Source organism: Paenibacillus sp. MSJ-34, from assembly GCF_018918005.1.
Lineage (GTDB): Bacteria > Bacillota > Bacilli > Paenibacillales > Paenibacillaceae > MSJ-34.
The window spans coordinates 1-57,671 of record NZ_JAHLPR010000017.1 but is presented as its reverse complement, the minus strand read 5'-3'; the positions used below and the strand labels follow the sequence as shown (position 1 = coordinate 57,671).

The following is a 57,671-nucleotide window of genomic DNA, read 5'->3' as shown; positions in this document are numbered from 1 at the left end:
AACATAACCATATGCGGAGCCCGCTCCTGTACCGAGCGAATCTGAATCACATACATGCCGAGCAAGGCCATAAGCATCATGAATGACATAATGTAAGAGAACAGCGTGAATTCGGCTTTCACAATCGTCGTAATGATTTTCAGTTCCTCACCAGGCGTACTCACCGTAACACCAGCTGTTTTTGTAAAATGATACTTCAGCGTCTTTATAGGATCTGCCGCCGTCACATCTGTATCAGTAAGCTGCAATAGCGCATAGCCTTTGGGCTCTCCAGGGTGCTTATAAGCGCCGTTTGCACTATATTTATTGTAAAGTTCGTTAGAAACTATAAATACCCTGCCATTTAAGGGGTTAGCGTCACCAATGGCAAATGTTCCCGCTATCGTGACCACTTCCTCTCCAATCAGGTTCTCCTCCTTGCCTCCGCCTTTCAGTAAGCGAAGCGGAATCTGATCGCCTGCCTGGTATGTACCTTCCAATTTATCATCCACGAGAACGACAGACGCTTGATTCTTCATGGCCTGAAATACTTCTGCATCGCTCTGAAATTGCGGCGCGCGGGAGGTGAGCGGTAATTGGTAACCTTCCCCTAGCCACTTTCCCCACACAACTTGCGAATATGCCCATTTGTTATCATTTGTAGGGGTTACTTCGGTAAGTTCAAGTGTATTGTCGGGAGATGAAACTCTTATTCTGTACGTATCCACGTAGGAAACCCCATGGACAATTTCTCGCACTTCATTCATATTGCCGGTCAGCTTATCTTTTTCCCGTTCATCAACATAAGACATATAGGCGTCGGTAGCCATAAAAGAATCTCTCTTGTTTGCAGCGGCAAAATCTTCAACATTGGAAGCGAAGCTTATCATCACAATCAAACAGCAGGATAATACCGTAAACAACAAAACGATGCCGAACGAACGACCAAACCGCAGATGCGGGTACTGCGTACCTAACGTAACAGCCAGACGATCCAGCCATCGATGCGGCAAAATAGAGGCCGCCCGTTTCATCCAAGGTACAAGGAGAAACATCAGATAGGCAGTTGTTAGCACTCCAACAAGCCAGCTTATAATCGAACCGAATACATTTGCATTAAGCCCATCGTTAGCAGTAAGCTCCTCCGTGGCGGAATAATTGAAATAAATGTAAGCCACTATGACAAGGAGACTGCCAAGAATTTTGAGCAGACGCTTCTGTGCCGGTTTCACACGATTATCCTCCTTGCCCATTAGGTGCAGAATGGAGGTGCGCTTAATGAAACGCCCGACAAAACAAGCGAGAAGCAAGAAAATAACAAACATGGTTAATGCAATCCCACATGTTGCCTTCACATCCACGTAGGGTTGGATGGGATAGGTGTAAGCGGCATATTGTTCCAGTAATTGTTCGATATAAAATACATTAGCAGACAGCAAGCCAAAACCGAGTACATTTCCGAGAACAACTCCCGAGATGGTAGTGACCGCACACAATAACGCACACTCACTCAAGTAGATGACAAAGCAGTTGCGGTTACTAAGTCCAAGCGATCGAAGCACGCCAAGATAATATTTGCGCCTTTCTTTCAAAATATTGAACAGTTGCGCCAATAGCAGAATGCCAGCGAACAAAGAAACAGCGACAAAAAACAAAAATGGAGGCGTGAAAATACCCTGCACCAGCGACATATGAGCTAGCGCTTCTTTTTTGATTGCTCTCTCCGTGAGATCCGTAAAGAAGGAAGTGCCCGGTAATGCTGAATACATCTTGTCCGTCGCTAGTAACATACTGTGTGCGCTTGCTTCCGGAACGCCGAATAGCTGATGCGCAAGCCTGTCCGAGAGAATAATAGTCCCTTGCGCCCGCATGGTTCCGCGAAAACCTGTTAATCCGCGCTCCTCTACTATGTCACGAATCGTTACAGGCACTCCTTGCCCGGCAAACGAGATGATCATCGTTTCGCCAACACGAAGTTCCAGCCGCTGTGCTAGCGGAACCGATACAATCGCTTCTTCTGTTGTCAGGGGATCAGTAGACCATAGCGGTTGCTTGGGTTCTAATTGCTGTGCCTGCTGAAAATCAAATCCTAACGCGACAATGCTATCTTCCCTGGCTTCATCATTATTCCCGCTGTGCACGGAAACCAACTTGGACACGTAGGGAAGACTGGCAATATTTCTGGCTTGAAGCTTCGTCTTGACATCTTTAATCTGAGCCTCGGTCAAATCAAGTCCGACACGTGAATAAATCTCCGAACCAATTACACCAAAATGTTTTTCTTCCCATTGTGATTTACTATGTGTAATCGATGAAATGACAAAGTAACAAGAAAAAATCAGAATGACACCGATAGACCCCATGCATACGGTGAGCAGCGTTTGCCGTATTTGGGCTATGAAATTTCTGGCTCCCATTTTCCAAAATATTCCTATAATAGCACCAACTTTCTCTTAGGGGAGCTTATAATCTTCGTCCCCTTAGTCCAGACACAAATCGTAAATCTAAAGATGCTCTTATGTATTCCGTAGGGTTATTTGACATGTTTTCGTGAACCAATCTCTTGAGTTAGGATCGACTGGTTTATCCCACCATGCTCGGTGACGGCACGCGCATTAACACGAACACGTCACCGAACGGCAGGGGGTATTGGGGGTGCAGGAATTTCAATTGCAACCGCTATCGCTATCATTGTACCCCACTGCTCCCTGTCTCAGCCACGGACCGGAGACTATAAACTTCCTGGTCTCTAGTCTGGGTCTCGCGGCGATTGTAGACCAAACAATTTTAGGGTTTTGGAGAAAATCGGCATGCGTAAGTAAATTAAATTTGCATCGTCTATTGTACATGTTGTGTTGATAATGGACAATGCTGCCCGTTCGCTTAAAACCGGTTCAAGCAATCGGCAAATTTAACTTTTTCCCCGCTTTCTGTTAGGACACCAAATGCAGAAACGTTATTTTTGAAGGTATTAATCTCATAATCTTTCAGCAGACTGGATAAGAAAAAATAAAACTTCTGGTGGGCCGGTTGGGTAAAGAATTTGGCATACGCTCTTCTTGAATACCCCAATGGATCCCCAATTTTTCTGACCAATTTGGCACTTGTTAATATTCTGATCACCTTTACTCGTTCATCGACGGACATTCCGTTTGCGGCCAGTCGTTGTATGAAGCGGTTCAAGCCGAATTGTTCCTGATCCCGCTGGATCGGGACCGCGTATGGTACAGATATCACCATATGTTCGGTCGTTTGCTCTATAATCGCTTAACCCGTCAGTATGCCGAAATCGTACCTGAACTGCACCGGCGTGCAAGTGAATGGTTCAGGATCAACGGCTATACTGTGGAAGCGGTCGAACATGCAGTAGCCGCGGTCGATTTCAATACGGCTTGCGAGCTTATTGTACAAGAAGCTTCGGAATTGCTCCGTAATGAAATGCATATGCTGTTGCGCTGGTTCGGACAATTTCCCGAGAACTTGCTTATACATAACCTCGCTGTTCTGTATGCTTGGTCGCTGGCCACGTTCGATCGACTTGAGGAAGCGGAGGACGTCCTCGATCGAGCGGAGCCGTATCTTGATACGGGGGAAACTGAACTCCAATCGCTTAACGACGAAGATATACTCGGCTATTTCGCGGCTATGCGATGCATGATTTGCTTGGGCCGGAACGAGACAGAGAAAGCGGTTGTTTACGACGAAGAGATCATGAGAAGGCTCGGAGGAGTCGGCAATATTCTGGCAGCCAAATGTTAGTTGCAGCTCACTTAACGTCGCTCCCTTTCCAGGGGATTAACTTAAAACTCAAATTCAAAAGTTTTGCGTTTGTATGCAAATTCAAACCCGAGTTTCCCCCCTAAACGAAGAGACTCCTTATTCGTCTCGAGTGCCGACCAATGCGGGGTTATGCCATTTGCCAGGCAATGCTCCAAATACGCGGCGCACGCCAATGTGGCAAAGCCTTTATTCATGTCTTCGTCGTTATAGGTCTCCACGCTAATCTCATGATCTTGGCCATTCACACAGCAGGAAAGGCATGCGCTAATAATCCTGTTGCCCTTTACCACGCAGTAGCCTAAGCCTTTTGCAAGAAAATCGTCCGTCGAGTGCCAAAATTCGCTTAACACTTCGGAGAGGATTTCTTCCGGATCATTCTCGATCGTCGCTTTGTCCATTCTTCGAACCGCATAACCGACAGGCAACGGTCTAAAGCTGTTCTTGAGCGTATGAAAACGGTCCGCAATGAATGTGTGGTACCACTCAAAATCAATCTCGTATTCCCGATGCGAAATCGCTTTCTCTATCGCTAGCTCCCAAGCCTTATCGCTTGCCACTGCCAGGAAATATGTACCGCCGCATGATTCCAGCGTATCCATCTTCAGTTGGTTGTCGATAAAATCCGGCAGCAAACGAAAAAAGTCCTCGTTCGCATGATCCCCAACAAACATCGAGATCGTTCCGGTAACGTCGATCATTGCCGTGCGCGGATGCTCCGGGTTATCCACGTAAACGGTGCCGCGATTGTTGCCGTTTATAATCGCATGTAGTGTCAGGTCATTTTGCTGCTCGTTTTTCAGCAATGGTTTTATTTTCTCATAATCGGTTTTATCAAGTTTGTAAATCACGTTCGAAGTTCGCTCCTTCTACAGCTTTTTCTTTAGAAAATATTGTTTGATTCCGTCCGGATAGTCGTCCAGAATGCCAAAAACCTCGTAACCCATGTTCTGATAAAAATGCGGAGATTGATAGCTGAAAGTCGATGTATGCGCGAAGACGCAGCCCATTTCCTTGCCGGCCCTTTCGGCCTCCGCGATCATCGCTTTGCCGTAGCCTTTGCCGCGGTAAACATCCGCAATCCAGAACATATCGATATACAAGCAATAGTTGTACGTTTCGCAAAAGATTCCGCCAACCACTTGTCCAGACTTCTCCTTCAAAAATAAATAGACGTCATGCTCCGGTTTTTTGAGCAATCCTTGCGACGCTTTCGCATTGTATTCGTACAGTTTGTCCGCTAGATTCTAGGCCGACCGCAAAGCTTCGGTCTGTAGCCTTCTTGACAAGCAGGAAAGCGCCGCATCGATTCGTTCGCACACCACGACGCAGGGCAAAGGAATGGGATTATTTCGGCGACGCTCCTGCATTAGATTCGGGTCATACATCATTCTCCTATCGTCGGGGGATTCAAGGACTTTGGCCAGCAGCTCGCGGGCACGGTGCAGCCGGGATTTTATCGTGCCTTCCGGGACGCCAAGCCGCCTGGCGATTTTTTTAATGGGAACATCCTCGTAGTAATAAAGCTGGATGACGTTTCGCAGATCGTCCTCTAAATATGCTACCGCTTCTCTCAATTCAATTGCCTCATAAGGAACGTTCGCGGTATGGCAATCCCATTCGGATTGTCCGATGATGCGCACCCGTTTTTGTGCCCGCAGCAACTGGATGCATTCGTTAATCAGAATTCGGGATAGCCATGATTTAAAAAATGCGGGTTCTCTCAAAGTGTCTATACCCCTAAATGCTTTGTAAATCGTTTCCTGTATCGCATCGGCGCAATCCTCGTCGCGATTTAGGTATGTACGTGCCAAGCCATAAAGATTATTCTTATGAGCAATAATCAGCCTGATGAAGGCATCGCTGTCTCCACCCATGGCAAGGCCGACATCCCGCTGAAAGTCGTAAGCAACGGTCACATCGTCAAACCTCCTGTTCCTGTGCTTGATTTTTTGTACTATGAGTTAAGATGTAGAAAGGGGCTCATTGGTTCATCAAAAACTAAAAATTTCAAAGAAATTTAAGAAAGACTCCAATCACACCTTTACTCGATATCGTGCAACTCCATTTTCTCCAATTCTTTCTTCCTTTTCTTTTTCAGATACTCTCTTCCGTTAATCCACATGCCTAATAGAAAAACCAACCCGCCTACAGCGGCTAATATAACGGAGAATGTGATTTCCTTCCCAAATCTTTCGGGCAGCCATATGATGATAAAAGGCACGTACAAAACAGGCAAGATAGCCCCCCAGTAAACATTGTTCTTCGAGATAATAAAAATTGAACGACCAGCACTCCAATTGAGATCAACCATCCATATACATGAAACATTAGCCATCCGTCCTCTCATTTTTATATTTGTCGATAATCAATTTCGCGGTTTCTAAACTAAGCCGTTCATCGATAACCAAATTTTTAATCATCGTTACGAACTCCACATCTTCTGTTTTGCTATGCAATTCAATTTTCTGGATTAATTTATCTAACCTAGCCCTTACTGTCGGATAGGAAACATCATAAATTTTTGCGATTTCTTTTAATGACCCGGAATTAATGATAAATTTCCTTATGAATTCAAGGGATTCTTTATCCAGAGCTAATATCCAGGCTGGTACATCTTCACGATTCATCTTTTTCACCCCCTGATAATTAATTATATTAAAACAAATATAAATTTTATTCAATAAAAATTTCATTTAATTTAATTTATGTTCATCATCTTATCGATAAATAGTAAAAGTAAAATTGGTCTACTTCTCGAAACATTTCATCATCGAAATCGTCTTATGTATTGGAAATATTATCTTAACGGTAACAGGAGAGATCGTAATGAAAAAACATTGGCTCAGCATTACAACCGCAATGGTAATCGCATCGGTTGTGGCAGGAACTGTCTTTGCCAACAATCCAATCAAATTAATTGTCGACGGAAATGTCATCAAGACAAGCAGCGCACCTGAAAATATCCGTAACCACGTAATGGTTCCCGTCAAATCGCTTGGCGAGATTATAGGAGCGAAGGTAACCTGGGATGCCAAGCGGCAAGCAGTATTGATTGACACCGGGAAGGAAGAGGAAAAGCTGCGGATCGAGCAGCTGGAGAAAGCCCTTGCTCCCCACTCCGCAAAAGAAGCCGCAGAGTCGTTTATCACTAGCTATAAGACACGCAATGGCGCGCTCTTGCACGCTATTCTCGCTCCGGATATTAGAGACAAAATAGTTGCAGATGAGGGCGGCTGGGTGATCGGCGTTTCCAGTCCATGGGTGTCAAGCGCTGCGATTCAAAGTGAAAAGCAAGTAAATGCCACTACCTCCGAATTCCTTGTGAACTTCCAAATGGCGACTTCAGAAGGCAGTGAAGGGCCATGGTTGTTGAAAGTGATCGTGAAGAAGTTCGATGACCAGTGGCTAATTACCGACTATGGAGACGCTACCGACAGTAAGGAGCAGCCGCTATCGTTTAATAAACCTAACCAAAAGCTGGATAACGAGACCGTCATCCGGTTCGCAGCCGAAGCGCAAAAGCGTTATTGGCATATTTCTGATGGTGGGAGGATGCCGGATGGCCCGGTGAGTACCTTCAAACCGGAAGGCAGCGAGTTGAACTACCGCTTCTTTGGAGAAGATTTAAACACGAAAGAGAAGCTGCTTGCTTACCTGAAAGAAATCTACACAAAAGAAGCAAGCGAGAAATTCGTTCAGGATAAACTGAACGGCAAATCGATAATCGAAATCGCCGGTAAACTGGCACAAGTAGACGCGGATGCCGGCAGTCAGCTGTTCTGGAAGGACGCGACTGTTGTCTCTTCAACGAAGCCGAACGAGCAAACAAATGTTACCTACACACTTAAAGTGCCAGTAGGCGAGGATGGCTTTGAAACCAAAACAATCAGTTTTGTCTACAGCAAAGAGAAAGGCTGGCGTTTGAGCAATTCACCGGAAGCGATTCGTTAAACCCGGTAGATTCGTTGCCCTCGTCGTTATATCTTTTCTCATCTAAAAAAATTCATTGACCAATCCTGCCCCAATATCTAGTTCGAAATTCCGCCGCGTAGGCCCGTTCAGGTATTATAACGCCTATGATTGCAGTCCATAAGAAGTCGGCTTCTTATGGACTTTCGCTTTCCGGAAGGGACTCAGTTCCTCCAAACAGGGGGATTACCAGCGTAGCTGACACCACCCGCAAACACATGGATAAAAATGTAAGAACCCTCCTCGTCTGGAGAGTTCTTTTTATGAGTGATTCGTTCAAATAACGTACTCCGTTAGCTTAACGGTTGTTCAGCAGCTAAAGTTATATATTCAACTGGAATAACGATGCCTTGCCCTTTTCGGATTGCTTGCATTACAGGTGCAGTATAATTGTTTTTATATTGGTTTGCAGAAACATATGAATTAACATATGCTTGAGTAACCTCTCTACCCGTACTACAATCATAACCTAGGTTAAGGGGCGTCGACCCTCTTTCATTTAAGTGTTTTCCTTCCAGTACATGTGCGTAATCAGCGATAAAAAGCCCTTTATAATTATAAGGCACCTCAATTCTTAACAAAACATTCCCGATGTATTTCTTTACCATTTCAATTCCTAAGTCACCAAAATAAGGGTTACTTGTTAACCATAATAGAAGAGGCTCAAGGAATCCCTCCGCCAGAAAACTACCAGTAAACTCTTCTGGTGGATTCGGACATACGTCAACCGGACGTCCGGCAAACAGACCGCCGTTTGCAGATAAAATCTGCTCCACTCTGTCTTCCCTTGTGTAATGATAAAAGGCTATTTTGCCGGAAGCAGTGAGTTCAATACCTCCTGGATCAGGCTTATAACCGTAATCGCTTAAACTACGACCTCTGCTATTTAAGAAAATATCCCCTAGCTTCATTCAATCCCACCCCCTTTTTTTCCTCATCAACATTAGGGTACTTGGCAACGACTGAAACTTCAAGACTGCAAAAAATACCCATATAGCGTTATAATAATCCAGTGGATTGTCTTTGTTATGTATTCCTAATTTCTCCACTAATCTGCCAGTTTGTTGAGCGAAGAGTTCAATAATGAAAGTCCCATCCAAGAGCATGGGATCAGGTTTTTGTTTTCTCTGAAAGAAATCCACGCAAAATCGCAAAATAGAGGAGATCTGCATAAGTTCTCGACATTTGATATGTATAATGAAAGCTAATATAGATTCATTTTGTAAAAACAATAAAGAGGAGGGAATGAGCATATGAAAATGAAACTAGTACACAATGGCATATCTCCTTTATCATTGTCATCGTTATGTCAGTTATCGGCATTTTCCTAATACTCGCAACGCGAGCAGATAATTCCCAAGATGATCTGAACAGGAATCCGGCCAATGGCTTAAGGTGAATTTAGGGATATCCCAGTGTACGTAGGAACGTATCAAAAAGGCTTTCCCGAAGCGCAAGACCCTAATGCACCTGATCGTGAAGAGGATCACGCTGGACGACAGGAAGCACATCGGCAGCGTCGAGCTCTCCTTCAACGAGGAGACCGAAAAGCATTTTTTAAGCTTAGCCCCTTCCGCTGAACCAATAGCGCAAGGGGCTTTTCCTTTATCCTGAGCACTTTGAGCATTCTGTCACCCTGCACATGACAATGTATACTCTGGCTGATTCGCACCGTACTGTACAGATACATCAAAGTCACACCATGCAAACAATATTAATAATTATATGGGTACACAGCAAAAACTTCGCCCTACTTGTGATAAGGTTCACCGCGCTGTCTGTAACGGCAGTTTTTTCACTGCTTTTCAAATAAAGCCCCCTTTCGCAAGGAGGCTTTCAATTTTTCAGGAGAATAAACATGCCAGCCATCATCACCTGGCGGTTAGTTCCTCATACATACGCCACAATCGTTTTCGCACTTCTTCATCAAAATTAGCCTTAACAGGCACCACCTTCATTTTGTCGTTAATAAAGGCTCCATTCATGTTCTGAATTTCTTGTGCTGCTGCGGCGTAAACCCCCGGTTTGCAATCGGAACGTGCCCTTGCATTCATTAACGGGGCCGTTACCCTTAAATACCAAGGAGCATTACTAGTCAGATTGGATTTTACCCATCCCGGATGAAATGCAAATGACGAAACTCCTGTTCCTTCGATTCGTCGTGCCAATTCGAATGCAAAATAAGTTCTGGCGAATAACGTTTGGGATAAAACACACTTACCGCTAAATTCGTTTACAAGCTGTAGATCCTCAAAAGAACCGGATCCCGCTATCCGTGTCTTTTTGGCTTTGACATGCGTTCCATGATCAAGGCTACCCTGCGCCTGCTAAAAAATCGGACCATTTGAGCCATAAGGTAATTGTTACGGCCATCGATGATATAGCTGCGTCCCTGGTCAATCCCTCGAAATCCGGCTCGTACAACCTTCTCCGGGGTCGAGAGCTTTTGGCCCGCCCCCATTTCCTCGCTGCCGACCGCATCGAAAAACCCCGTCTCGGTTGCACCCGGGCACAGTGCGAGCACGCGAACTCCTCGCCCGCGCGTTTCCGCCCATAGCGCCTCAGAGAAGGACAATACAAATGCTTTGGTAGCCCCGTAAACGGTAGAATAAACCGATGCGTAAGATCGACTAACGCAGCCGTGTTCTGCCCGATATGCTGAGGCGAGAGGACGGAGTCATCGTTAACGTGGCTTCGATGGCCGCGTTCATGCCTTGTGCTTTTCGACATCCACGGCAACTGATATGCTCCTCTGAAGTAGCCGGTTTATTTATTAAACCTGCTTACTTAAAGGGGAGCATATTTAAAACTTGCCGTTATTTGCGATACGGTTCTCCGCACGTCACTCACTGGTAAAGCAAAATGACTAAAGGAATCGTCTTCTGTGAACCAGAAGACGATATTCTTAATGCTCTTGCGGTCAGCTTCCACGTGAATTTCCTTAATCAGCGCCCGCAGGAGCGACCGTTTTTCATCATTGGTTGCTTCCTTAAACAAGACCTCGAAATTCTGCAAAGCCTCAATTATTATATCCTTATTGAGGATGACCTTTGACTCTAACTTTTCAATTTCACGCTTAAGATGTGCGATCGATTGCCCGACCTTATTGATTTCATCTTCAATCGCTTCGGATAACCGATTATACAGTGCCGCGCGGATCTCGCCAGCATAATAATCGGAGTCCTGTTTTTTCTGCTTGTCCAGCAACTTCTTAAGACTGGTCTGCTGAATATGCAAATCCTTCTCAAGCTCATCCTTACCTAGAGTCTCTTCACGCTCCAGCCGATTCATGATACCGTCTACGATCTGTTCATCTGCAAGAATCGTCCCAATCCACTTTAACACTTGTTCTTCTACAAGTTCTTTCTTGATTAGGTTCGAACCACATTCCGTCTTGCCCTTAGAGTGGTACGTTTGGCACATATAGTATAAGTGGTAGCCTGAACCGTCCCTCTTCTGCGACTTACTCATCACTGTTCCGGCACCACATACAGGGCAACGCAACAACCCCGTTAATATGAACTCACCTTTAAGATTATTGCTTTGGCTGCTATATTGTTCATTGTTCAGTTTGTTGACAGCTTGAACCTTATTCCACAATTCCATATCTATAATAGCTTCGTGCGCCTCTTGAACAATTGTCGGATCTGACTTGCCCGCCCTTCTTTTGCTACTCCAATCTCTCAATTTCCCTCAACTCATGCTGCCTGTGTACTTCTCATTTACAAGAATCGTCTTTACTGCATTAATACTGAAACTCGATCCCGGCTTGGTCTTTGTTCCCTTTGTTTTCTTGCCCTTTTTGTTTAGCATCGTGGCAATGGTCTTAAACCCTTTACCTTCAGCGCGAAGTTCGAAAATCTCTTTCACAATAGCGGCTTCCTCCGCATTCACGACCAATTTCCCATCAACGGAATCGTAGCCTAAAGTACGACCTCCATTTGTTAAGCCTTCGCTTGCTCGTTTCTCCATTCCTTTTTTTACTCGTCCAACAATCAACCTGCGTTCGTATTCAGCAAATGTTCCCAACAAGGAAATGAACATTTTCCCGGTTTCCGTTGAACTATCAATATCGCATGTACTAATAACCAACTTTTGTCCGCGTGGATGAAGTTCTCGATCAACAAAAGTCAGTACATCCAGATTGCTCCGAGAAATTCGATCCACTGCTATTGCTAATACAATATCAAATTTATGATCTCTTGAATCTCTTAACAACCGCTGCATATCCGGTCGGTTGAAGTCTTTGCCAGAGTAGCCGCCATCATTATAAATCTCGAAAACTTCATAGCCCTTTGAAACGCAATACCCTTTCAAAATTTCTTCCTGAGCACCAAGTGAAAAGCCTTCCTTCTTTTGTTCCTCAGTCGATACACGCAAATACAACGCGGCTTTTGGCTTCCTATTTGCTACCATCATTGTACATTCCTCCATGATTATTAAAATTAGTTTGTGGGCTTCCCAGAATCTGGAAACCCGATAAGTATCAAACAAGGTTACTTCTGTGGCTGCTTCATCGCATAATTTTTAATCAATCCAGCCAGTACACCGATCAACTCTTCTCTCTTCAATTCCTTTTCATCTAAAGTCAGCAGTGTATTACTTTCCAGTCCCTGCGTTCCACAAGAATCAACTTGTGTATAATGATCCATTTCGGTCACCATTCCTTTACAATTTGCTTTACCACCACCCTCTACAGACAAATGCTGTTGTATGTAATAGCATGGTCTGTTAAAGAGAGTCAAGTATAAAAGAACATTTGTTCTCGTTCAATTACACGAAATTTACATATTATTACATTTTTTATTGTTAGATTGTCCTGCAATTATCGCAACTCTTGAGACGAAGCACCCCTAAACAACCAATACAACTCCATTCCTTGAATTACATGAAGTTTTCCGAGCTGTGCTTTAGAAGCCATAAGTTGCATGCGCCTTTCAGCTTCTTCCCGCCGCGCCTCTAATAACCGACTTTCATTGCCCATACGACAATAACTAGCGACTCTCAAACCAGAATTACTAAGAACCCCCATTACGCATTCCTCCAAACAAATGATTAGTTAGGAGCGACTGCCCCTACATAGCTAATAAAACAGCTCACCCATCAAGTGCTGAAAACGGAGGAATCTCCTACTGCTAAAACAAAATGTCTCCCCCTAACGGAGCAACAAGCCCACATAAAAAGACAGGTTAGCGCTAGAGCACCTCAATGAAGTGTCTTCCGCTCACCTGCCATATCACTGACCAGAACCACCAATTATGCAAACCCCACCATACTTTCTAAACGAAAACCATATGACCAACCGCTAGTTTTCAGCCTATACCATCTATAAAACCGATTAATGAATGGTCTAAGAAAATCAAACTGCAATTTTTTACGCTTCCTCCACCAGTTCCTGTTGCTGCAATCGCTTCAACTCTCGATACAGGACTGATTTCGACACCGTAGTCAGTGAAACAATTTCCGAAATCGAATGTGCCTTCGCTTCGTACAGCTTTACTGCTTTTTCCAAAGCCTTCTTATCGGTTTTGGGGCGACCACCGATTCGACCTCTAGCTCTAGCCGAAGCAAGCCCTTCACGCACGCGATCACGCAATGTCTCTCTTTCAAACTCGGAAAGAGCGGCAAGCAATGTCAGCATAAGCTTGCCTGTTGTCGAACTGAAATCAAGCTTCTCCTTATGGCTAATAAATGTGATTCCCCTCTGCTCCCAATCGGACAGCAAAGCCAATAAATCTTTCGAGCTTCTCGATATGCGGCTTAACGATTCCACCACAATGACATCACCCTCGCGAACGATACGCTGTAGTTCCGCCAGAGCCGACCGATCCAAGCGTGCGCCGCTCATCTTATCGATGAAAATATCTGACTCAGGAATGCCGTATTCCTGCATCAGCAGGTCAACCTGCCGATCCTCTACCTGTCCAACTGCCTTGCTGATCCTCACATACCCCCAAACCTTACTCGCCATACCTTATCAGCCTCCTAATGGTTATAAGGAGACTAGAAAAATATCCGATCCTAAAACTTAATCTCAAGGAAAACGGGAAGATTTGTCCCAAACAAATTGCAGGATTTGTGGGAAAAAGCTAACGGGAATATTTTTGCAACACCAACGACCCATCTGGAACCCAAATAACTCGCATTTTTTAGCGGGAGCAGTATCAATAGTTTTTGAACCTCTCAAAGCAAAAGAAAATACCCTTAAAGGGATTCCCGAATCCCCTCAAGGGCAAGCAAATAGGGCGAAACCATAAACACATATTTATGAAGCGCTAGCAACGTTCCATCTTCTCTATATGAAGAATCGGTACTGATACAAACTGACCGCGATGTGAAAGATCAGGGAGTGACATGTACCCCATAGAAGCACTGCTGCTCCAATCCGCCCACTTAGTCATTTCAGCCTTTGTAGGAGTCGTACCAAGCCAGCTAGCAACTACGCCAGTATCGAGCGTAGTCACCAACGGCGGGCGCAAGCCCCCTGTATCACGATAGGTCAACCGTACTTTTTGTCGCTCCAAAGCATTTTTCAACCGCATAGCAAAGCTGTTCACCCCGTAATAAGGGAATATGAAACGCGAACTGCTTACGCCTAAAGTCCTCTTGCTAAGGCGAACCCCATCCACATCCGCGAATAGCCTGACTGTGGCATACGAACCGCTACTTAGCTCTTTGTAACTGGTCGAGAGCTGCTCGGAAAAACGGTCGAACCCTTTTTTACGATCAGTTGGAGCCAATTGATCTTCGTGCGCTCGTAGAATCTCAGGACTCTTGGTCACGAAACTATACTCCCAAAGCCCACCCGATTTTGTCTCTGCTACGCAAAGGGAACTGTCCAGCAAATAGGAGCTAACCAGCGATTCCCGATGGTCATTTACAAAGCCAGCGGGCAACTGGATACCCCCTTGAGCCAAGAATAAGGCTTGGCATTTGGCGATCCAAGTATCAAGCGGCGCCCCATCCAAGCTGATACCCCTCACATCATCCGAACCGATCATCGGCTGTGGATGCGGGCAGTTAAACTTATAGAGACGCTTCCGCTGTTGACCTAACCTGAACAAATAGGCGTGCAACCGATTATTAACGCATGCTCCAGGCAAGAATACATCTATGCCCCTGTACTCAAAGCAAGACGGATGAGAACTTATATCCATGTCCATAACCATACCCCACCTCAATCCTCAAATAGAGTTGGTGCAGAGTAGATGTTAAAATCACGCAACAGAGCTAGCGCCTCATCAGGCGAAAACTCACCTTCCAAACAGCGGAAAAGAATAGAGCGTTCTGTCATATAGCTGCGATCATTATGCGATAGAACGAACAGCAGATGCTCCAGCTTCTGCTGATCTAAGGCATCCAGAACCCGACCGAAGTGGTGATGCGTAAAGCGAAACAAAAGACCAAGTTCTTTGTGACAAGTGCTCAGGTCTACCCCTGAATGCTTTACAGGAACGAACCTATCATGGATCGCACTGATAAACAGATTCGTGTTATAAGCACCTGTTCCCAAGGCAAACTCCCGTTCCGCCGCGACAAGATCACCCGAACGCAACAATTCCAATGCTAGCCCAATACGCTTTTTCAGGCGATTAGCTGCATAGGAGACGGATGCATGAATGGACTTGACCGATACTCCGAATTTTACTGCCGTATCACGGTAGTCGTACCCGTTTTTCAAGAAGTAAGCGAGCTTCTCCCGCGACTTCCCATGTGATAACCAGACATAGCTGTTGGTAAAGGCGACCAGCCGTAAGAGCAAGTCCAGCTTCTTCTCATCTTGGGCGTGATCTTCTCCCTCATCCCATACTGCCAGACGATTCTGTACTTCGCTAACCTCTTCGGCTAGCTCTTTGAAAATCAACATACCTAATTCCTCCCTCTCGCCTCTGGCGAAATTCTGATACAGCAAATGACGAACTCCAAACGAAAAAGCATAATCCGTACCCCTAACTGCCGCGATGGGCGAGAGTAGAGGACTCCGAGAAAAAGTGAAAGCGTACTCCAATAAAACAGCCCTAATATTTGTTTACGGTCATTAGTGCAGGAGGTAATGCAGTGCTACCAAGGCGTTCGGATTTCACGGAAATACAACAAGAACGAAACCTAGATTTTTGTAGGAGTACGCTTTCAGAGTAACGTAGCTGCTACTGCCCTTTCAGATGCCCGGCGGCGAAAAGTTTTCATAAAATGCGATACCCCTGAAAACAAAAATACAATCTGAGTGCAGGCACGCTTGATCTGCATCCAGATTGTATTTTTCAATTGATACCCTATAAGACTGACCGATTAGAATGAGTGATTAGGCGCATACGATCACGATTGGGCGATGACTAGCCTTCTCGCGCCTAGCTGCCAAGCCAAGTCCGGCTTTAAACGGTACCCCTCAGGGGATAAGGAAGGAAAACGATCCGCCAAACTGCCAGAAGAACCATCGAAACTGCGAATTATGTATGCCGACCGCCTCCAAACCATCACTGCCAGCAAAGTTAACTGGCGAAAAAGGTGATGGCTGCATGTATGTGAATGCGCGGCGGGCTAACTACGCCTACCACGTTTAAACTCTACCAGCGACTAATATTGCGCCGCGCAACCGATATTAGCGAAATTATAGGGAAAGTCGCGGGGAGGAAACCAATGTAGGAGGGAAGCGGAGTTGCTCCATTGAGGTGACCTAACCGATTCGTGTTGCACTATTTACAATGTTGCTTCTTTGCTCGATTTTCGGCGTTCCTATGTCCTCTTATATACTTTAACTCAGTTTCACTTTCCCTAAAGTAGAGCCACCTTCACAGGGAAATACAAAATGTGCCTCCCTCATGAGCACAAACAGGAAGCACATTTCGATAGGTTTTAATGGCTTTGATGGTTTTAGAGCCGATATGTAGGTTTTATAAACCAACTGAATGGCTTTAGAACCATTCCTCTACCATGCCGTATAATTAAACTCGGATATCTGGTCTAGAAGGGAAACAGGAACGTCATAGTTAATCCAGAGATATTCATCATTCCTGCGCCGCGCTTCGGAGCTAGACGCTACAAAAACATTCTTGAGGTACAGTTTCCGCCAGCCCGCCGACACAAGTCTGTCATAACAGGGATTGTCATAACCGCTAAGAGCCATCTTTACACCGATTGTTTTTAGCAACAGATCGACTAATCGCTCATGATCATCCAAAGTCCAAGAACGGTCGCCGTAATGATCCTTTAACACCATTTCTTCGGGAGTGTATGGAGGATCAAGATATGCGAACACATCATCCCTGCCATTCAGCAACTTCAATAGTTCGCGGCAGTCTCCACGAGTAACCTCAATATCCTCTAAAGTCGGATAGAACAAGTCCAGTTCCCGAATCCTCTTGAAATACGAACGGAGCCGCTTCTGATCCTTTACGCGCGAGAAATCAAATGTTTCCATATCCGCCGCCCTCGACTGCATGGCGAGAATGAAAGCATAGGCTGCCGAAGTGACGAGATCAAGCCTGAAGTCCGACCCCTGCGACAGCATTCGCGCCTCGTACTCCCGTGCATGCTTGGCACGAAGAAAGATATCTTCGCCTACCCCTAAATCCTCCAGCATCGCCATCAGGTCATACAGGTACTGCTTATCACCAAGACAAGCAAATAGCGAACATAAACCTCTGTCCATATCGTTATAAGAGCGATGCTGGAAAAGAGCGGTCGGGAGATTTAAGAGCATCCTCGCGCCTCCACCGCACAACTCATAGTAGCTACTCAAGCTGTAGGTATTAGCTGCATAGATGATAAGCGGAACGATATTGGAAATTAGCTGAGATTTACCCCCTATATAACTGATAACCGAATGCGGATGCCCGTTATTATACTCTGACCGACTTTCACGCCTAATCACGCCCATCTAACCCCCTCCAGCAAGCTATTCCTGCCCAAGGGCATCGATCCTGAAGATGTAGAAGCGCTTAACTTCTTTGGAGCTAATATTAGGCTTTACAGGCTCCTGTAAGCGGGATTGGCGGCTCAGTTTAAGAAGGAAGCCTTGCTCCCGCCAGCCGCGCGTGATCTCCATAAAACGGACGCTCTTGGTACTACCCTCAAGATTCAAAATATCCAGCAAAGCCTCTGTGGTGATGCCGACCGCATTTCTCCCATACTTTTCGACATACTGTTCCGTGTCAAGTCGTATCCCCGATGAAGCGCCATGCTTATACTCATCGCTACTGATCGTCGGAAAGGCATCAGGATCGCTGAGAACAGCGTCTACAATCATTTCAAATAGCTCCAAACTGTCATCAGTACTGGCAGACCCCTCGATGACCGATAGCAGATTAGGTACACGCCTGAAGATACCGTTTATTTTTAAGTGCTTTACATAATCGATAACTCTGTGAAAATCCGATTTCTCAAGTACACCGAAGACATTCAGATCACGCAGGTATTCATCGAATCTATCCCGAAGATCAATAACCAAGAAACATTTCGAAGCGTTTCCCTCAAGTTTCGTTGTGAAGTTCACCGCATATGTATTCTCCGAATATGACGGATGCTTGCCGTATAAAAGCTCTATTTCCCAGAGATCAGCTACTGGATTCGCCATTTCCTTAGCTTGTACGCTAGCGGCGGCACTGCTGCGCTCCTTGACCAACTGTAACATAAAGATTCTCCCCTCGTTGAATTTATCACACCTCAAGCAACGAGCTCGAAGCTTGTCGATAACCTCTAGGTAAATTCTATCAAAAATATCTGGTAAGGGGAATCCATAATAAAATAGCCGACTCAATGAACCGCTACGTTCAAACTGCTACCAAGCATAAAAATGTCGCGGGAAAGCCAGTTGATCTGCGTCAAAAAGTACCCCTAATAGAGAATACGGATCGGAGGGTTTGGAAGCATGTGCCCATCAGTAACTCCATGAAAAATGCCCGATTTCCTATAAAAGACTGCTATTTTCAAAACCTAACTGACGGCATAGATAAAATATACGCACCGAGCAAATATAACTCGAGATTTTACTAAATGATCACCCGTGAACGAAACGTGCTTCGGCATTTCAGGATACAAATTCTGCCCAAGGAATCAATAACTCAGCGGTACATTCAGTCTGTTCAATAAGAAAGAGGTGATGCTCTGAAGAACACCACCTCTTTATTCCCTGAAATTCCCAAGCTTTACTTAGTGAACTCTGGTCCGAAAGTAGGTTGAGAGAAGATAGTCATAGTAGAAGGAATCTTACTCAGATTAACTTCCCTGAAAGCTCCTGAACTATACTTAAACCAAGTACTTTGGACTTTAACATACACATCAGCGTGGTTACTTCCTCCAAGAACGGCAGAACTGAACCCAAAAGAATCGAAAACTGCAGAGAGTGTTTGAGATGTAGCATCACAGTCTGTAATCCTGCCTACGAGGGCATCATATGCTGAAGTTGGATCTCCTACCCCTACGTCTTTGATTCCTTTTAGAAGATTACCACCTGTCTCGGAAGCTAGAATTGCGTTCGAGATTTCAGTCTTTGTTGCCCCTGCAGTAGCCAACGGACCGATAGCATTTTCAATAATTTTTAGCCCCATATACATATCACTGCCAGTAGAGTAGTTACTGGCTCTATCACCGTTCAGGTACTGTTCAGCGTAATCTGGTAACTTACCGCTAGACTTCATATCTGAAACGGCTATATTCACGATCTTCATTACTTGATCGTATTGAGATTGGTTAGCACTTGCATAGGTATGCTTGCCGTAGGAAACCTTGATCCCATTGACAACTTGAGAACCGCCTCGATCAACTTGACCGCCATCATTACCGCCATCAACATTCCCTGCGGGGCTTGTGATAATCGCTGTCGAAGTAGCATTATCCCACTTAACGTCAGCGCCCAATGCCTCGGAAACGAAGCGTAGAGGAACCATAGTCGAACCGTTAATAACTTCAGCCTTAGCTGCCAAAGTCACCGTCTTGCTATTGACTATTGCCGTAGACTGACCAACGGTGAGCTTGATGGTCGTATCACCCTTATTGGCGGTGACCGTTTGAGAAGATTGATCCCATTTAACATCTGCCTTCAAAGCCTCGAACACGCCCCTAAGCGGTACAAGTGTGCTTCCATTCTTTACGATTGCGGGTTGGTCAAACGTCTGCTTGACCCCGTCAATAAGGACAGTGACCTGTTTTTTATCGGGTTGCGTTTCAGTCTTAGGCGAAGCTGTTTCACTCTTGGAGCCGTCGGAAGAAACGTCCGCAATAGTCGTGAAAGACCAAGTCCTGTTGAGAGTCTTACCCTCGTACTCTTCCTCGTAAAGAGGTTTATAGTTTACAGAAACGGTATAAGTCTCTCCATTTTTTAATGGTTGTTTAGTGTAGAAGAACCAGTAACCCATATACCATTCGGAGAAAAATGGAACATTTGTTCCCTTTCTGTCTTTGATAGTTGCATCAATAGTCTTAGTGTCTAGTACATGTGGCGGATAGAACGAGATAACATATCCCGATCTCTCAATACCAAATTTTCTTAGCGGGTTAGGGTCTTCATCTGCACCAGAGAATGTTGTCGGTACATTCTTTTGCCCATTGTAAGGATACATCGAAATATCCGTCGAAGTAGAACCGCGAGTTTGAGATAACATTACGAATTTCTTGCCTTCAAATCCTACCCCTACTTCCATAGTGTACGGGTCTAGGAAAGGTACTCTGTGATACGCCGTATTGATGAAACCATCAATCGATGCCTTTACAGTAGAATCATTAGCCGAAAGAACTTCAAACAGTCCTTGAGCCAGTTGAGAATCCCCACCTACTGCAAGAACCCTATCTTTAGGAGTTACACCAGTGAAACCTTTCTTACCCTCAATCTCATCATGGTCGTAAGGATTACCCGCATTGAGATATTTCGCATGGTTTTCACCCGCTTTCGTGAGGAACGGATTCAGCCTCACTTCACCGAGTCCTGCATCCTTGCGAATTTTGTTGATATAGTCCAAAGCCTCAATCGCTTCCTTAGAATATTCAATGTCCGAAGAAGCAATCTGCACAGGCTTTTCAGGTTGTGCTGCAAGGGCGCTGTTACCCCCTAAGATGATTGAAAATGCAAGCATTGCCGCTGCTATCTTTTTATTTTTCATAATACCCTCCGATAATTTGTAGTCCAAGCTATAGACTCGAAGGAGCAGAAGGAATGCTACACCCGTCTGCTCCTTCAAAATACTTTATTGACGTTCGAATTCTGGATCAAAGGTAGGTTGGGAGAAGATAACCATGCTTGAAGGAATTTTAGTAAGATTGACCTTTGTAAATGTCCCTGAACTATATTTGAACCAAGAATCATGAATTTTCACAAAAACATCCGCATGATTGCTTCCCCCAAGAACGGCGGAACTGAACCCAAAGGAATCAAAGAATGCAGAATATGTATGAGAAGAAGCATCGCAGTCTGTAATCCCACCAACTAACGCATCGTATGCAGAGGATGGTTCACCAACTCCTACATCTTTAACCTTTTGAAGGAGAGTACTAGCTAACTCTACCGCCTGAAACGCTTTTGAAATCTCATCTATCGTTGCTTCCGCGCCGACCAACTGACCTATTGAAATCTCTGCTAACTTCAAGTAACGGGCATCTGAACTACCACTAGGGAAGTTATCTGGTCTTTCACCATTAATATAGCGAACGTAATAATCAGGGAGGTTTGTTTCGGATTTTGCATCCGCCACTGCTTTATTTACAATCCCCATTACTTGATCGTACTGAGACTGGTTTGCACTTCCATATGTATGCTTCCCATATTGAACCCTAATTCCACGAACAACTTGACCGCTTCCTGAGGCGCTTGTGATGGTCGCTGTGTATGTATCTCCGTTCCATTTTACGTCCGCCCCAAGTGCTTCACTGACGAAGCGGAGCGGAACCATCGTGGAACCGTTGAGCGTCTGCGCCTGAACGGATAGCTCGACAGCGCGATCATTTATGTATGCAATTTTTTGATCGACTGTTAGCTTGATTACTGTATCGCCCTTCGTTGCTGTTACCGAGTGCGAAGTCGCGTCCCAAAGAACCTTGGCTCCCAAGGCTTCGAAAATACCCCTGAGCGGCACTAAAGTGCTGCCATCCATTACGACCGCTGACTGCGGGAATTGCTGAACCTTTCCGTCAATAATGACGGTGACCGCCTTGTACTGCTGTGTGGCGGATTGTATACTTACCACGCCTGTTTTACCCTGCGCGGCGACTGTACCGCCTGTAGCCAACATGGACGCGACTAGAGCCACGCTGAGGGCTGTGGAAACTATCTTGCTGTTTCGGATGACCATGAACATACCTCCAATATGTATTCTGTGGCGAGAGGGGAATGTACGTTTCACCCTCACTCTATTTACATTATTTTACTTTTTGTTGAATACTCTATCTGGTATTTCCATTATACCGTACTGACAATGGTTGTAAAAGGAGTTTTCCCCTTGAACGACCATTCCTTGATCATAAAACAAGTCATTGGTAAAACGATAAAAGCAATTCGAATTAAGCAGGGATTAAGTCAAGAGGATCTGGCAGGTCTTTGCCAAGTTGACCGTTCTTACATATCGCTAGTAGAGGTCGGCAAAAACGAACCATCGGTCAGCAAGATCTTTGAACTTTGCGGAGGGCTTAAAGTAAGTCCCTCTGCCTTCTTCAAAATAGTAGAATCCGAATACGACAAAATCAAAGAAACCGATACCAACGCTAAGTAAATTTAAGAAGCTATCAGTCAATCGCTGATGGCTCTTTTCTTTTATAATAATCAAGATGTTAGCTGCATTTCAGTTGACTATGAGTAACAATCACGGATTGATATACAACTTAAGTCCTAAATTACCGATATATCTTCATAAAGGCATTGTTTTGTTATGGAGGATTACGGTCGTGGATATAAGGTTGGAGTTTGGGCAAAGATGCAAGGAATTAAGAGCTCGATCAGGCATGTCTCAAGAAATGTTAGCATACCGTTCTGGACTTGATCGGAGCTATATCAGCGGTGTAGAGCGCGGTGATAGAAACATCAGCATTAATCAATATTGAGAAGATTGCCGCTGCATTAAAAGTTTCGATTGAATATCTGTTCTCGGGTGAACGATTCTCGGCTACTCCTGCGTACCAGCAGAAGGACTTTACCGAGCCATTTCTAAAACGATTTCAATACCACGTCGATCCTGAATCACGGGTATTAGCTTTTTCAGTAAAGGGTCTTCTCACCCCGCAAGATGTTGAACATATGGATAGAACGTTGATCGGAATTTGTAACGGTTTTGGCAAAGGCGAATTGAATCTCTTGGTTGACCATCGCGACATGTTAGCCGCTGATGGGGAACCAGCCGTATATTCACCTGAAGTTGCTGAGAAAGCAGTAGCGTTTCAGCAGAAACTCTTAAGGTCAACCAAGAAAGTCGCTGTTCTTTGCAACTCGGAATTTATGGTTCATAACCTTCGATACGTGACAATGGAGAGCGGCATATATGATCATTCCAATCCGCTGTTTGGGAAAGACAAGGATATGGTAAAGCAAGCTTACGAGCTCCTTGGCATTAACGGGAACGAATTGATAAAAATGAAGAAACAGTAGAGCCGCCAGCTTCATGTTTGGCGGCTCATCTGCTATCATAGTCATTTCGCGATATCATTCAAAAGATGCTTCCATATCTGCAGTCCATCAGTAATCCCAGCATAATACAGACTCTCCTTTTCGATTGTCTGGCGATAATTTAGTGTTTCTTCCCACCCAAGGATGAACTGAAAAAGCTGAGGACTTAGTTCCTCTTTCAACCGATTCTCTAATTCAACTTGTCTCAATCGTAGAGATGCAATCTCAGGCATTTTCCCAATAATATTAGCTTGTTCATTAAAGCGCGCATCAAACGCTATCTTAATCCATTCTGGTAAAGGCAGTTGCTCCAAAATAAAATCCCCTCCCAAGGTAAATTGTTGTAAAGCTTACCGTAAAGAGGGGAAAGTATTCAATATCTGTTTTTGGCTCATCCGCTTGATCGGGAGTTAAGTAAATTAATTAATTGCTTTCTCCATTCCGCAATCAGATCTTCGCGTATGGATCGTAAGCTCTGAATTTCTTCGATTATTTCTTGTCGCCGCTCCCGACTCGTGCTTGTTTGACTATGCTCAAGAGCGAGCTTGCGATGGATAGGAGCATCTGCGTTTGAGTGTCGTCCAGTTCAATGCCGACCAGTGAACTGCGGTATGATTCACCTATAGTATGGCAAGTCTGAGTAGTCATATGAAAAGCCTCCCAAGGAACAAGTTTGTTGCATGTTACCTTGGTTGAGAAGGCTCTTCAATATCATACAAACGAGTTTTCGCTAGGTTTGGCACATGAGCTCGGGTGTGCTGTGGAATCGAGCATTAAAAGGTAGCTTCGTGCGGTTGTATTTTCTAATCATAAAGAAGCCACTCCAAATATTGGGAGTGGCAAACCAAAACCAACTATGACTGAATTACATACTCTCTGTTAGAAACTCACCTTAAGATTCCGTAACATCTCAAAAGTGTTTACATATTTCACGTTAAATTGTCTGCATACTACTGGAATTAATATTCTCTTCTTTATATCCGGGTTATATGCCTCATGGGTTACAAGAGTATAATCTTTAGATTTTGCATATGCAACTAGCCATGCGTCCGCTATATGAGCAAACTCTTCTTTCGCACTAGGAGTAAACTGCGGATTACTATGTGCCCATTGTTGTATTTCAGCATATTTTTCAATCACGTCCTGAGAATCCGTTCTCTCGAAGTAACTTTTGAAGTTATCCGCAGTCCACAAATGCAACCTATCAGCATTTTTTGGGTCAGGAGAAATAATTTCATCTTGAATCTTATCTATACTACGAATATTATTCTTGCTAGCTTGGGATATCAAAGACTTCCAGAAACTGGGCGCCACATCAAAGTCGTAATATCCTCTATGTGCACCGATAAACACATTGGCGTCTAGTACATACAAGTCTATACACCCCTTTCTTGTACTAATTTAACTAATTTTTCAAAGGTCTTCGTTTTTAGTCCAGTTAATCTGAACGCCTCAGAATATTGGATATTTCCTGTGCTAGCCTGATAGACCACAGCACTCGTAAAAGTATTCCCTAGTCTACTCATGAGTGTATTATAAAAGTTTCCACTAGAAGTAGAACTGGTCTTCTGATTTTTCAACCTTTCTAGGTATTCATAATAGAAGCTAAAAAATTCCTCTCTCGGTACTATTTTTAGATCCAGTGCCCTTCTGCCAATAACAATTGGACTTACCTTAAATATATTACTAAGTGTTTCATAAACTACACCATCGGGATAGTGAGTATGCCATTGCCTTATGAACAGATCTCTAGGACATAACATTTCTGCTGCAGCTTCATTACAAAGTTTCTCAACAGCCGCATTATGGGAATTTAATGGAGAAGCTTCAACAACTGCACTAGAACCTATTAGGATATGTGCAACTTCATGAATCAAAGTAAAAATTTGGGCAGATTTCGTATCAACTGCATTGATAAAAATCAGTGGAGCTACCTCGTCAACTAACACGAATCCTCTAAACTCCGAAACATTCAATGCACGATGGGTGTTTCCTCCCACTATGCCATTTTGCATCACTGTAATTCTAACTTTTTCACACTTTTCAATTAAGTACTTTAGTGCTTCATGAAAAGTTTTATGTTGCCGCGCCCAATCTTGCTGTAAACCCAATAAATTAAGAATTTTCTGTGCTATTTGAGTAACTGTAGAACCTTTATTAGATCCAACGAAATCTAATTTTGTCCCAATATGTTGCTCATAATAATCTTTCATGAAATCTTGTCTTCTTTGCATAATATGTAGAGTCTCTATTAAATCAGGACTAACTTTTCCACTTTCTCCATCTTCAACTGTTCTATAATGTGGTATCGGTAACGTTTCATTCGGTGGCTGCTTTAAGAAAAAGTATCCTAGTGGAGTGGCAGTGGCAGCTGCATAAGCTTCAAGCTGTTTAAATGTTGGTTGCTTCTCTCCTGCTAGCCATTTATCCAATAACTTAAATTTTTTCTGTAACTTATCCTGATGAAGACTCCTATTATAAGCCCAGTTTAATAACTCCTTTTTTACAGGAACTTTTGCAGCCATGTTCCACCTCCTGTATGCTTATTTGTTATGCAATTTACTCTATGTACTTACTCTCAATATATAGGTTGTCTTTTGAAAGATAATGTCGGACTTCATATTTTGGAAAGTCATTTTAACCATACCACAATTTAGGTAATATATCCATCCTTTTGACCCATCAATCAGCACAAAAACAGTCCTTTAGAATCACCTCGAGCAAGTACTTAATCTATAAAGTAACGCTAAAGGTGATCAGTAAATTTATATGTTACAAAAGCCCAAACAAAGTCGGGCTTTTGTATAATCACGATCTAGTTATTGCTCTAATGCCTGGACATTTATTAATATATTCAGCCGCTAAGCTCCAATCTGTAGATTGAGCATTGCCGCTTCCACCTTCAACTCAACTCTCTGCTTTACCACTATCGATGATACGGTTCTCCGTTTCACCTATAGAACAAAATTAAAAGACATCCGCTCGGATGTCTTGATTCATGCCTAATAAGACTTCTGATTGCCTTCCTATACTACAGACCCTATCATTGAGATGATGAAAATGAAACTAGCCGCCTTAGTCGGAAGCATTCGCAAAGATTCATACAACCTGAAGTTAGCCCGTTATATTCAAAACCGTTATCAGCATCTTTTTCAGTTGGATGTGCTGAACATTCGGGATCTCTCCTTTTATGATCAGGATATCGAGTCTGTTCCACCCCAGCCGGTTATCGATTTTAAGGCGAAAGTCGCTGCTGCCGACGCGGTGTTATGGATCACTCCGGAATATAATTCGACCATTCCCGGCGTCATGGCGAACGCGATCGACTGGTTATCCCGCGTGGATCGAGTCATGATCGGGAAGCCCTCATGGATCGTCGGATCTTCCATCGGATTGTTGGGATCGGTCAAAGCGCAGGGCCATCTGCGTGACATTCTGTTCTCATCCGGTATTTCCTCGCCGCTGTTGCCTGGAAATGAAGTGTACATTGGTCTTGTTCATGTGAGAAGTTTAAAGAAATTCAAGCCTGATGTTTCTATTGAAGTAAAAGAAAGTGCAATAAAGCGCGCACATGACTTTAAAGGGAACATTCCGGGGATCGTGGAACTTAGCGCCGGGATTAACGTTACGAATGAAATAGAGCATATGCACGTGTTTACGCTGGGGATCAGAGTCACTTTTGAGAATCAACAGGCTTGCCGGGAGTATATTCAGCACCCCCTGCATCAAGGATTATTGCAATCCATTGGCCCATTTGTTGAAGGAATCGTCGTTATGGATTACCCGTTTGCTTAATGTTCCCCTTTAAAACAGATTAGAAAGGAGAGATTGCTGAAATGGATAAAAAGCTTGCCACTAAGCATTTAAACGTTAATGGCCGCATTATCAACTTTTCCACTTCAGTGGCGGGTCAGATGTTCCCTGCATACAGTCTATATGCTGGCTTCAAAGGAGCCGTTGAACAATTCACGCGGCAATTGGCCAAGGAGCTTGGATGGAAATAGAAACATAACGATTAATGCTGTAGCACCTGGCCCTCTAAATACCGAGCTTTTCACGGTTGGCAAAACCCCCGAACAAATTCAGGGACTAGCCACATGAACGCCTTGGACGTCCCGGAAAGACTGAGGACATTGCAAGTGTGATCCTATTCCTTGCGAGCGAAGAATCGCAGTGGGTTACGGGACAAACCATCCGTGTTAATGGTGGATTCATTTAGGACGTTTCTGAAAACTAAATCGATTTATGGTATGATTTGAGAAAACGATTGGAGCATTCCATCATGATTCAAAGACGGTATGAGCTAAGCGATGAACAATGGTCACCTACAAATAGTATAGCTAGATATTTCATTTATGCCAGTGTACCACACTCGCTTGAGGGATATAATGACGATGTATTAAGAAGAGGAGGAAAATCATTTTGACTATTGAACGTTTTCAAATTCAGGTCTCTGATGAAATCCTGGACGATCTGCAATACAGACTCCATCACATCCGTTGGCCGGATCAATTGGAAAATGCGGATTGGAAACGGGGCACGGAATTAAATTACTTAAAATCGCTAGTTTCGTATTGGAGGGACCATTATGATTGGCGCGCACAAGAAGCCAAGTTGAACCGCTTCTCCCAGTTTCGCTGCAAGATCGACGGGATCGACGTGCACTTCGTACATGAACGCGGTAAAGGACCTAACCCTTTGCCCCTGATTCTTACTCACGGATGGCCCGACAGTTACCTTCGTTACCAAAAAATCATCCCGCTGCTTACGGATCCGGCCAGCCATGGCGGAAACCCCGAGGACGCTTTTGACGTAATCGTCCCTTCATTGCCTGGTTTTGGATTCTCCAGCCGCCCTAAACATCCCGGGGTTAACAATTTTCGTGTCGCCGAAATGTGGGTTAAACTTATGACCGAAGAATTAGGCTACAGAAAATTCGCTGCCGCCGGTGGGGATATGGGCTCCGGTGTGACGAGATACCTGGCGGCAAACCATCCCGAACGGCTATACGGAATCCATCTAACCGATATCGGGATTATCCGAGATCTCATAGCTTCATCTGATCAGGCCAAGCTTTCGGAAGAAGAGCGGCAATACAAGAATAATGCTTCGGCATGGATGGCTCAGGAGGGCGGCTATATGTCCATTCAATCGACACGACCCCAAACCCTCGCATATGGACTTTCCGACTCGCCCGTAGGTTTGGCCGGTTGGATGATGGAGAAATTCCGATCATGGAGCGATTGTAACGGCGACCTTGCGCAAAAATTCAGCGAGGATGAGCTCCTTACGCATATTATGATGTATTGGGTGACGAACACCATAGGATCGACAGCGCACATGTATTATGATAATGCGCATTCTTTGCCGCCAATCGGCTACATCGAGGTTCCGACAGGCCTTGCCCTGTTCCCGGCGGATATCCTGTTGCCACCCAAGGAATGGGCCATGCGCAACCTGAATGTAACCCGCTGGACTTCGATGCCCCGCGGCGGACATTTTACCGCTCTGGAGGAACCGGAGCTTTTTGCCGATGACATTCGCGCATTCTTCAGATCTTTTAGAACGAAAAGCTGATGAATCGGAACCGTTTCGAAACAAAAAAACCAGCTAATACTTTGTCAATAGATAGTTCTGTAGGACAGAGATTTTTGATATACTGAATTCTAGGCATAACAAATAACCCTCCATATGGTGGGGATTTATGGAATGATTAGTCTTTAAAAAGCGAAAGGTTGCCCTTTTTTGAGTATAGCGTAGACGTGATGTAATACCTTGTTGGCGCAAGCGATCACGGCTACTTTATGGGGCTTACCTTCGCTTTTTTTCTTATCGTAATATTCTCTTAGGCGTGGGTTTAATCCCTTTCTTAATCCGCATATTACCGCTAGATAAGCTGCTCTTCGCAAACGTTTTGAGCCGCGCTTCGTTATTTTGTTTTCACTTGCCGTAAACTTCCCAGAACTAAACACGCTTGGATCAAGTCCGGCCATAGCTACGACTTGTTTGGGATGGATGAACTGAGACACATCTCCGATTTCTGCCACAATAGCGGTAGCTAGCTTTGTGCTTACCCCAGGGATTGACTCCAGCAACTGAACCTGTGGGATCGTTTGGGAAATTTCATAAATAACTCGTTCTAAATCCACAAGCTGCTCCTGAAGCTCACGAAGCACCTTAAGCATGGCCAAAAACCAGCTAATGTTTGTCAAGCATTTTTGCTTGGATTTCAATAAGATTGTTGGTACAATAATTTTATTGCACGACAAATATTCCTTCTGAGTAGAAGGGATATGGTTAAATATGGAATCAGGCTTTGTAGGGCTGGCTTTTACTAAGGATGGCGTAAATGTGATGGAGCAGCTTGTTGGCGCAAGCAATCACAGCCACCTTATAGGGCTTGCCCTCTTTTCTTTTCTTATCGTAATAGCTCCAGATCCTTCGGTTAGCACTTTTCCGGATTCCACACTGCACCGCTAGATACAATGAACGTCGGAGCCTTTTTGATCCCCGCTTGGTAATTCTCGAACTTGTGGCAGTAAATTTCCCAGAGCTATAGATTGCAGGGTCTAAGCCGGCATAAGCGACCAATTGCTTGGCGTCTTCAAACTGATTTATGTCCCCAATCTCTGCAACGATCGCCGCAGCCAGTTTATCTCCAATCCCGGGAATACTTTTCAACAGTTCTATCTCGGGCAAAATCGATGCGATCCGATCCATCTGTCTCTCAAGGCCACCTAATTGTTCGATGAACGTGAGTAACAAAGTTACCATGCTGCTTAACATTGCAGTTTGCGATCGACTTATCGGATGCTTCCTCCAGATGGATAGGAGTGCCTCGATCCGTTCTGCTTTTTCTCCCACCCAACGTTTGGAGTGGGATTTCCCGACATCTTCCTCAATCACTTCCACAAGATTCTCCATATCATCTTCCAAACAACGTTTCAGCACTTTTAGCGATGTAATCGAAAACAGATTAGAAAAAGCCTCCTCATAGTCCGGAAACACTTGTTCCAGCAATGCTCTGATATTAAGTTTTGCTTGCACGAACATGTCTGTCACAAACGCATGTTGTCTAGTCACATGCTGCAGTTCTGTAAACGTCTCCTCCCACGTACGATGCGCTTCGACGTCTCCCCGGTAATACATATCCGCTAAATGCCACGTGTCTGTAGCATCCGTTTTCACCTTGCGCAACTGGGTTCCTTTTGCCCGTTTCGACTGCAACGGATTAACGATGAAGTGTGTCCATCCGCTGCGCTCCAGATAGGCGACAAGTGGCTTATGGTAATGCCCTGTCGCTTCTAGAACGACTACCGGGGGAATTCCCGTTGCCACCTGTAATCCCGACAAAAGATCACCTAATCGTTCAAATCCATTTTCGCCATGCGAGATGCTTTGCAACTTCCCATACGGTTCGTTCCTCCTCGTAAAGGCCTGCATCACACTACATCCCTTTGCCACATCCACACCTACCACTGGCTCCATTACAACCTCCTAAATATAAATTGCCGGCACTCCCACGATGGGTTCCAAATCCATAGCTTCGCTTGTGATACGAGGTCGTTCCCTCAACCAGCCCAAACATGTTTATTTGGAGTAGTGGGAAAACAGTTTCTGGAACGGGGTAGAATCCCCAAAGTCAGTCACGTTCTCCCGGCTACCATCATCGTAAAACGACCATAAAGAAAGGCCAACCAGAAAATCCTGGTTGACCTAATAATACGAAAGTCAGTGTAGACTGACTGCTGGACGCCCCGTTTTCAATGAATTTTAAAAATAGGAACAAAAAAATCGCCAAATCTTGTAGAATGGAAGTTACCACACCACCAACTCAAGAAAGGGCGATTTTTTGCGTAATCAAACGACTACTACTGAACAGTATATCATGCAATCCACACTTCCTCTAGGGGATCTTGAAGAGAATATATTTGCGGATTACACGCTGGATTGGCTGGAAACGGTGAAGCATAGAATAGAACTCATCACGTATATCTCGTATGCAAACGCAGTGAAAGGTCGCATCGCTCCATACTTCCAAGAAAAAGGTATTACTCTCCTGGAATTGAAACCTCATCACATTCAGGAGTTTTACAGTCATGCCTTAAACGAATGGGGAGTTAGTGCCAACACCGTTATTCATTATCATGCCAATATTCGTTCGGCACTCCAGCAAGCTTATTCACAGATCGCATTACTTCTAATCCTGCTGACAAGATCATTCGTCCGAAGAAGGAACCGTTTGTGGGCAGCTCATATAGTGCCTCAGAAGTTAATCAACTTTTAGAAATTGTGAAGGGCACCAAGATTGAACTGGCTGTAATCTTGGGAGCATTTTATGGGTTAAGGCGTAGTGAGGTGGTGGGTCTAAAATGGTCTGCCATTGATCTGGTCAAAAAAACGATCACGATCAAACATACCGTCACTTCCGGTTCACTGAATGGAAAGCTGATCACGATTGAAAAGGATCGAACAAAGAACAAGGCAAGTCTCCGCACTCTGCCTCTTGTAGACGCCTTCTACAACCTTTTGCTGCAAATGAAGGAGCAGCAGGAAACAAATCAGCATCTCTTCAAGGATTCGTACTGTAAGGATTACATTGGTTACATTTATGTGGATGTTATGGGGGAACGAATCAAGCCTAATTATATCACCCAACATTTTGCCCTTGTGCTGAAGAAGAACGGCATGCGACACATCCGTTTTCATGATCTTCGCCATAGCTGCGCAACTCTGCTTTTGAGTAATGGCGTCAGCATGAAGGAAGTTCAGGAATGGTTAGGTCACAGTGATTATTCCACCACAGCAAATATTTATTCGCATTTGGATTACAGCTCCAAAGTATCATCAGCAAATACAATGAATGAAGTAATAAAAATATAAAAAAAGCTCATTAGAGAATTTCTCTAACGAACCACTTGTTATTAATGTGGTACCGGTGAGAGGACTCGAACCTCCACGGGTCTCCCCAAACGATTTTGAGTCGCGAGTGTTATTATAACACATGCGGAAGTTAAGTCAAGGAAGAAGAATTTAGAACCCGCGAAAAGCCTTGTAAAATCAAGGTTTTTCGCGGGTTTTTCTGTTTTTTTCAGGGTTCAAAAGGCTTTGGGGATTTTCTCAAAAAAGATGAGATTTTAGAACGTTCGAGAGAACTCGGAGAGAACTAAGGAAGAACAAGCCCGCTCCCTACCATTGACACATTATTCGGAGCGCATTTGCTCCTGGGAGGGTGTTGTATATGTCCAAAACAACGGTCATTACTATTGCAAACCAAAAAGGCGGAACCGGTAAAACTACGACCGCCTACAACTTAGCTTATGCCTTATCCAATGAAGGAAAAAAAGTATTGCTAGTCGATTTTGACCCGCAGGCCAATTTGACGATGTGCTTTGGCATCGAAAATCCGGATCAACTCAAGCTCTCGATGTTTAATATCATGAATGCCATCATGAGCGATGAGCCGCTTCCAACTCCAGACGAATACATTCACTCTCACGGCAATATCGACCTGATTCCGAGCAACATCGAATTGTCCGTTGCCGAAATCAATCTACGAGATGAAATGGGCGGAGAGAAAACGTTGGCTTCCCTTCTGGAACCAATGAAACATAAATACGATTACATCATTATCGATACGAATCCTTCCCTCGGCTTGCTGACGATCAACGCACTCGCGGCCAGCGACCGAGTACTTATTCCGGTCAATCCGCAACTATGGTCCGCCACGGGTTTGACCCAATTGCTTAAAATTATCGTCAAAGTGAAAAAACGGATTAATCCAAGGATTGGTATCGAGGGCATCTTAATGACCATGTGTGATACCCGAACGAACTTATACAAGGAAGCCTTTCGTCTTGTGAAAGTTTACTACCGGGAAACTTTCCGTATCTTCGATTTGCAAATCCCGCTTTCCGTTAAAGTCGGGGAAGCCAACTTTTACAGTCAAAGCATTATCGAGTTTCATCCAAAATCCAAAGTAGCCTTGGCTTACCAAAGCTTGGCGAAGGAGTTGATCCAAAATGGCAAGTAAACGTCCTACGCCCAAGCTCTCCAGTATTGATGAATTGCTGCTGTTGTCCGAGGAAACAAAAGTGCCGGAAACCGTAACCGGAACAGGTGTAACCCAGCTACTTCTATCTGACCTGGTTCCGTTTCATAACCACCCCTTCAAGTTATATGAAGGGAATAAGCTGGATGAGCTAGTTGAGAGTGTTATGGAAAACGGAGTGTTGATTCCGATCATTGTCCGACCAAAAGAACCCAATGGTTATGAAATCCTGTCCGGGCATAACCGTGTGAATGCCGCGAAAGCGGCCGGTCTCATCTCCGTTCCTTCTATTATAATGGACAATCTTACAGAGGCCGAAGCCGTCATCATCGTGGTGGACACTAATTTCCATCAACGTTCTATCCAGGATATGCTGCCCAGCGAACTGGCTCGTGCCCTGCATATGCAGCTTGAAGCATGTAAGGAAGCTAGACAGAAACAAGGTAGAATAAACGAAATTGAAAATGCCGAAATCCCCAGTAATGACGGAGAAAACGCCGAAGGTGTCCCAGTGGGACACCGCGGCAAAAGCGTCTTTGAGGTTTCCCATAAAAACGACATGAGTCCAACCAATATCAAGCGTTACTTACGTCTCAATCATTTAGTCCCTGAGTTGTTAGAACGAGTCGATCAGGGAGAAATCAAACTACGCCCTGCTGTAGATCTGTCTTATTTGAAACCGGAAGAACAGCAAACCGTGGAAACATTGATTCAGGAACAAGGCTACAAGGTGGATATGAAAAAATCTGAGTTGCTAAGAGGGAAGTCTGAAAGCCGTAATTGCAATGAACAAACCATTAGAGCCGTTCTTTCTGGAGAAGTTACCCGCAGACCGAAAAGCAAAACCCCCGCCCCTTTTAAGTTGAAACATAAAATTTACACCAAATACTTTTCGCCGAATAGCAAAGCGGCGGAAGTCGAAGAAATCATCGACAAAGCGCTGGCCTTATATTTCTCGCAACACCCCAAAGAAAACCACGATCCAGACAAGGAGGAATTTCAATGATTTTTAAAGACCTTGCCCATGAACAGTTTTATGAAGGTAACGTGATCCGCACTCATCGCCAGCACGATCCTTACCGTAAGGCCCTCTTTTATCTTTTGGGACTAACAGAAGACACCCGCAGAAATATCAACGATCTTTACAATTTCAAAGAGGATAGCATCCGACTGGAGGGATTGAACGAAGGTTGGCAGACCGGAACCACTTCCCGTCTTACGCGATTGGCATTCAATTTATATACCGGTTATACGGGAGAAAGCGAAGAGGATGCTCGTTATTATAGCCCCTACTATCTGTTTGACAACGGCCTACTGCCTTACTTTTTTGAAGCTGTTAAACTTCGCTATCCTTCCTACGCTTCTGACTTGTCGCAGAGTTGGGTAGGGTTCCAACCTTTCGCTGTTAACAGCAACGATGCGTGGAATGAACTGGAGCAATAAAATGACTTCGAACCATCGAGGAAGGAGGACAACCACATGGCGCGTGCGAAACAACTGAAATCGTTGTATGAATCAGGTGTATCCTACATCTCCAATTCGCCGGAAGCCTGGACGAACTACCTGACCTTTGCTTCCGGCATTTATAAATACTCTTTCGATAATGCCTTGCTTATCTATATGCAAAACCCCAATGCGACCATGCTGGCCTCCCTGCCTCTATGGAACAAATTGGGACGTTATGTCATCAAGGGAGAAAAAGCAATCGCTGTTTGCGATTATCGGGATACTCGTTTAACGCTTGATTATTTATTTGACGTAACCCAAACTTACGGTAAGGCCGCGCCAAAAACATGGCGTTTGGAGCATCTGGATATGGCCGAATTGGCAGGAAGACTTTCCTCCTACGATACCGATAATCTCAGCGAATGTATTGGCATGATGATTAGACAAAGCATGGATTCTTTGGATGATTCTATGCAGGATATGGAACTGGACATGGCTGATCATCTGTTTAGTTCACTCCCTACCCAGGGCATTGAGGATCAAATGCTGGAGTTGATTGAAGCGAGCAGCCGTTTTTTAATTCACCAGCGCTGCGGCATACCGGAATCCGTCCTCTCTCCAGCCTTTGATACGATCCCTCATTGGAATACCGTGCCTCTCATGTCCCGGCTTGGCGGAATCGTCACCGAGTTATCCAAAGAAATCCTGCTGGACATCGGGAGACATGTCAAAATCATGGAACAGGAAAGGAGTATGACTCATGACCGAAATGAAGGCGAATCTGCATTATTTCGAACAGACGGACGGCCTGCTTTATCCTCAACTGCAAATCTCCAATCAAGCGGAGGCCGACCAGCAACCTCTGGGCAAATACGGGCGAATGGCACTGAACTATTTGCGGAATCATCATCCTCAGAGGTTCATGAGCTTGAAAATGCAAGGGAATCTGATGGAAAAAATGCACCAGGCAGATCGGGAGGCCAACGAGAAGATAGAGCAGCTCACGAAACAACTTCTCCGATTTCGTCCGATGCCGCAGACCGAAGATATTTTGGAGAGGACACGCCACCTGAATCAGATCAAGTCCACAGCCGAGGAACTGGTATTGAACGACATCGTGTTGAAACCGAGGTAACCGAATCGAGACCGAACCCGGAACCGCATGACAGCGGTTCTTTTTTTACGCATAAAAAGGAAAACGACAACAACAGGTTTTCTGCCGAAGATATGTTGGAATACCTGCTGCGCAGCGACCGAGGCGGATTGGTGATCAAACCGCGTGTGTATCAATTTGTTACCGAAGAACCACAGCCCGTAAAACCAGCTAATCTTGCCGCATTGCTCAAGTCCCTATACGGAGTCGGCGAAGCAAGAGGAGAGTTCGGTAGCGGTCTTCGCGGATTCGACTACAATGGCAAAGGGATCGAGTTGTATTGGACGGATGCGGATGGCGAACATCATGGTACTTTCACCTGGAATAAAGTCGCGGCCAAGATTCTTCAACTGATTCAGAATGGCCGATATGATGAGAACTTCGATCCCTTCCCTCCTGTTGAACAGGAGTGGACATTGTTTGACTATGCCTTGCAAATGGAACAACAGGTATCCGTTGGCGGTGAACAGGAGGCAAGTGAACAGGCAACCATAAGGCTTGAGGAAGTGACCAATCAAGATAATCCTGATCTTGAAACGGGTTATGAAAATAACGAAAGTGCAGTCAAGACATCCAATACTCCTACTCTTTCACCCACTCCCAGCAACGCTGTCAATTTTCGCTTTAACCCGGAGGCTTCCCCTTACGTTTCAGGCCCGAAAAGCAAATACAAACGGAATGTGGAAGCCATTCAATTGCTTAAGCAACTGGAACATGAAAACCGCTTCGCCAGTCAGGATGAACAACAGATCCTGGCCGGTTATGTCGGGTGGGGCGGCTTGGCCAACGCCTTTCATCCATCCGCCCCCGGTTGGGAAAACGAGTACCAGGAACTGAAACATTTGCTGGATGAAACGGAATATGCAGCGGCGCGAAACTCCACGATCACAGCTTTTTATACCGAGCCATTCCTTATTGAACACATTCATGTCACGTTGCATCGTTTTGGCCTTACGGATGGAGCAGGCCGCAAATTGCTTGAGCCCTCCATGGGAACCGGAAATTTCTTTTCAGTTTTGCCTCTGGATTGGCAACAGGCTGAGCTTCATGGCGTGGAACTGGACAGCATCACCGGTAGAATCTCACGACAGCTATATCCTCAAGCAACTATACATCTACAGGGCTTTGAAACGGTCGATTTTCAGGACAATCATTTTGACGCTATTTTCAGCAATATTCCGTTTCACAATATTCGTGTATTTGACCGGCGCTACACCAGCAATTACCTGATCCATGATTATTTTTTCGTCAAATCTTTGGACCTGCTCAAACCTGGCGGGATCTTGGCCTTTATCGCCAGCAAAGGGACACTGGACAAACAGGATTCCTCCGTTCGGGAAGTGCTGGCGCGAAAAGCGAACCTGATCGGAGCTGTACGCCTGCCTAACACAACCTTTCAATCGCTGGCCGGAGCCGAAGTCACGACTGACATCGTATTTTTGCAAAAACGGGAACAGCCGCTGAAGTCGTTGAAAAGGGAAGACATGCCAGAATGGGTGTTTACCGGTGTTACCGAAGATGGCGTGCCGATCAACCGTTATTATCTCTCTCATCCTGAAATGGTGCTGGGACGAATGGTTTGGGATCGCGGCATGTATGGGCCGGAGCAGACTACAGCTTGTGTGCCGCATGACAACCAGGAACTATCTCCCCTGCTGGAGCAAGCACTCAGTACGCTACAAGCCTCCTTACCCGGCGCATCGGAAAAAACATGGGAAACAAACTTGCCGGATGTGTTGGATGAGGAAGAAGTCAAACCAATCAAGGCTCCTCCTGGAACCAAAAACTTTACCTATATCATTCAAGAAGGTCAAATTTTTTACTGCGAGAATGGCTATTTGTTACCGCAGGACATCAAAGGCAAAAAAGCCGATCGCATCAAGGGATTGTGCGAAATCAAGTCGGCTCTCTTGGATGTTATTTATATCCAATCCCACGAATCCGGATACGATGAAACGGAGCTAAAGAAAGCCCAGCAGCAACTCAATCAGGTATACGACCGCTTTGTCCAGCAACACGGTTTTATCAACGATCGAGCGAATACGGCCGCTTTTACCGATGATGATCAACTGCCGCTCTTGCGCTCCATCGAAGATCAGACTTCGGATAAAACATGGGCGAAGGCTGCTATCTTTTCTCGCCCAACCATTAGAATGAACCGCCTGCCGGACCAAGCGGATAGCGCCCTGGAAGCCTTGCAAATTTGTTTAAATCAACGGTTACGAGTTGACTTGCCGTATATTGCCCACTTATGCGGCAAATCGGTCGCCGAAATACGGGAAGAACTAGGGGATCGCATCTTCCTGAATCCACAAAAATATACCGGTGACGAAGAGGAAGGATGGGAGCTGGACGAGGAATATTTGTCCGGCAATGTGAAAGATAAGTTAGCTTACGCCACGTTAAAGGCGCAAGAATTTCCTGACTTGTTCGAGCGTAATGTAGCGGCGTTATCCCGCGTTCAACCTGCCCCGCTGTTGCCGGGCGATATCGATTTTCGCATTGGCAGCCCGTGGATTCCCGTACGCTATTACCGCGATTTTATGTATGAAACCTTTGGGACGACCCAAGCGTTTCAAAGAGCCCGTACCATCGACGTGGAATATTTGGAATATACCAATACGTGGCGCGTATCCGGTAAAACGTTGGAGCGAAACTCCATCAAGGCAAACCAGACCTACGGTACCCATCGAGCGAACGCCTACGAGATTTTTGAAAGCAGTTTGAATTTGCAAAGTATTACGATTCGAGATCCGGTCACCTACTTGGACAGCAATGGCAAGGAGCAGGTCAAATACGTGGTTAACGCCAAAGAAACGATGATTGCCCGTGCCAAACAACAGCAAATGAAAGAAGCCTTTGGAGCCTGGTTGTTCCGAGACAAGGAACGGGCGGATACGTTGCTTGCTATTTACAACGATAAGTTTAACACGATCCGTCCTCGTACTTATGATGGCGATCATCTGGTGTTCCAAGGCATGAATGAGGAAATGGCGTTGCGGAAGCACCAAAAGGATGTCGCGGCCCGAATTATCTATTCCGGCACTGCCCTTATGGCTCATGAAGTCGGCGCGGGCAAAACCGCCGCTATGATTGCCGCAGGCATGTACTTGAAGCGTATCGGCGCGATCCAAAAACCGATGTACTGCGTCCCAAACCACTTAACCGAACAATGGGCCAATGAATTTCTACGTTTCTTCCCTGCTGCAAATATTTTGGTAACGACAAGAAAGGATTTTGCTCTGGCCAATCGCCAGCGCTTTGTCTCACGGATTGCGATGGGAGATTACGATGCCATCATCATCGGCCACAGCCAATTTGAGAAAATCCCCATCTCCAAGAAACGCCAAGAACAGCTCCTGCAAGATGAAATCCGCAACGTCTCCCAGATGATTGACCAGATGAAAAAAGAAAAGGGAGACAACTGGAGCATTAAGCAGATGGTCGTTTTCGAGAACAACCTGAAATCCCGTCTGGAGCGTTTAGTCAATGAAGGCAAAAAAGACGATTTGATTACCTTCGAGCAGCTTGGTGTGGATATGTTATTTGTCGACGAGGCACATGCGTATAAAAATTGCTTCACATTCACTAAAATGCGTAACGTTGCCGGCATCGGTAAATCCAGCAGCCAACGAGCGACGGACATGCTGCTGAAATGCCAATATTTGCAGGAAATCAACAACGGCCGCGGCGTCGTTTTTGCTACTGGCACTCCGATCAGTAACAGCATGTCCGAGATGTATGTCATGCAGCGCTACCTTCAACCACATTTGCTGCAAAAATTGGGATTACACTTTTTCGACAACTGGGCAGCAACGTTCGGCGAAGTCGTAACCTCATTGGAAATTACTCCGGAAGGCAGTGGCTACCGGATGAAATCCCGCTTTGCCAAGTTTCACAACTTGCCGGAACTGATGAGCCTATTCCGTCTTGTTGCCGATATTCAGACTGCCGACATGCTGAAACTTCCTACCCCACAGTTGGAAGGCGGTAAAGCTACCATCGTTGTCAGCGAGTGCACTCCTTATCAAAAGATGATGATGAACGAATTTGTCGAGCGAGCAGAGAAAATACGGAACAACGAAGTGGATGCTACGGAAGACAATATGCTGAAGCTGACACACGAAGCAAAACTCATGTCCATTGATCCCCGACTCGTGGACGAAGAAGCCCCCTCCGATCCGGACTCTAAACTGAATCGCTGTATCTCCAACGTTTTTGACATTTGGAAGAAAACCCAAGATGACCAGCTTACTCAAGTGATTTTTTGCGACAGCGGCACTCCGAAACCGGGACAATTTAATGTGTACGATGAGGTAAAAGCCCAACTGTCTCATTTCGGTGTACCTGAACAAGAAATCGCTTTTATTCATGATGCGAAGACCGATGTGCAGCGGGAGGAACTTTTTGAAAAAGTTCGCCGCGGCGAAGTCCGGATATTGCTCGGATCGACTCAAAAAATGGGAACTGGTACCAATGTGCAAGATCGACTCATTGCGGCTCACCATTTGGATTGTCCTTGGCGTCCGGCAGACATTACGCAGCGTGACGGTCGTATTCTGCGCCAAGGCAATCGGAATGAAGTCGTCCAGATATTCCGTTATGTCACCAAGGGAACTTTCGACTCCTACCTATGGCAAATCCAAGAACAAAAACTTCGCTATATCTCCCAGGTCATGACAGGAAAAAGCATTTCCCGCTCCTGTGAAGATGCCGATGAAACGGTTCTTTCTGCCGCCGAGGTAAAAGCTATTGCAACCGCGAATCCATTGCTTGCGGAGAAAATGCAGGTAGACAACGAAGTCATTCGCCTGAAACTGCTGCAATCCAATTGGCATAACGAACGTATGATGCTGAAGGGCAGAATCAAGCAGTATCCGCAATTAATCGAAAAGATACAGCAAGAGATCAAGGATTTACAAGCAGACATTCACTTATCCAGCCAGTCCATGAACCAATCTTTTGTCATGGAATTGGATGGAAAAACCTTTACGGAACGCCCAAAGGCAGGCGAAATGCTTCTCCTCCTTTTCAACATGACGGAATTGCAACCTGATAAATCGGTACGAATCGGATCTTATCGGGGATTTGAACTTTTGCTTGCCCGTCAATCGATGTACAATATGCATCTGGAAATCAAAGGAGCGAAAATCTACGCCATTGATTTAGGAGAATCAGAATTGGGCAACATTTCCCGAATCGAGAATGCCATTGAAAAAATCCCTTCTTTGCTGCAAGATGCTGAACAAAAGCAAAAAGATATGCACGATCAGCTAACGGCTGCTCAGAATGAAATCGACAAGCCTTTTGAATTTGAGCAAAAATTACAGGAGATGGTAGCGCGGCAATCCGAGATTAATTCGGCACTGGAGTTTGAGGAACTTCAAGGACAGGAAGTAATGATTGATGAACCATTGGTGGGACAAACCGAACAGGAAAAGGATGAAGTGCACTGCGAACCGTGAGAAATCGACTAAACCACTAGTACGATATATATCGACATTTCCTAATCTTATGAAGATACTATAATTTTCCTTACTATGGTTTCTTTGACCTACACTAATCTTTCCTTCCTTCTTAAGTCACGTCCATGATTTCAAATAAAGCAACAAGACTCCGGTTCGAGTACTTGTTGCTTTATTGTTAGGCTTCAGTTTTCCTTCGATATCCTACGTCTCTATTTGGAATAGAGTGAATCATGGCTCTCCTCTAAAAAATTTTATAATTCTGCTACTATCCAACCGTATTTTTCAACGGAAATTCACAAAATAACTTTTGTAGGCTTACAGCATCAACAGAATTACTCTTCAACAATGATACTAGCGTTGCTCTTGCATCATCGTAAGTGGAATATTTTAGTTTTCCTAAAACGGTACGAAGTATGTTCTCAGTTTTCTCCATAATGCTTTCGATAATCGTCGGGTCTAACAAATAAATTCCATTTGTTGCGTGAGCAGCATATTGTTCAACAAATTGTTTTGCGCAAATTAATACATTATAAATTTCTGCATCTTCTGGAATGTTTCGATGATGTTGGACCCACTTATCATGAAAATAGGCTTGACGAATATCATCCAATGGTATAGCACTTTCTGCGTTTTCAATATTACTTTTGATTTCAAATACCACCCAAGATAGTTCGATGTTCCAAACGCTATCTGGAGTCCCTTTTCCTAATGGACGTTCAGTTTGGTAGCCAAGGAACTTTCCTAAGGAACAAAAAGCAATCTCATACTGTTCTGCATTCTTTTGTTGTAACCCATTCCTTACCTTCTGCCACTCTTTTTCAAATCTAGTGTTTCGGTCTCCATACGATTCAAGTATTGAAAGTACTGAATTAACCTGCTGTTCAAATAACTCTGGCACAACTATATCATCAATTTCATGAGCATCGAAAACTCTTTTATCAAGCCATAGTTTATATGGAGCTGCTTGAATTGCTTTATTATGAAACTCCTTGGCTTTTTCAAAATCTTGTTGTAGAACTGAGAGACAAGCAATCAAGTAATTCCACCATGCTCTATACCCCTTCATACTGTCATTTCTACCATATTGATTTATTGTTCTATCTGCAGCTTGATGAGCCTTTTCCCAATCTCCATCCCAAAGAGAGTAAAGATAATCAACTTCATTTATTACTGCTTGCATCATTAACTGGTTAGAAGGATTAATCTTCCTATCTTTATTTTTCTCTACAGTTTCATATTTAATGTAATCTTCTGCTTCTTTCCATGCTTTACCTTGTTCATAGAAGTCTTGTAACGATTTAAGCCATGATTCTTTATCTTTTATATGTTCAATTTGTGAGAATCCTAATGTCATTTCAGAATCAATTTCTGCGGGTAACAACTTTCTGAATTCATCTTTATATAGATACTTACCTATACGATTTCCGAAAAACAAAACGGCTGCATAATCTTTAGTTCCTCTGGTACATCTTCCTAAACCTTGTACAAGCCGTGTTAGCAGTTGGTTTTCAAAAATTTCGGTAGCTTTTAATCTATCTTGGAGAAATTGTTCGGGCAGCCCTAGTGCTGTAGGAAGCTCAACAAATAATTGAAGACGACAATCTGAATCTTTTAAATCTATACCCTCATATCTGCCGGATAATAATAAGATCCCATTCTGTGAAGTAGTAAATGGCTCCATTGTATCCTCCACATCTCTGGCATAAAATAACTTGTATTCTGGTACAATGGATTCAAGTAATTGCTTCATCTCATCCAAAATTGGTTCAGAAGGACACAAAACTAAGGCCCTTGGCTGCATTCTTATAGTATTGGCCAATACATCATCTATTGTCTCTGAGTCAAAATGATCTTCTGGAAATAAAATTAATCTCCTCCCCGATACTTTATTAGCACCGGATTCAAATTTAGATATTTTATAAATATTTTTAGGCTCTATACCAAACATAGTGCTTGACAACATGTAGAGCAAAAATTGAAAAACATCTGTACATTCCATAAGATGGTTGTGCGACCAATCCAACTCGAGGAATGACAGATGCACAACCAGTATACTGATCTTTTAGTCAATTTACCAGAGGTAAATGTTCAACAGATTGTGGAAATTGATGAGCAAACGATCCATATTCAGGTTGTTCCAAAGTCACGCAAGCAGGCTTGCGCCATTTGCCGTTCGGATCGTTCGGTCATTCGCAAAGGCAGCAACCAAACCCGGAAAATTCGGCATGCTGACGCTTTCGGCAAAATCGTTTATCTCCTGGCTCCGGCCATTCGTCTGTTCTGCAAGAGTTGTCATGCCGGTTTTGTTTGGCGGTACTCGTTTGTCGGTCCTGGCAAACGCTACAGTACCGCGTCCGAGCAACAGGCCATTCACACCGCGTCGGTCTCCACCGTCAAGCAGAGTGCGGAGATTCATCGCATGCCGGCCAGCACCTTGCAGATCAAACACCAACGATGGTTGTCGGTGGAAAGTGAACGGCTTCGGCAATTGGCGTGGAAAGAGGCCGCCAGCAGCCGCCATCTCGTACTGGGCATCGACGATTTTGCGATTCGAAAAGGTCATACCTACAATACCGGCATCCATAACCTCCGAGGCGAGACGTTGCTGGATATTTTGCCCGGACGCAAACTGGAAGAATTGCGGGATTATGCGCATAAGCATCCGGAGTTTCTGGCGCTTCGTCCCAAGGCGGTGGTGATGGATCTGGCTCCCTATTACCATGCCTGGATTCAGGAATGTTTTCCTGATGCCCTTCGAGTCGCGGACCGGTTTCACGTGACGCGTTACGTGATCGATGCCCTTCAGGCGGTCCGAAAAGACGTACAGGGTTCGCTGTCGGCCAGAGCCCGGGCAAACCTCAAAGCCAAACACCGGCTTCTAAACCCCCAGGCAGCATCGTTGCCCCCTGAAAAGCAGCAGGAGTTACAAGAAATCCTCAGCTATTCGTCGCTTTTACAGCAGGTTCATGCCTGGAAAGAAGCGCTTGGGGAATGGTACGACGGTGCACCGGACGCCAAAGTAGCTGCCATCTGGTTTGACCGCTGGCTGGGACAAGGGGAACATTTTCAGCATCCGGCAGTAGCCACCTGCATCAAAACGATGCGAAACTGGCGAACGGAGATCGTCAATTATCACTCCTGTCGGTGGACCAATGCGGCGGTTGAAGGAAGAAACAACCGAATGAAAGCCTTTCAACGCCGACATTACTTCACCCGGAACCGGGAACGTTACGTACAAGGACTTCTGGTCGAATGTAACCGTGAACGATTTGGTACATAAAGTCAAGCACTAACTTTGATGTTGAGCCTTAATCATAAACTGAAAATCTAGTTTCGTTTCCCGTTCTAAATGAACGATTTCGACTTGGGCAGAGCTAACTCCCTTTTTACTCAAAAAAGCAACAATGACTTCTTGTAAGTCCTTACTTTGTTCCGGAGCTTTAAGCGAATTCAATTCCTCTTTACGATATTCCGTAGTCTTGTCGTTGAAAACATCCTGTTCCCTTATTCGGTATAGGACACCGGAATCGTTCAACTCTTTCCCCTCTTTATCCCATGAAAAAGAATAAAACAGATCATGAAGGGTGTGAACCCCGGAAAGCTCATTAGAGACTTCATAGGAATCCGAGCGATATAAGTCAAAGGATACGGTTGTGGGTGACAGTTCATTGTACACCATTTCAATCGGCCCAATTGGGGGATCATATGCTGGAAGGATATAAGGTTTATCCTTTAATAACGATTCAACCTGTTGTTTCCATTCCAGATATTCCTTTGAAGGCTGTTCATTTACCGCCTCTTTTGAACCGCAAGCCGTAAGTATAACAATAAATAGACCTCCGATTAACAATCTCCATAGGGGTTGCATTTCAATCACCTTCATTTAGGATATAAGTTTCATTATACATTTGTATATTTCATATTTTCAACATAAAGAGGCACAGAGCCCAGAATGCTTATTTGGTTTCAGACCAATTCAAACCCCGCTGCACATAATCCCCTGCAGAAAAGTCTTTAATAACCGAAGGATAAAAAGCACTTGCTTTTTTATTATACAAATGTATAATTAAATTCATACACAATCCTATAGGAAAGAGGTCAAGATCCATGGACAGGAAAATCAAACGATTGCCGGATGCAGAATTGGAGATCATGCTCGTGATTTGGAGAGCCGGAAAACAGGTGAGTTCTTCCTACATCCTGGATCAACTGCGGGATAAAAGAAAATGGGCGTTAGCCACTTTAATGACCGTATTGGCGCGGCTAGTTGACAAAGGATTTCTTTGTTGTGAAAAAATCGGACGCAGCAATAGTTACTTCGCTGTCATCTCGGAGACGGAATACAAGGAAAGCGAAGGAAAATCCACACTGGAAAAATTGTATGACAACTCCATTCAAGACATGGTCATGTCGCTGTACAACGGGAAGGCCATCGACAAAGGCGATCTTGCAGAACTTCGCGATTTCCTTGACCAAATGGCCAAGGAGGAATAGCAATGCTTACACGCCTGTTTACAGATTTTCTGATCATTTCTGTTACAACGAGCCTTGTTATACTAGGTTTAAAGTTGGCGTCTCCACTGCTGCACAAAAACTATACAGCCAGATGGAAATACTGGGTGTGGATGATTGTAGCTGTACGCTTGCTGTTCCCCTTTCACTTTTCGTTTGCCACTAGTCTTGTACAAATTAACGTTCCTGAATATACAATGATCGGAACGGTCTTCCAAGGGGATTCGTCTTCAAATGCTCAAGAAAACTCCCCTGTAGCAACGCAGAACGAATTACCTGGTCATGCTGTCGAGCCTTCAGGCCATATGCTATCTGTTCTCGACATTCTCTCTATCATCTGGATGTCCGGACTCGTGCTTTTTCTGCTGTTTCACTTCATCGGTTACTTCCTTTTCAGAAAGCAAGCGCTGCGATGGAGCCGCCCCATCCTGAACCAAAGCGTGACGGCCACGATCGAGCAAGCCTTCAAGGAAATGAATGTCAAGCCATCCATCGCTGTACTGACAAGCGAAAAGGTTCCCAATCCGATGCTGGTGGGCTTTCTCAAACCTGTTCTATTTTTGCCGCATGAAAACTATACGGATGAAGAACTCGAATTCATTGTCAAGCATGAGCTGGTTCATTATAAGCGATTTGATATCGGGTATAAGCTGCTGCTCCTGATCGTTCAGGCGATCCATTGGTTTAATCCGTTTGTGTGGCTATTGGTGCGCGAAGCCGGTCGAGAAATTGAAATGTACTGTGATGAAACAGTGGTCCGGGGGCAAAGCCTAACCTATCGTAAAAGGTACTGCGAAGCCATTTTATCGGCGATGCAAGATAAGCCCATACGCCCTTCCGCGTTATCCACGAACTTTGCGGGAGGGAAACATACAATGAAACAAAGATTCAAGTCCATCCTTAGTATGAACAAGAAACGAAGCGGCCTTACGCTTTTCTGTACCGTTATCCTCACATTTGGCATGTTAGCCGCCTTCACCAACGTTACGAACGGCAGCAGCGCATCCTTTAAACCCGGTACGATCTATTCCAGCATCGACGGGAAGCAAGTTGTCTCGTATGACGCAGGCCATTCGTATTCAATCAATGCGGAGGGCAATGTTTCCATCTCGTACCGGAATGGAGAAGTTACCGCGAAAACACCATTAAAAGTAGATATGACGAGGGAATCGAGGAACAGAGGAATAAGCGAAAGCGGCTTTTTTATCTCCGAGGATAAAACGGCGATCGTGTATAATCCCGAGCCCGACAAATTATCACCGCTCCATGTTCTGATTAGTGATGACATGGGAAAAACGTGGAACGATACGACAGTTCAAGGCGCAAGGGGAAATGAGTTATTCATCGGTTTTACGTCGAAAAAGGATGGTTGGATGGTCAGCGGCCACTCCCGCGGCGCAGGAAGCGCATTAAATTATGTGTTCCAGACCTCGGATGGAGGGAAGACATGGGAAGAGGTAGGCAACCCGAATGATGTTTATTCGGAGCATTTGACGGCTGCGGGTTTTGCTGACAAAGATATAGGCTTTTTAGGCTTCCGATATTATTCCGACTACGGGCCAGTCATTTATTGGACCAAAGATCGGGGACAGTCATGGGCAAGGCTCCCTGTATCGCTTCCGGAAAAGTTTGACGAATATAGGAAGAACCCTCTCTCACCAATATTCAACGGGAAAGAAGGACTGTTCCCCATTGCCGTAAAAGATAAAGAACTTGAAGACATAGGAACTATTTATCTAACCAGCAAAGACGGTGGTTTAACATGGGTATACGATGAATCTTATGATAAGTTGAAAAGCCACAAATAATGAAAGAGGCGGCCATTTCGTGAATGGCCGCTTTTTCTGCCTATCCAGAGGTCGAATTATTTCTTCCAACCTCCGCCCCCATGGGAAGACGATTCAACATAGTCAACGGTAATTTTGCCGCTACCGGAACCAATCGTGGTGTTAAAGTTATATTGACGAAGGTTCCAATCATCGAAAGTCCCTTGCCACTTGTTATCTACTATAAAGGTGTACCGTTCCGTAGCCGAAGAAGTGCCGCGGATATAGGAGCAGACTGCTCTTGATCCATATATCCCCATCTTATATCCATTGGGATTTTTTCTGCTGTTTTCCAAAACAGACTTAACCCCTTGGAAATAAGGTACAACTTTATCTTTAATCTGCTTCGTGGTCATGTCGGTGTCAACTGCGAAGTAAATGGGTGTATTCCTTGGTTGTCCCAAGTCACTTGCCAGTTCCACTGCATCCTCCGCATCGCTAACACCCTGGGCCTTAGTAAAGTAATCCGGATCTGTACCACCCTCGTTTTCATAAAGGGATACAATGTACAATCCCTCGTCGGAGATACGTTTTACTTCGGCATCTGTAAGCTCGTCATGCATTCTCTCTAAGCGATTCAAGTATCGACCAATAAACGTGAACTTCTTCTCTTTAATCGACTTTAATCTTGCCGCAGTAACTTTTGTTGCGGTATCACAACCAAGTGCCATAAGAGAAACCTTCCTTCCTATTTCGTTATTTGTAATCCATGCACAATTGCCTGGACATAACGATATCAGTAAGGTTGTCCGGTTCCTTCCTAATACCGAATTGTACAAATGGATCTGAGAGCGTAGCTTGGGATAGAGAAGAAACATGGGATGGTATCCCTCCAGCACCAATGATCTTCGAAGCTGCTCTGTTATTATTATATTATATAGCGTTACGTTACGCAATATAATACGGTAAATTTTTGCAATATATATTGTGTAACGTTACGCAACATGTTATTATGTAGGTGTCATTACTTTATAAAAAGTAGACGAACGTGGTGAAGGGAACACTTTGTTCGTTGAATTCCCTAAATAAAGTATGACAATCAATATTGCGTAATGTTGCGTAACATATTATATTAAGGAGTGATTACTATGCCAATCAACAACCCCTCAACTTATTTGTGGATGGCCATCAGCAAAGCAGTGCCCGCAGAGAGCTACCATCCGGCAAGCGTCATTGCACGTCAATCTTTTGGTATTACCATTCAGCCCCGACTCCCTGTCGGCTATGTGGATTCTAACTATCGTGGGAATATCCGGATATACGCCAACTCCCCTTCAAGTGACACGGCTTTCCTAATCGGCGGCGTGTACAGAAGTGCAGGAGACACCGGTTTTACCTATGCTAGTGCTACGATATCTTCGGTGTACAATGAGTCCTCATTCCGCAAAATTACCCTTGTTGACGATGACGGAAAGACGGTTTCAATGAATGTCGGGGTATGGTTCAAAGGAAGAGCAACCGTGTTCCAAGGCGGCCCTGACTCCTACTACGTGGACAGAGGATGCACCCCGCTTACCACAAATTACGTTGCCCTGCCTTCCTATCATCTGTGCGGTAAACAAGTCGCCGTAGCGAATATGGCTAACAATAGAGTGGTTAGCGCGCCAGTAAATGATGTGGGGCCATATTTCGATAAAAAATACTGCGACGAAGACGAGTATTGGAAAAACGGTACGGTGCCTCGGGCCGAACAACCCGGTTATTTGAATAAACCGCGCTGCGAAGCTTGCAACGTTCCTTGCAATACAACCGGAGACAAATATAAAATTACTGGCGCTATCATCGATTTAAGCCCTGCCATGATGTCTTCTCTTGGAGGCAGTTCGGAAATTACCTGTGCTTGGCGGTTTACGTAAATAAAAAATAGCTGCACCAAAGGGTGCAGCTATTTTTTATTCTGCTTCAAAGACAATCTTTTGAATAATCGCAATGCCCGAATCTGTACCACTGTTCATCGTGACCAAGTAAGTGCCGAAATTGGGAACTTTCACTTCTACCACAGCCGGTCGATCTTGGAAACTGTTGTATTTTGGAGTAAATTGAATACCGTTGGACGACGTAATAGCGTCTTTTCGATCCGAAAGCTGCTGAGTAATCGCTTCATCTTGAAGGTATTCGTAAGGAATCAGATTGGCGATTCCCAACATGGCCCGAACAAGCGGATCACTCCAAGGAACGCTATGGCCCTGATTGTGGCTATCGACAGCAGCTTGTTCAAAATATAAAAAGCAGCCTTTACGATAGTTAGGAATTTGACTTGTCTTCTTAGCAAACCAGCTATCGTCCAACTCAAGAATTGTTATGCGTCCTTGCATTGGATTCTCGGCTTCAGGTTGAAACGTAATTTTTTGTATGATCTCGATGCCCGACCCTTGGCCCGTTTTCCAAGTGACAGAGTACGTTCCCCATTCGGGCACTTGCACGTCGACAATTGTACTTTCTGTCTCTTTGTTATAAGGATTTTTTGTAAACACTATACCGTTTGCTGTCGTGATCTTAACGGTTTTATCCAGATGGGTGCCCCCTTGCTCCTTCGCAAGCTGCTGATCGATACTTGGGTCAGGCAGGTATTCATTCGGAATGAGGTTGGAAATCCCTATAATGGTACGTTCAAGCGGACTTCCCAAAGTTACGCTATGACCTTCATTAAAGCTTTCCATTTCGGCCTGTGTCACATAGGAGATTTCCCCTTTGTAATAGTTCGGAATTTCGCTTGTTTTCTTGGCAAACTCCTTGGAATCCACTTCATACAGCGTTATCGGTTCCATAAGCACCTTCTTTTCTTCCTTTTTGAACTGTGCCGATAAATCCGTTCCCCTGTTCTGCTCACTTGAGATTTGAACCGTGTCCGAGTTGATCGAATTGTCCACGTTTGTGCTTTGATTTGCAGGAGATTGGTTCGGCATCGCGGAATCTAAAGTGGCCGCTTGCGTCGAACAACCGGTTAATGCTACAGCCATTGCGATCCCTGTTAATATCGTTCGTACCTTCATTACTCTATGCACTCCAATTTATTTTTTATGATCATAACAGCAGAGGACTTTCTTGACATTTTCGTGCTTTTAAGGTTCCTTCTTATTAACCTTCCGACTTGGTAAAAACGCTCTTTTGAATGATCTGAATATCCGAATCCTGGCCGTTCATCAGGGGTACCAGATAAGTTCCCCACTGGGCTTCATTGGAATTATCCTCCTGTTTAGCTTGATCAGAGGTTGGAACAGACTGTTTTCGGCCTTCGTCAGAAGTCTTAGCCGCAGAGCATGCAGCGGCCATTATTAAGAGTAAAAACATAATTAGACGAATCTAAGTACAGCAATGTTCCTATTGAATTTAATTATACATTTGTATAATCAAAAATCAAGAAATTTTATTCTTCAGGCACAACAACATGAAGGAGAAAAACGATGCGCTTTGTGCGGTTGTGACGCGGGTGCTCCGGACTACACCGTCAACGGCGCAATCCTAGATGTCGCTCCCTCTGTGTTAAGAGCAGTCGGTACCGCTGACAAATGGTGTTTGGCGGTTTACCTAAAAGGAAACAGGAACCAAGGACTTCTTGGTTCCTGTTCTATTATTTACGATGTAGGCTTAAATTCAATTCGAGTAATAAAACTTATTGTGTTATTATCTTTACCGGCATTATTCAAAGCAATCGTGTAGATCCCGCAACTCGGCACCTGAGCCTCTACAATCGTTAGTTCATTTTCTTGATTCTCATGTTCTACACGAACAACCCTATAAGATACTTCTTTGGGATCTACATGCTTCGGAACCAGGTTCGCTGTCATGAATTCAGCCGTTAGAAGTGGTGTTGCTTTCCAAGGAGAATGGCCTTCATTGATACTTTGAATTTCTTCATTTGTGACGTGTCCGAGGGTGCCAATTCCATAATACGGGATTTTCAAAACGTCTTTTTTCAGGAGATCTTCGGATATCGCATAAAGAAGAAGTGGCTTGGCAACCAACTCGACATTAAAGTTCTCTGCCTTCGTAAAAACAATTTTTTGAATGAGCTCGATGCCCGACCCTTGGCCCGTTTTCCAAGTGACGGAGTACGTTCCCCACTCGGGCACTTGCACGTCGACAATTGTACTTTCCGTTTCTTTGTTATAAGGATTTTTTGTAAACACTATACCGCCTGCTGTCGTGATCTTGACGGTTTTATCCAGATGGGTGCCCCCTTGTTCCTTCGCAAGCTGCTGATCGATACTTGGGTCAGGCAGGTATTCATTCGGAATGAGGTTGGAAATCCCCATAATGGTACGCTCAAGCGGACTTCCCAAAGTTACGCTATGACCTTCATTAAAGCTCTCCATTTCGGCCTGCGTTACATAGGAGATTTCCCCTTTGTAGTAGCTCGGAATTTCACTTGTTTTCTTAGCAAACTCCTTGGAATCCACTTCATACAGCGTTATCGGTTCCATAAGCACCTTCTTTTCTTCCTTTTTGAACTGTGCCGATGAATCCGTTCCCCTGTCCTGCTCACTTGATATTTGAACCGTGTCCGAGTTGATCGAATTGTCCACGTTTGTGCTTTGATTTGCAGGAGATTGGTTCGGCATCCCGGAATCTAAAGTGGCCGCTTGCGTCGAACAGCCGGTTAACGTCACAGCCATTGCCAGACCTATTAATATCGTTCGTACTTTCATTACTCTATGCACTCCAATTTATTTTTTATGATCATAACAGCAGAGACTTTCTTGACATTTTCGTGCTTTTAAGGTTCCTTTTTATCAACCTTCCGACTTGGTAAAAACGATCTTATGAATGATCTGAATATCCGAATCCTGGCCGTTCATCAGGGTTACCAGATAAGTTCCCCACTGGGGAACTTGAACTTCGACAACAGACGTTTTTGTCTTTCCGGGGTCTCTTTGTTTCTGGATAAAAACGATGCCATTGGAGGTCGTTATTTTGCGTTCTTCCCCTGCTTTGTAAGGACCTTTACTCAACTGTTCATCGATGGCCTTATCTTGCAAATAATCGTAAGGGATCAAATTGGAGATTCCTATAAGAGTTCGAACAAGAGGATCACCCCAAGTTACACTATGGCCCTCATTATAACTATTGACTTCCGCCTGTTCAAAGTACGTAATGTCTCCTTTACTGTAAACGGGGATTTCACTTGTCTTTTTCTCGAACCAGCCTGGATCAAGTTCAAAAACAGTAATACTACCAAGTTCAGTCTTACTTTCCATTACTGGCTGAACTTCATTGGAGTTAACCCCCTGTTTAGCTTGATCAGAGGTTAGAACAGACTGTTTTGGACCTTCGTCAGAATTATTACCCGCAGAGCATGCAGAGGCCACTATAAGAGTAAAAACAAGCATCATACCTAATAACCATCTTCGATTCATTTATGGCGCACTCCTATAAGTCTATAATGAAATCCTGCAAACAACCAAATTCCCTTGAACGATTCAGGGAAAGCCTCCCCCTCCCCTTTTATTGATTATTACCATAATTAGACGAATCTAAGTACAGCAATGTTCCTATTGATTTTTAATTATACATTTGTATAATTAAAAATCAAGAAGTTTTTACCCTTCAGTTACATTACCGTAGACATTCTTAGAAACAAAACATTTTGCTCACCACCATATTGCGTTACGTCACGCAACATGTTATTATAATTGTAAATTAAGCTTTGAAAAAAATGGATATGGATGGTTTATCTACGAAAGGAGGGTTGTTAATGGTTTGTCGTGAAAAGTTATTAAAAAGTATCCAAAGTGTCCATGCCGCCGTTGTTTCCTATGCTAATTGCTTATGTGAAGATGCGCCGGCCGAGGGCCAAGAGGTCTTTTATCAATTCGGATTGGAATTATCTCGTCAACTACAGGAATTGCGGAAGCTGTATGTTCGTTTATATGATGTCGATCCGCTAGGTGGCCACAACCCAATTTCCATAATACGTTGCAGCGATCATTAAGCCCTGATACGACAAATTTGAACGACATAATATTTGCGTAATCTGCCGTCGCAAAATTATGTCGTTTGTTTTACGCATCGCAAATATTAAATCAAGTTCATGAAAGGGGAATAAATTGTATGATACACGGAGACTCCGAGTTGGCTTTGTACGCCCAACTCATTGCAAATGTTGGATTTCCTATTGTCGTCGCGGCAATCCTCCTTAATCGCCTGTTAAACGGATTCAACAAGCGTTTAGATACGCTAGCCCAGAAGATGGAGGATTTAATCGCAGCAATCCATCAACTGGCCACAAAAGAGAGGGACGCCGGGAGCAAATCCCAAGGTAAAAAGAATACGTCATGATTTTGCGCTTTCCGCCAAGATTTTTCTACACAGTATAGCGTAACGCCTCGTATTGTTATATAATGGAAGAGGTATGACTCTTTGAAAAACTGTTGAGTGTTGTCACATTTTATTTGAAACATTTCCCAATTATTTGCGTAATTACATGTAAGGTTAGTTTCTTTTTCTCTTAACACACAAACATATGTTTGGTATAATGTTGATGCTAGATTTTTCTAATTAGGAGAGAGGGGGATTCGACTATGGGAACATTTCAATGCATTGAACCAAACATGAAACCATTTTTAGACAAATTGGGAGCTAATCTCCGAAAGGCCATATCGGAGATCCTCCAGGTAGATGATGTCCACACCAAGTTTCATTACAGAGTTATTGAAAACGATGGAGAGTTTTATTTTTTGTTGCTTGAGCAGAATGTAGCCGATGAATATACCGTATGCCATTGCTTTTTTACCGATCCTGTTGATCGGACTGTAGACCAGTACCGCTACGAAAGCATATCGTTGAAAACGGTTCATTTACTTTCGCAATTTTCTGTGGAAACAGGCTTAACCTGCTAAGATTGTTTATTTTTCTTATCCTTGGTAACTCGGATGTATTCCTCTTCGATAGTCCTCGACAGTAATTCCGTTGCCGTCATATTCAACTTCTTTGCGGTTTCTACAAGTTGTTGCTTTATATAGACTGGTATATCATAATGGAACTTCACTTTGTTTCCGTATGCCATCAATAATCACCCTTCCTGGTCTATTACTACACTTTGATATTTCTTCTCAATTAATTTAATAAGCAGTTGCGTGGCCGACATGTCTTGCAAATTGGCTGCCTCAATCAACTTTTCTTTGATTTCTGGCATAAATTCGTAAGGCAGTTTAATCTTTGGCTCGCTCATGTGGCCACTTACCTGCTTTTCTGCCTCAATCGCTTGATTAATCATTTCAGCCAGTGTTGAACCCGTTGGGTCTTTTCCATACCTTGGTAGAACCCGAGTAAGATAAGCTTCCAGCGCTTTTTGTTCCTCATCGCTGATGTCCAACATCAGTTTTCCATGTTCTACCGATAATTGACATTCTGTGTGATAACCGAATAAATTAATTGAATATTTCACGTCTGCACCTCCAATTTTGTATTATATAGTGTTTCGTACCATTACACAATATACATTTGCGTGGTTTATGATGAGCTTACTGTTTTTTTTAGACGTTGTTTATTATTCGTTCTTTGTATTTGATTTTACATTAAGCAGCTCAGCAAAAATGGCACTCCCATTGATTCGGTAATTTGCCAATAGTCCGTGAGTTGCCAAAACGACAAGTTGAGTTTGTGAAAATCCGGTTTCTTTAGCCATTTGCTGCAATTGAAATTTTACCGACTCAGGAAAATAAACGGTAAGTCTAGGCGTTTTATCTTCTGACGACATCTAAATCCTCCTTACTATTACTATCATTATAACACATTTCCTGTGTTATAAAAGCATATATTTGATTAAAAGGACAATTTTTTTGTCGAGTGAAGGCGAGTTGCCACGAATGATGGAAGTTGCCTATATCTGTATAGTCAGATAATTCGTCTGTTCGATAATAGCCTTGGCGATTGACTTTCCAGGTGAACTTATTGAAGTACAATACTCCATTCTTATCCAAAAAATTTTAAAAAGCTTACTGCTATTTTACGGCGGTAAGCTTCAATATTGGCCATTCCTGCCACAAAAATTTGAATCTCCGTTAAGGGATGGAAATAAGGTTCTGATTACTATATTTGTACATTTGAGGGTTCGAGTCCGGTTTTTGACTTACTTTAAACTGAGGGGCTTTAGTGACGCGTACACTATCTGCCCCATGAAGCTGTTTATTCATAACTTCTATCGATTCTATTGTTATTCCTTTCGTCCCATTCCCATTCCTCCCAATATCGGCAGTTTCCTCTAATGTGATAATCGGTTCTCTCGGGCATACGATGCCAAAATACCCCAGATTGAGAAGCAGCCGATAAGGGCTGCTTTCGTTGATCTCATTATTTTACGCTCTCGACATACTCATTAAATGTCATATCCCTGAACTCTTCCCCAAATATGTTAACCATTTTCCCATTCTCCTCATAAACAATGTCGGAAACAAATCCTCCCCATTCAATCTTTCTCCCGGCACCTGTTATATAGTGGTTTAATAATGTTTTAATACGGTCGTTGACAGCCGGGATTTTATTTTCTGGTAATTCTCCATAGTAAAGAATAGTTAAAGTATCCCCATCATGGATAGTACCAAAATCTGTTATTTGCTGCTCAACCTCAACGGTCAAGCTAATGAGATACCCATCTTGAATATCAACCCCTTTAACTATTCCGATAAGATCCCCATTAGGAAGACCCATCTTATCCCATTTATCTCTCTCCCATAAATCACTTCCATCCTCTGGTGGACTCGGTTGTTCATCCTCTGGCGGTTGACTTTCCGATGGACTTGGCTGATTCACTGGTTGACTTTCCGGCGAGCTTATAGGGGGAGTCGTTGGCTCACTTTCATTTGTTGGTGACTTAGACGCTGCAGGTGGTGCAGTCTGGCTATCGTCTTTTTGAGGATCAGTCGATGAACACCCAGGCAAAAATAAAAAAATCATAAGTAAGGCAAGTAGTATATTCTTCAACCTTTCCGCTCCTTTCTTTAAATATTTTTTAAATAAATTATTTCCTTAATGATAAAACATTAACTTTTCTGGCTCAATCTTAAAATCAGTGCTTGATTTCTACCTGCGGAATAACTACCTTGAAAATCGGTCTATTTCACAGCCTGCAGCTGCCTGCTGACACTGTTGCAAGCGGAATAGCACGTCTACCTTGAAAATCCGTCTATTTTTCATCATCTGATGGTGTCGCAGTCAGCGGCATGGGGGGCTAACGGGTCATCTGCCCGGCTCCCGTCCGGTTTCAATCTCGCTAACGAATCTGGGTAACGTTATTGACTTAAAAACGATGCCGTTTCAAATATAACGAAACTCACCATCGTTATTTGGGCGAAATTCTGCTCCATGGCCTTCTTTTTTGGTCAATAGCGATATGGAGTTTCGTAAGAAAATGGAAAAGAGCCGTTTTGCCCGAATAACGTTTCCAGGTTTCGTAACAACATGCATTTTGTTTGCCCCATACTCCGCCGCAACGTTGGAGTGAAGTGTTCCCCCGCCACATCCTGCTTCATAAAGAGCAGTGCATGATCGGATGGCCCAGCATCAAAACCAATATGTTCAACCCAATCCTTTACCCGTTATATAGTTATTATGGAGCCACGGATTTCTTTCAAGCACTGATTATGGTTTTGAGCCACTTTTCTATGGCAAAGAATTAATTATTTCGTTACGTTACGTTTTGTTATATTGAGAATTATGGATATATTGCATTGTACTGCGTATCGTTACGCGATATAAATTTAACAAATGATCACCTCCAAAAGCTACTGTAAGCTTCTCGGAATTCACATTCCGTTGCAGACTCTAGCTTCCTAGCTAGGGTCTTCTATTGTTTCACCCCCAAACATGGGGTGCGAACAAACATTCCTCTTGACTTTTCAAAATCACCCCAATAATCGCCGAGAAGGCTTTTTTTATTTCTAATGAATTGGGTGATTTTCATGAA

The 57,671-nt window shown here is 44.2% G+C and carries 49 protein-coding genes and 4 pseudogenes (1 of these 53 running past the window's edge); 21 read left to right on the top strand and 32 right to left on the bottom strand.

Features of this window, described 5'->3' with window-relative positions; all coding sequences use genetic code 11:
- Positions 1 to 2,396: the 5' portion of an ABC transporter permease gene (locus tag KQI79_RS10580; protein WP_216538196.1), read on the bottom strand. 268 nt of this gene lie to the left of the window's left edge; 2,396 of the gene's 2,664 nt are visible here — the first part of the coding sequence; the start codon lies at positions 2,394 to 2,396; the stop codon falls past the left edge of the window.
- Between the two features lie 718 nt (positions 2,397 to 3,114).
- Between KQI79_RS10580 and KQI79_RS10575 the strand changes: the two genes are divergently transcribed.
- Positions 3,115 to 3,738, top strand: coding sequence for a winged helix-turn-helix domain-containing protein (locus tag KQI79_RS10575; RefSeq protein ID WP_483311381.1), 624 nt, complete (start codon positions 3,115 to 3,117; stop codon positions 3,736 to 3,738).
- A 41-nt stretch (positions 3,739 to 3,779) separates the two neighbouring features.
- Here KQI79_RS10575 and KQI79_RS10570 read toward each other — a convergent pair whose 3' ends face one another.
- The 5 genes from KQI79_RS10570 to KQI79_RS10550 form a co-directional block, all read right to left on the bottom strand.
- The gene (locus tag KQI79_RS10570; protein ID WP_216538194.1) at positions 3,780 to 4,607 is read right to left on the bottom strand and encodes a GNAT family N-acetyltransferase; all 828 of its coding nucleotides are present in this window, start codon (positions 4,605 to 4,607) and stop codon (positions 3,780 to 3,782) included.
- 18 nt (positions 4,608 to 4,625) lie between these two features.
- Positions 4,626 to 4,955 (bottom strand): GNAT family N-acetyltransferase, encoded by a 330-nt coding sequence (locus KQI79_RS10565; RefSeq protein ID WP_253298072.1) that lies wholly within the window; start codon positions 4,953 to 4,955, stop codon positions 4,626 to 4,628.
- A gap of 48 nt (positions 4,956 to 5,003) precedes the next feature.
- Positions 5,004 to 5,675 carry a sigma-70 family RNA polymerase sigma factor gene (locus KQI79_RS10560; protein WP_367398166.1) on the bottom strand — a complete coding sequence of 224 codons (672 nt, stop codon included), beginning with the start codon at positions 5,673 to 5,675 and terminating at the stop codon, positions 5,004 to 5,006.
- 125 nt (positions 5,676 to 5,800) lie between these two features.
- Positions 5,801 to 5,995 carry a hypothetical protein gene (locus tag KQI79_RS10555; RefSeq protein ID WP_216538193.1) on the bottom strand — a complete coding sequence of 65 codons (195 nt, stop codon included), beginning with the start codon at positions 5,993 to 5,995 and terminating at the stop codon, positions 5,801 to 5,803.
- Between the two features lie 91 nt (positions 5,996 to 6,086).
- A complete protein-coding gene (locus KQI79_RS10550) occupies positions 6,087 to 6,386 on the bottom strand; it encodes a DUF2089 family protein (protein ID WP_216538192.1) in 300 nt (99 codons plus the stop codon).
- A gap of 199 nt (positions 6,387 to 6,585) precedes the next feature.
- Here KQI79_RS10550 and KQI79_RS10545 point away from each other — a divergent pair, with 199 nt between their 5' ends.
- The gene (locus KQI79_RS10545) at positions 6,586 to 7,710 is read left to right on the top strand and encodes a DL-endopeptidase inhibitor IseA family protein (protein ID WP_216538191.1); all 1,125 of its coding nucleotides are present in this window, start codon (positions 6,586 to 6,588) and stop codon (positions 7,708 to 7,710) included.
- Positions 7,711 to 8,021: 311 nt separating this feature from the next.
- Here the strand turns inward: KQI79_RS10545 and KQI79_RS10540 are convergent, their stop codons facing one another.
- The 12 genes and pseudogenes from KQI79_RS10540 to KQI79_RS10490 all read right to left on the bottom strand — a co-directional run bounded on the left by KQI79_RS10540 (position 8,022) and on the right by KQI79_RS10490 (position 22,007).
- Positions 8,022 to 8,639 carry a hypothetical protein gene (locus KQI79_RS10540; protein ID WP_216538190.1) on the bottom strand — a complete coding sequence of 206 codons (618 nt, stop codon included), beginning with the start codon at positions 8,637 to 8,639 and terminating at the stop codon, positions 8,022 to 8,024.
- A gap of 1,358 nt (positions 8,640 to 9,997) precedes the next feature.
- Positions 9,998 to 10,330 (bottom strand): annotated as a pseudogene (locus KQI79_RS10535) (SDR family NAD(P)-dependent oxidoreductase); the annotation flags it as partial.
- Positions 10,331 to 10,515: 185 nt separating this feature from the next.
- The gene (locus tag KQI79_RS27540) at positions 10,516 to 11,415 is read right to left on the bottom strand and encodes a recombinase zinc beta ribbon domain-containing protein (RefSeq protein WP_253298070.1); all 900 of its coding nucleotides are present in this window, start codon (positions 11,413 to 11,415) and stop codon (positions 10,516 to 10,518) included.
- Positions 11,416 to 11,421: 6 nt separating this feature from the next.
- Positions 11,422 to 12,147: a recombinase family protein gene (locus tag KQI79_RS27535; protein ID WP_253298069.1), complete on the bottom strand. Its 726-nt coding sequence runs from the start codon at positions 12,145 to 12,147 to the stop codon at positions 11,422 to 11,424.
- 77 nt (positions 12,148 to 12,224) lie between these two features.
- Entirely contained in the window at positions 12,225 to 12,380 is a 156-nt protein-coding gene (locus tag KQI79_RS10525) for a hypothetical protein (protein ID WP_216538189.1), read from the bottom strand.
- 722 nt (positions 12,381 to 13,102) lie between these two features.
- Positions 13,103 to 13,699, bottom strand: a complete 597-nt coding sequence (locus KQI79_RS10520; RefSeq protein WP_216538188.1) for a recombinase family protein — start codon at positions 13,697 to 13,699, stop codon at positions 13,103 to 13,105.
- Between the two features lie 304 nt (positions 13,700 to 14,003).
- The gene (locus KQI79_RS10515) at positions 14,004 to 14,891 is read right to left on the bottom strand and encodes a hypothetical protein (protein ID WP_216538187.1); all 888 of its coding nucleotides are present in this window, start codon (positions 14,889 to 14,891) and stop codon (positions 14,004 to 14,006) included.
- Positions 14,892 to 14,905: 14 nt separating this feature from the next.
- Positions 14,906 to 15,595 carry a hypothetical protein gene (locus KQI79_RS10510; RefSeq protein WP_216538186.1) on the bottom strand — a complete coding sequence of 230 codons (690 nt, stop codon included), beginning with the start codon at positions 15,593 to 15,595 and terminating at the stop codon, positions 14,906 to 14,908.
- 1,059 nt (positions 15,596 to 16,654) lie between these two features.
- The gene (locus KQI79_RS10505; RefSeq protein ID WP_216538185.1) at positions 16,655 to 17,605 is read right to left on the bottom strand and encodes a DNA adenine methylase; all 951 of its coding nucleotides are present in this window, start codon (positions 17,603 to 17,605) and stop codon (positions 16,655 to 16,657) included.
- Between the two features lie 18 nt (positions 17,606 to 17,623).
- Positions 17,624 to 18,358 carry a hypothetical protein gene (locus tag KQI79_RS10500; protein WP_216538184.1) on the bottom strand — a complete coding sequence of 245 codons (735 nt, stop codon included), beginning with the start codon at positions 18,356 to 18,358 and terminating at the stop codon, positions 17,624 to 17,626.
- Between the two features lie 514 nt (positions 18,359 to 18,872).
- Positions 18,873 to 20,822, bottom strand: a complete 1,950-nt coding sequence (locus KQI79_RS10495) for a stalk domain-containing protein (protein ID WP_216538183.1) — start codon at positions 20,820 to 20,822, stop codon at positions 18,873 to 18,875.
- Positions 20,823 to 20,906: 84 nt separating this feature from the next.
- Positions 20,907 to 22,007: a stalk domain-containing protein gene (locus KQI79_RS10490; RefSeq protein WP_230193315.1), complete on the bottom strand. Its 1,101-nt coding sequence runs from the start codon at positions 22,005 to 22,007 to the stop codon at positions 20,907 to 20,909.
- Positions 22,008 to 22,154: 147 nt separating this feature from the next.
- On the opposite strand from KQI79_RS10490, the gene KQI79_RS10485 reads away from it, so the two are divergent.
- From KQI79_RS10485 to KQI79_RS10480, 3 genes are read left to right on the top strand one after another with little or no spacing between them, the layout of a single operon-like run.
- Positions 22,155 to 22,424 (top strand): helix-turn-helix domain-containing protein, encoded by a 270-nt coding sequence (locus KQI79_RS10485; protein WP_230193316.1) that lies wholly within the window; start codon positions 22,155 to 22,157, stop codon positions 22,422 to 22,424.
- Between the two features lie 55 nt (positions 22,425 to 22,479).
- Positions 22,480 to 22,752: a helix-turn-helix domain-containing protein gene (locus KQI79_RS28220; RefSeq protein WP_367398165.1), complete on the top strand. Its 273-nt coding sequence runs from the start codon at positions 22,480 to 22,482 to the stop codon at positions 22,750 to 22,752.
- Positions 22,721 to 23,293, top strand: coding sequence for a hypothetical protein (locus KQI79_RS10480; protein ID WP_253298068.1), 573 nt, complete (start codon positions 22,721 to 22,723; stop codon positions 23,291 to 23,293). The genes KQI79_RS28220 and KQI79_RS10480 overlap by 32 nt, the downstream gene beginning before the upstream one ends.
- A 41-nt stretch (positions 23,294 to 23,334) precedes the next feature.
- On the opposite strand, the gene KQI79_RS10475 is transcribed toward KQI79_RS10480, so the two are convergent.
- The 3 genes from KQI79_RS10475 to KQI79_RS10465 form a co-directional block, all read right to left on the bottom strand.
- The gene (locus tag KQI79_RS10475) at positions 23,335 to 23,625 is read right to left on the bottom strand and encodes a hypothetical protein (protein ID WP_216538181.1); all 291 of its coding nucleotides are present in this window, start codon (positions 23,623 to 23,625) and stop codon (positions 23,335 to 23,337) included.
- A 565-nt stretch (positions 23,626 to 24,190) separates the two neighbouring features.
- Positions 24,191 to 24,685, bottom strand: coding sequence for a DUF4411 family protein (locus KQI79_RS10470; RefSeq protein WP_216538180.1), 495 nt, complete (start codon positions 24,683 to 24,685; stop codon positions 24,191 to 24,193).
- A gap of 2 nt (positions 24,686 to 24,687) precedes the next feature.
- Entirely contained in the window at positions 24,688 to 25,836 is a 1,149-nt protein-coding gene (locus KQI79_RS10465; RefSeq protein ID WP_216538179.1) for an ImmA/IrrE family metallo-endopeptidase, read from the bottom strand.
- Between the two features lie 535 nt (positions 25,837 to 26,371).
- Here KQI79_RS10465 and KQI79_RS10460 point away from each other — a divergent pair.
- The 4 genes and pseudogenes from KQI79_RS10460 to KQI79_RS10445 form a co-directional block, all read left to right on the top strand.
- Positions 26,372 to 26,812, top strand: a pseudogene (locus tag KQI79_RS10460) (NADPH-dependent FMN reductase); the annotation flags it as partial.
- Positions 26,792 to 27,106, top strand: coding sequence for a Dabb family protein (locus tag KQI79_RS10455; protein ID WP_367398167.1), 315 nt, complete (start codon positions 26,792 to 26,794; stop codon positions 27,104 to 27,106). The pseudogene KQI79_RS10460 and the gene KQI79_RS10455, both read left to right, overlap by 21 nt.
- Before the next feature lie 77 nt (positions 27,107 to 27,183).
- A pseudogene (locus KQI79_RS10450) lies at positions 27,184 to 27,530 on the top strand (SDR family oxidoreductase); the annotation flags it as partial.
- A 203-nt stretch (positions 27,531 to 27,733) separates the two neighbouring features.
- A complete protein-coding gene (locus tag KQI79_RS10445) occupies positions 27,734 to 28,888 on the top strand; it encodes an epoxide hydrolase family protein (protein WP_216538178.1) in 1,155 nt (384 codons plus the stop codon).
- 143 nt (positions 28,889 to 29,031) lie between these two features.
- On the opposite strand, the pseudogene KQI79_RS10440 reads toward KQI79_RS10445, so the two are convergent.
- Positions 29,032 to 29,499: pseudogene (locus KQI79_RS10440) on the bottom strand (transposase); the annotation flags it as partial.
- A gap of 121 nt (positions 29,500 to 29,620) precedes the next feature.
- On the bottom strand, positions 29,621 to 30,799 hold the full coding sequence (locus tag KQI79_RS10435; RefSeq protein WP_216538176.1) for an IS110 family RNA-guided transposase: 1,179 nt from the start codon (positions 30,797 to 30,799) through the stop codon (positions 29,621 to 29,623).
- Positions 30,800 to 31,163: 364 nt separating this feature from the next.
- Here KQI79_RS10435 and KQI79_RS10430 point away from each other — a divergent pair, with 364 nt between their 5' ends.
- The 6 genes from KQI79_RS10430 (at position 31,164) to KQI79_RS28215 (ending at position 41,426) form a co-directional block, all read left to right on the top strand.
- Positions 31,164 to 31,598, top strand: coding sequence for a tyrosine-type recombinase/integrase (locus KQI79_RS10430; RefSeq protein ID WP_216538175.1), 435 nt, complete (start codon positions 31,164 to 31,166; stop codon positions 31,596 to 31,598).
- Positions 31,556 to 32,194: a site-specific integrase gene (locus KQI79_RS10425; protein ID WP_216538174.1), complete on the top strand. Its 639-nt coding sequence runs from the start codon at positions 31,556 to 31,558 to the stop codon at positions 32,192 to 32,194. The genes KQI79_RS10430 and KQI79_RS10425 overlap by 43 nt, the downstream gene beginning before the upstream one ends.
- A 358-nt stretch (positions 32,195 to 32,552) precedes the next feature.
- On the top strand, positions 32,553 to 33,344 hold the full coding sequence (locus KQI79_RS10420; RefSeq protein ID WP_216538173.1) for a ParA family protein: 792 nt from the start codon (positions 32,553 to 32,555) through the stop codon (positions 33,342 to 33,344).
- Positions 33,334 to 34,368 (top strand): ParB N-terminal domain-containing protein, encoded by a 1,035-nt coding sequence (locus KQI79_RS10415; protein ID WP_216538172.1) that lies wholly within the window; start codon positions 33,334 to 33,336, stop codon positions 34,366 to 34,368. The genes KQI79_RS10420 and KQI79_RS10415 overlap by 11 nt, the downstream gene beginning before the upstream one ends.
- Positions 34,365 to 34,805 (top strand): DUF6075 family protein, encoded by a 441-nt coding sequence (locus tag KQI79_RS10410; protein WP_216538171.1) that lies wholly within the window; start codon positions 34,365 to 34,367, stop codon positions 34,803 to 34,805. Before KQI79_RS10415 ends, KQI79_RS10410 begins: the two co-directional genes overlap by 4 nt.
- Before the next feature lie 36 nt (positions 34,806 to 34,841).
- A complete protein-coding gene (locus KQI79_RS28215) occupies positions 34,842 to 41,426 on the top strand; it encodes an SNF2-related protein (protein ID WP_483311380.1) in 6,585 nt (2,194 codons plus the stop codon).
- Positions 41,427 to 41,694: 268 nt separating this feature from the next.
- On the opposite strand, the gene KQI79_RS10395 is transcribed toward KQI79_RS28215, so the two are convergent.
- Positions 41,695 to 43,377, bottom strand: coding sequence for a helicase C-terminal domain-containing protein (locus KQI79_RS10395; RefSeq protein ID WP_216538168.1), 1,683 nt, complete (start codon positions 43,375 to 43,377; stop codon positions 41,695 to 41,697).
- Positions 43,378 to 43,467: 90 nt separating this feature from the next.
- Between KQI79_RS10395 and KQI79_RS10390 the strand changes: the two genes are divergently transcribed.
- Positions 43,468 to 44,709 (top strand): ISL3 family transposase, encoded by a 1,242-nt coding sequence (locus tag KQI79_RS10390; protein WP_015253098.1) that lies wholly within the window; start codon positions 43,468 to 43,470, stop codon positions 44,707 to 44,709.
- Between the two features lie 9 nt (positions 44,710 to 44,718).
- On the opposite strand, the gene KQI79_RS10385 is transcribed toward KQI79_RS10390, so the two are convergent.
- Positions 44,719 to 45,312, bottom strand: a complete 594-nt coding sequence (locus KQI79_RS10385) for a hypothetical protein (RefSeq protein ID WP_144941215.1) — start codon at positions 45,310 to 45,312, stop codon at positions 44,719 to 44,721.
- 224 nt (positions 45,313 to 45,536) lie between these two features.
- Between KQI79_RS10385 and KQI79_RS10380 the strand changes: the two genes are divergently transcribed.
- Both KQI79_RS10380 and KQI79_RS10375 read left to right on the top strand, forming a co-directional pair.
- On the top strand, positions 45,537 to 45,923 hold the full coding sequence (locus KQI79_RS10380) for a BlaI/MecI/CopY family transcriptional regulator (protein ID WP_144941217.1): 387 nt from the start codon (positions 45,537 to 45,539) through the stop codon (positions 45,921 to 45,923).
- Between the two features lie 2 nt (positions 45,924 to 45,925).
- Positions 45,926 to 47,749, top strand: coding sequence for a M56 family metallopeptidase (locus KQI79_RS10375; protein WP_216538167.1), 1,824 nt, complete (start codon positions 45,926 to 45,928; stop codon positions 47,747 to 47,749).
- A gap of 56 nt (positions 47,750 to 47,805) precedes the next feature.
- Here KQI79_RS10375 and KQI79_RS10370 read toward each other — a convergent pair whose 3' ends face one another.
- Complete coding sequence (locus tag KQI79_RS10370) at positions 47,806 to 48,438, bottom strand: glycoside hydrolase domain-containing protein (protein ID WP_186328492.1); 633 nt, start codon at positions 48,436 to 48,438, stop codon at positions 47,806 to 47,808.
- A gap of 417 nt (positions 48,439 to 48,855) precedes the next feature.
- Between KQI79_RS10370 and KQI79_RS10365 the strand changes: the two genes are divergently transcribed.
- A complete protein-coding gene (locus KQI79_RS10365; RefSeq protein ID WP_216538166.1) occupies positions 48,856 to 49,623 on the top strand; it encodes a hypothetical protein in 768 nt (255 codons plus the stop codon).
- A gap of 36 nt (positions 49,624 to 49,659) precedes the next feature.
- On the opposite strand, the gene KQI79_RS10360 is transcribed toward KQI79_RS10365, so the two are convergent.
- The 3 genes from KQI79_RS10360 to KQI79_RS10350 all read right to left on the bottom strand — a co-directional run bounded on the left by KQI79_RS10360 (position 49,660) and on the right by KQI79_RS10350 (position 53,124).
- On the bottom strand, positions 49,660 to 50,760 hold the full coding sequence (locus tag KQI79_RS10360; RefSeq protein ID WP_216538165.1) for a hypothetical protein: 1,101 nt from the start codon (positions 50,758 to 50,760) through the stop codon (positions 49,660 to 49,662).
- Between the two features lie 582 nt (positions 50,761 to 51,342).
- Positions 51,343 to 52,416, bottom strand: a complete 1,074-nt coding sequence (locus KQI79_RS10355) for a hypothetical protein (RefSeq protein ID WP_216538164.1) — start codon at positions 52,414 to 52,416, stop codon at positions 51,343 to 51,345.
- An 84-nt stretch (positions 52,417 to 52,500) separates the two neighbouring features.
- On the bottom strand, positions 52,501 to 53,124 hold the full coding sequence (locus KQI79_RS10350) for a hypothetical protein (RefSeq protein WP_216538163.1): 624 nt from the start codon (positions 53,122 to 53,124) through the stop codon (positions 52,501 to 52,503).
- A gap of 694 nt (positions 53,125 to 53,818) precedes the next feature.
- Here KQI79_RS10350 and KQI79_RS28210 point away from each other — a divergent pair.
- Both KQI79_RS28210 and KQI79_RS10340 read left to right on the top strand, forming a co-directional pair.
- On the top strand, positions 53,819 to 54,046 hold the full coding sequence (locus KQI79_RS28210) for a YvrJ family protein (RefSeq protein ID WP_144941237.1): 228 nt from the start codon (positions 53,819 to 53,821) through the stop codon (positions 54,044 to 54,046).
- A gap of 242 nt (positions 54,047 to 54,288) precedes the next feature.
- The gene (locus KQI79_RS10340) at positions 54,289 to 54,606 is read left to right on the top strand and encodes a hypothetical protein (protein ID WP_216538162.1); all 318 of its coding nucleotides are present in this window, start codon (positions 54,289 to 54,291) and stop codon (positions 54,604 to 54,606) included.
- A 173-nt stretch (positions 54,607 to 54,779) separates the two neighbouring features.
- Here KQI79_RS10340 and KQI79_RS10335 read toward each other — a convergent pair whose 3' ends face one another.
- The 3 genes from KQI79_RS10335 to KQI79_RS10325 form a co-directional block, all read right to left on the bottom strand.
- Complete coding sequence (locus KQI79_RS10335) at positions 54,780 to 55,154, bottom strand: hypothetical protein (protein ID WP_144941239.1); 375 nt, start codon at positions 55,152 to 55,154, stop codon at positions 54,780 to 54,782.
- A 102-nt stretch (positions 55,155 to 55,256) separates the two neighbouring features.
- The gene (locus KQI79_RS10330) at positions 55,257 to 55,466 is read right to left on the bottom strand and encodes a hypothetical protein (RefSeq protein WP_144941241.1); all 210 of its coding nucleotides are present in this window, start codon (positions 55,464 to 55,466) and stop codon (positions 55,257 to 55,259) included.
- Positions 55,467 to 56,059: 593 nt separating this feature from the next.
- On the bottom strand, positions 56,060 to 56,689 hold the full coding sequence (locus KQI79_RS10325; protein WP_216538161.1) for a hypothetical protein: 630 nt from the start codon (positions 56,687 to 56,689) through the stop codon (positions 56,060 to 56,062).
- Positions 56,690 to 57,671 lie beyond the last annotated feature (982 nt).

Bases quoted from the DNA above. Each gene is read 5' to 3' on its own strand.
- KQI79_RS10550 (WP_216538192.1), bottom strand. From the start codon at position 6,386: ATGAATCGTGAAGATGTACCAGCCTGGATATTAGCTCTGGATAAAGAA.
- KQI79_RS10545 (WP_216538191.1), top strand. From the start codon at position 6,586: ATGAAAAAACATTGGCTCAGCATTACAACCGCAATGGTAATCGCATCG.
- KQI79_RS10540 (WP_216538190.1), bottom strand. From the start codon at position 8,639: ATGAAGCTAGGGGATATTTTCTTAAATAGCAGAGGTCGTAGTTTAAGC.
- KQI79_RS27535 (WP_253298069.1), bottom strand. From the start codon at position 12,147: ATGATGGTAGCAAATAGGAAGCCAAAAGCCGCGTTGTATTTGCGTGTA.
- KQI79_RS10525 (WP_216538189.1), bottom strand. From the start codon at position 12,380: ATGGATCATTATACACAAGTTGATTCTTGTGGAACGCAGGGACTGGAA.
- KQI79_RS10520 (WP_216538188.1), bottom strand. From the start codon at position 13,699: ATGGCGAGTAAGGTTTGGGGGTATGTGAGGATCAGCAAGGCAGTTGGA.
- KQI79_RS10515 (WP_216538187.1), bottom strand. From the start codon at position 14,891: ATGGACATGGATATAAGTTCTCATCCGTCTTGCTTTGAGTACAGGGGC.
- KQI79_RS10510 (WP_216538186.1), bottom strand. From the start codon at position 15,595: ATGTTGATTTTCAAAGAGCTAGCCGAAGAGGTTAGCGAAGTACAGAAT.
- KQI79_RS10505 (WP_216538185.1), bottom strand. From the start codon at position 17,605: ATGGGCGTGATTAGGCGTGAAAGTCGGTCAGAGTATAATAACGGGCAT.
- KQI79_RS10500 (WP_216538184.1), bottom strand. From the start codon at position 18,358: ATGTTACAGTTGGTCAAGGAGCGCAGCAGTGCCGCCGCTAGCGTACAA.
- KQI79_RS10495 (WP_216538183.1), bottom strand. From the start codon at position 20,822: ATGAAAAATAAAAAGATAGCAGCGGCAATGCTTGCATTTTCAATCATC.
- KQI79_RS10490 (WP_230193315.1), bottom strand. From the start codon at position 22,007: ATGGTCATCCGAAACAGCAAGATAGTTTCCACAGCCCTCAGCGTGGCT.
- KQI79_RS28220 (WP_367398165.1), top strand. From the start codon at position 22,480: ATGTTAGCTGCATTTCAGTTGACTATGAGTAACAATCACGGATTGATA.
- KQI79_RS10465 (WP_216538179.1), bottom strand. From the start codon at position 25,836: ATGGCTGCAAAAGTTCCTGTAAAAAAGGAGTTATTAAACTGGGCTTAT.
- KQI79_RS10435 (WP_216538176.1), bottom strand. From the start codon at position 30,799: ATGGAGCCAGTGGTAGGTGTGGATGTGGCAAAGGGATGTAGTGTGATG.
- KQI79_RS10420 (WP_216538173.1), top strand. From the start codon at position 32,553: ATGTCCAAAACAACGGTCATTACTATTGCAAACCAAAAAGGCGGAACC.
- KQI79_RS10415 (WP_216538172.1), top strand. From the start codon at position 33,334: ATGGCAAGTAAACGTCCTACGCCCAAGCTCTCCAGTATTGATGAATTG.
- KQI79_RS10410 (WP_216538171.1), top strand. From the start codon at position 34,365: ATGATTTTTAAAGACCTTGCCCATGAACAGTTTTATGAAGGTAACGTG.
- KQI79_RS28215 (WP_483311380.1), top strand. From the start codon at position 34,842: ATGGCGCGTGCGAAACAACTGAAATCGTTGTATGAATCAGGTGTATCC.
- KQI79_RS10395 (WP_216538168.1), bottom strand. From the start codon at position 43,377: ATGTTTGGTATAGAGCCTAAAAATATTTATAAAATATCTAAATTTGAA.
- KQI79_RS10390 (WP_015253098.1), top strand. From the start codon at position 43,468: ATGCACAACCAGTATACTGATCTTTTAGTCAATTTACCAGAGGTAAAT.
- KQI79_RS10385 (WP_144941215.1), bottom strand. From the start codon at position 45,312: ATGAAGGTGATTGAAATGCAACCCCTATGGAGATTGTTAATCGGAGGT.
- KQI79_RS10380 (WP_144941217.1), top strand. From the start codon at position 45,537: ATGGACAGGAAAATCAAACGATTGCCGGATGCAGAATTGGAGATCATG.
- KQI79_RS10375 (WP_216538167.1), top strand. From the start codon at position 45,926: ATGCTTACACGCCTGTTTACAGATTTTCTGATCATTTCTGTTACAACG.
- KQI79_RS10370 (WP_186328492.1), bottom strand. From the start codon at position 48,438: ATGGCACTTGGTTGTGATACCGCAACAAAAGTTACTGCGGCAAGATTA.
- KQI79_RS10365 (WP_216538166.1), top strand. From the start codon at position 48,856: ATGCCAATCAACAACCCCTCAACTTATTTGTGGATGGCCATCAGCAAA.
- KQI79_RS10360 (WP_216538165.1), bottom strand. From the start codon at position 50,760: ATGAAGGTACGAACGATATTAACAGGGATCGCAATGGCTGTAGCATTA.
- KQI79_RS10355 (WP_216538164.1), bottom strand. From the start codon at position 52,416: ATGAAAGTACGAACGATATTAATAGGTCTGGCAATGGCTGTGACGTTA.
- KQI79_RS10350 (WP_216538163.1), bottom strand. From the start codon at position 53,124: ATGAATCGAAGATGGTTATTAGGTATGATGCTTGTTTTTACTCTTATA.
- KQI79_RS28210 (WP_144941237.1), top strand. From the start codon at position 53,819: ATGATACACGGAGACTCCGAGTTGGCTTTGTACGCCCAACTCATTGCA.
- KQI79_RS10340 (WP_216538162.1), top strand. From the start codon at position 54,289: ATGGGAACATTTCAATGCATTGAACCAAACATGAAACCATTTTTAGAC.
- KQI79_RS10330 (WP_144941241.1), bottom strand. From the start codon at position 55,466: ATGTCGTCAGAAGATAAAACGCCTAGACTTACCGTTTATTTTCCTGAG.